This is a genomic window from uncultured Sphingomonas sp. (assembly GCF_964237335.1).
GTDB lineage: Bacteria > Pseudomonadota > Alphaproteobacteria > Sphingomonadales > Sphingomonadaceae > Sphingomonas.
In genome coordinates, this window is sequence record NZ_CAXSHM010000010.1 from 1 (window position 1) to 53,543 (window position 53,543).

59 protein-coding genes (1 of these 59 running past the window's edge) are annotated in these 53,543 nt (G+C 70.0%); 30 read left to right on the forward strand and 29 right to left on the reverse strand.

Features of this window, described 5'->3' with window-relative positions:
• The 4 genes from ACFE65_RS06960 to ACFE65_RS06975 all read right to left on the reverse strand — a co-directional run.
• Positions 1-437, reverse strand: a 437-nt coding sequence (locus ACFE65_RS06960; protein WP_375381623.1) for a fasciclin domain-containing protein, incomplete at its 3' end; no start/stop codon positions are given.
• A gap of 137 nt (positions 438-574) precedes the next feature.
• On the reverse strand, positions 575-1,285 hold the full coding sequence (locus tag ACFE65_RS06965; RefSeq protein WP_375381624.1) for an anti-sigma factor domain-containing protein: 711 nt from the start codon (positions 1,283-1,285) through the stop codon (positions 575-577).
• Complete coding sequence (locus tag ACFE65_RS06970; RefSeq protein ID WP_375381625.1) at positions 1,282-1,851, reverse strand: sigma-70 family RNA polymerase sigma factor; 570 nt, start codon at positions 1,849-1,851, stop codon at positions 1,282-1,284. The genes ACFE65_RS06965 and ACFE65_RS06970 overlap by 4 nt, the downstream gene beginning before the upstream one ends.
• 44 nt (positions 1,852-1,895) lie before the next feature.
• Positions 1,896-3,743 carry a phosphoenolpyruvate carboxykinase (GTP) gene (locus ACFE65_RS06975; RefSeq protein ID WP_375381626.1) on the reverse strand — a complete coding sequence of 616 codons (1,848 nt, stop codon included), beginning with the start codon at positions 3,741-3,743 and terminating at the stop codon, positions 1,896-1,898.
• 182 nt (positions 3,744-3,925) lie between these two features.
• Here ACFE65_RS06975 and ACFE65_RS06980 point away from each other — a divergent pair, with 182 nt between their 5' ends.
• Positions 3,926-4,663, forward strand: coding sequence for a phosphatase PAP2 family protein (locus ACFE65_RS06980; RefSeq protein ID WP_375381627.1), 738 nt, complete (start codon positions 3,926-3,928; stop codon positions 4,661-4,663).
• Positions 4,664-4,798: 135 nt separating this feature from the next.
• On the opposite strand, the gene galE is transcribed toward ACFE65_RS06980, so the two are convergent.
• On the reverse strand, positions 4,799-5,794 hold the full coding sequence (gene galE, locus ACFE65_RS06985; RefSeq protein WP_375381628.1) for a UDP-glucose 4-epimerase GalE: 996 nt from the start codon (positions 5,792-5,794) through the stop codon (positions 4,799-4,801).
• A gap of 62 nt (positions 5,795-5,856) precedes the next feature.
• Here galE and msrA point away from each other — a divergent pair, with 62 nt between their 5' ends.
• Positions 5,857-6,414, forward strand: a complete 558-nt coding sequence (gene msrA / locus ACFE65_RS06990; protein ID WP_375381629.1) for a peptide-methionine (S)-S-oxide reductase MsrA — start codon at positions 5,857-5,859, stop codon at positions 6,412-6,414.
• A gap of 72 nt (positions 6,415-6,486) precedes the next feature.
• Here the strand turns inward: msrA and ACFE65_RS06995 are convergent, their stop codons facing one another.
• Positions 6,487-7,473: an L-threonylcarbamoyladenylate synthase gene (locus ACFE65_RS06995; RefSeq protein ID WP_375381630.1), complete on the reverse strand. Its 987-nt coding sequence runs from the start codon at positions 7,471-7,473 to the stop codon at positions 6,487-6,489.
• 45 nt (positions 7,474-7,518) lie between these two features.
• On the opposite strand from ACFE65_RS06995, the gene ACFE65_RS07000 reads away from it, so the two are divergent.
• On the forward strand, positions 7,519-9,231 hold the full coding sequence (locus ACFE65_RS07000; RefSeq protein WP_375381631.1) for an acyl-CoA dehydrogenase: 1,713 nt from the start codon (positions 7,519-7,521) through the stop codon (positions 9,229-9,231).
• Positions 9,232-9,393: 162 nt separating this feature from the next.
• On the opposite strand, the gene ACFE65_RS07005 is transcribed toward ACFE65_RS07000, so the two are convergent.
• Together ACFE65_RS07005 and ACFE65_RS07010 are read right to left on the reverse strand one after the other, a co-directional pair.
• Positions 9,394-9,744 (reverse strand): GntR family transcriptional regulator, encoded by a 351-nt coding sequence (locus tag ACFE65_RS07005; RefSeq protein WP_375381632.1) that lies wholly within the window; start codon positions 9,742-9,744, stop codon positions 9,394-9,396.
• Between the two features lie 31 nt (positions 9,745-9,775).
• Positions 9,776-10,363, reverse strand: coding sequence for a nitroreductase (locus tag ACFE65_RS07010; protein WP_375381633.1), 588 nt, complete (start codon positions 10,361-10,363; stop codon positions 9,776-9,778).
• Positions 10,364-10,483: 120 nt separating this feature from the next.
• Here ACFE65_RS07010 and ACFE65_RS07015 point away from each other — a divergent pair, with 120 nt between their 5' ends.
• From ACFE65_RS07015 to hemA, 4 genes are all read left to right on the forward strand, one after another.
• Positions 10,484-12,289: a peptide MFS transporter gene (locus ACFE65_RS07015; RefSeq protein ID WP_375381634.1), complete on the forward strand. Its 1,806-nt coding sequence runs from the start codon at positions 10,484-10,486 to the stop codon at positions 12,287-12,289.
• A gap of 57 nt (positions 12,290-12,346) precedes the next feature.
• Entirely contained in the window at positions 12,347-13,198 is an 852-nt protein-coding gene (locus tag ACFE65_RS07020) for a sigma factor-like helix-turn-helix DNA-binding protein (RefSeq protein WP_375381635.1), read from the forward strand.
• Between the two features lie 47 nt (positions 13,199-13,245).
• Positions 13,246-14,043 (forward strand): glutamate racemase, encoded by a 798-nt coding sequence (gene murI, locus ACFE65_RS07025; protein ID WP_375381636.1) that lies wholly within the window; start codon positions 13,246-13,248, stop codon positions 14,041-14,043.
• An 85-nt stretch (positions 14,044-14,128) separates the two neighbouring features.
• Positions 14,129-15,415 carry a 5-aminolevulinate synthase gene (gene hemA / locus ACFE65_RS07030; RefSeq protein WP_375381637.1) on the forward strand — a complete coding sequence of 429 codons (1,287 nt, stop codon included), beginning with the start codon at positions 14,129-14,131 and terminating at the stop codon, positions 15,413-15,415.
• Positions 15,416-15,589: 174 nt separating this feature from the next.
• Here hemA and ACFE65_RS07035 read toward each other — a convergent pair whose 3' ends face one another.
• From ACFE65_RS07035 to ACFE65_RS07045, 3 genes are read right to left on the reverse strand one after another with little or no spacing between them, the layout of a single operon-like run.
• Positions 15,590-17,134, reverse strand: a complete 1,545-nt coding sequence (locus ACFE65_RS07035; protein WP_375381638.1) for an ABC transporter permease/substrate-binding protein — start codon at positions 17,132-17,134, stop codon at positions 15,590-15,592.
• The gene (locus tag ACFE65_RS07040) at positions 17,131-17,934 is read right to left on the reverse strand and encodes an ATP-binding cassette domain-containing protein (protein WP_375381639.1); all 804 of its coding nucleotides are present in this window, start codon (positions 17,932-17,934) and stop codon (positions 17,131-17,133) included. The genes ACFE65_RS07035 and ACFE65_RS07040 overlap by 4 nt, the downstream gene beginning before the upstream one ends.
• Positions 17,935-17,940: 6 nt before the next feature.
• Positions 17,941-18,237, reverse strand: a complete 297-nt coding sequence (locus ACFE65_RS07045) for a 4a-hydroxytetrahydrobiopterin dehydratase (RefSeq protein ID WP_375381640.1) — start codon at positions 18,235-18,237, stop codon at positions 17,941-17,943.
• A 47-nt stretch (positions 18,238-18,284) separates the two neighbouring features.
• Here ACFE65_RS07045 and ccmA point away from each other — a divergent pair, with 47 nt between their 5' ends.
• Positions 18,285-19,022 carry a heme ABC exporter ATP-binding protein CcmA gene (gene ccmA / locus ACFE65_RS07050; protein WP_375381641.1) on the forward strand — a complete coding sequence of 246 codons (738 nt, stop codon included), beginning with the start codon at positions 18,285-18,287 and terminating at the stop codon, positions 19,020-19,022.
• On the forward strand, positions 19,019-19,660 hold the full coding sequence (locus tag ACFE65_RS07055; protein ID WP_375381642.1) for a heme exporter protein CcmB: 642 nt from the start codon (positions 19,019-19,021) through the stop codon (positions 19,658-19,660). Before ccmA ends, ACFE65_RS07055 begins: the two co-directional genes overlap by 4 nt.
• Positions 19,661-19,926: 266 nt before the next feature.
• Here ACFE65_RS07055 and ACFE65_RS07060 read toward each other — a convergent pair whose 3' ends face one another.
• The 12 genes from ACFE65_RS07060 to coxB all read right to left on the reverse strand — a co-directional run bounded on the left by ACFE65_RS07060 (position 19,927) and on the right by coxB (position 29,635).
• Complete coding sequence (locus tag ACFE65_RS07060; RefSeq protein ID WP_375381643.1) at positions 19,927-20,811, reverse strand: class I SAM-dependent methyltransferase; 885 nt, start codon at positions 20,809-20,811, stop codon at positions 19,927-19,929.
• The gene (gene thrC / locus ACFE65_RS07065; RefSeq protein ID WP_375381644.1) at positions 20,808-22,223 is read right to left on the reverse strand and encodes a threonine synthase; all 1,416 of its coding nucleotides are present in this window, start codon (positions 22,221-22,223) and stop codon (positions 20,808-20,810) included. The genes ACFE65_RS07060 and thrC overlap by 4 nt, the downstream gene beginning before the upstream one ends.
• 9 nt (positions 22,224-22,232) lie before the next feature.
• The gene (locus ACFE65_RS07070) at positions 22,233-22,892 is read right to left on the reverse strand and encodes an SURF1 family cytochrome oxidase biogenesis protein (RefSeq protein WP_375381645.1); all 660 of its coding nucleotides are present in this window, start codon (positions 22,890-22,892) and stop codon (positions 22,233-22,235) included.
• Complete coding sequence (locus ACFE65_RS07075; protein WP_375381646.1) at positions 22,889-23,296, reverse strand: DUF983 domain-containing protein; 408 nt, start codon at positions 23,294-23,296, stop codon at positions 22,889-22,891. Before ACFE65_RS07075 ends, ACFE65_RS07070 begins: the two co-directional genes overlap by 4 nt.
• Positions 23,297-23,356: 60 nt before the next feature.
• Positions 23,357-24,286, reverse strand: a complete 930-nt coding sequence (locus ACFE65_RS07080; RefSeq protein WP_375381647.1) for a cytochrome c oxidase subunit 3 — start codon at positions 24,284-24,286, stop codon at positions 23,357-23,359.
• A 69-nt stretch (positions 24,287-24,355) separates the two neighbouring features.
• Entirely contained in the window at positions 24,356-24,907 is a 552-nt protein-coding gene (locus tag ACFE65_RS07085; protein ID WP_375381717.1) for a cytochrome c oxidase assembly protein, read from the reverse strand.
• 8 nt (positions 24,908-24,915) lie between these two features.
• Positions 24,916-25,089, reverse strand: a complete 174-nt coding sequence (locus ACFE65_RS07090; RefSeq protein WP_375381648.1) for a hypothetical protein — start codon at positions 25,087-25,089, stop codon at positions 24,916-24,918.
• Positions 25,086-25,985: a heme o synthase gene (locus ACFE65_RS07095; RefSeq protein ID WP_375381649.1), complete on the reverse strand. Its 900-nt coding sequence runs from the start codon at positions 25,983-25,985 to the stop codon at positions 25,086-25,088. The genes ACFE65_RS07090 and ACFE65_RS07095 overlap by 4 nt, the downstream gene beginning before the upstream one ends.
• A 65-nt stretch (positions 25,986-26,050) precedes the next feature.
• A complete protein-coding gene (locus ACFE65_RS07100; RefSeq protein ID WP_375381650.1) occupies positions 26,051-26,182 on the reverse strand; it encodes a hypothetical protein in 132 nt (43 codons plus the stop codon).
• The gene (locus ACFE65_RS07105; protein WP_375381651.1) at positions 26,179-26,562 is read right to left on the reverse strand and encodes a hypothetical protein; all 384 of its coding nucleotides are present in this window, start codon (positions 26,560-26,562) and stop codon (positions 26,179-26,181) included. The genes ACFE65_RS07100 and ACFE65_RS07105 overlap by 4 nt, the downstream gene beginning before the upstream one ends.
• Positions 26,563-26,766: 204 nt before the next feature.
• Complete coding sequence (ctaD, locus tag ACFE65_RS07110; RefSeq protein ID WP_375381652.1) at positions 26,767-28,434, reverse strand: cytochrome c oxidase subunit I; 1,668 nt, start codon at positions 28,432-28,434, stop codon at positions 26,767-26,769.
• Position 28,435: 1 nt separating this feature from the next.
• Positions 28,436-29,635 carry a cytochrome c oxidase subunit II gene (gene coxB / locus ACFE65_RS07115; RefSeq protein WP_375381653.1) on the reverse strand — a complete coding sequence of 400 codons (1,200 nt, stop codon included), beginning with the start codon at positions 29,633-29,635 and terminating at the stop codon, positions 28,436-28,438.
• A gap of 197 nt (positions 29,636-29,832) precedes the next feature.
• On the opposite strand from coxB, the gene pyrE reads away from it, so the two are divergent.
• The 5 genes from pyrE (at position 29,833) to ACFE65_RS07140 (ending at position 33,845) form a co-directional block, all read left to right on the forward strand.
• Positions 29,833-30,447, forward strand: a complete 615-nt coding sequence (gene pyrE / locus ACFE65_RS07120; protein ID WP_375381654.1) for an orotate phosphoribosyltransferase — start codon at positions 29,833-29,835, stop codon at positions 30,445-30,447.
• Positions 30,444-31,187 carry a pyridoxine 5'-phosphate synthase gene (locus ACFE65_RS07125; protein ID WP_375381655.1) on the forward strand — a complete coding sequence of 248 codons (744 nt, stop codon included), beginning with the start codon at positions 30,444-30,446 and terminating at the stop codon, positions 31,185-31,187. Before pyrE ends, ACFE65_RS07125 begins: the two co-directional genes overlap by 4 nt.
• Before the next feature lie 123 nt (positions 31,188-31,310).
• A complete protein-coding gene (gene acpS / locus ACFE65_RS07130) occupies positions 31,311-31,730 on the forward strand; it encodes a holo-ACP synthase (RefSeq protein WP_375381656.1) in 420 nt (139 codons plus the stop codon).
• Positions 31,723-32,730 carry a signal peptidase I gene (lepB, locus tag ACFE65_RS07135; RefSeq protein ID WP_375381657.1) on the forward strand — a complete coding sequence of 336 codons (1,008 nt, stop codon included), beginning with the start codon at positions 31,723-31,725 and terminating at the stop codon, positions 32,728-32,730. The genes acpS and lepB overlap by 8 nt, the downstream gene beginning before the upstream one ends.
• Positions 32,727-33,845 (forward strand): AI-2E family transporter, encoded by a 1,119-nt coding sequence (locus ACFE65_RS07140; protein ID WP_375381658.1) that lies wholly within the window; start codon positions 32,727-32,729, stop codon positions 33,843-33,845. The genes lepB and ACFE65_RS07140 overlap by 4 nt, the downstream gene beginning before the upstream one ends.
• Here the strand turns inward: ACFE65_RS07140 and ACFE65_RS07145 are convergent.
• On the reverse strand, positions 33,842-34,972 hold the full coding sequence (locus ACFE65_RS07145; RefSeq protein WP_375381659.1) for a glycosyltransferase: 1,131 nt from the start codon (positions 34,970-34,972) through the stop codon (positions 33,842-33,844). The genes ACFE65_RS07140 and ACFE65_RS07145 overlap by 4 nt on opposite strands.
• 99 nt (positions 34,973-35,071) lie before the next feature.
• Here ACFE65_RS07145 and ACFE65_RS07150 point away from each other — a divergent pair, with 99 nt between their 5' ends.
• Genes ACFE65_RS07150 through ACFE65_RS07160 form a run of 3 tightly spaced genes read left to right on the forward strand, consistent with a single transcriptional unit; the run spans position 35,072 to position 37,745 of the window.
• The gene (locus ACFE65_RS07150; RefSeq protein WP_375381660.1) at positions 35,072-36,001 is read left to right on the forward strand and encodes a hypothetical protein; all 930 of its coding nucleotides are present in this window, start codon (positions 35,072-35,074) and stop codon (positions 35,999-36,001) included.
• A complete protein-coding gene (locus ACFE65_RS07155; RefSeq protein WP_375381661.1) occupies positions 35,998-36,537 on the forward strand; it encodes a DUF2141 domain-containing protein in 540 nt (179 codons plus the stop codon). Before ACFE65_RS07150 ends, ACFE65_RS07155 begins: the two co-directional genes overlap by 4 nt.
• Positions 36,538-36,548: 11 nt before the next feature.
• On the forward strand, positions 36,549-37,745 hold the full coding sequence (locus tag ACFE65_RS07160) for a glycosyltransferase (RefSeq protein WP_375381662.1): 1,197 nt from the start codon (positions 36,549-36,551) through the stop codon (positions 37,743-37,745).
• Here the strand turns inward: ACFE65_RS07160 and ACFE65_RS07165 are convergent.
• Positions 37,732-39,174, reverse strand: coding sequence for an ArnT family glycosyltransferase (locus ACFE65_RS07165; RefSeq protein ID WP_375381663.1), 1,443 nt, complete (start codon positions 39,172-39,174; stop codon positions 37,732-37,734). The two genes, ACFE65_RS07160 and ACFE65_RS07165, sit on opposite strands and share 14 nt — an antisense overlap.
• A gap of 1 nt (position 39,175) precedes the next feature.
• Positions 39,176-39,910, reverse strand: coding sequence for a bifunctional 2-polyprenyl-6-hydroxyphenol methylase/3-demethylubiquinol 3-O-methyltransferase UbiG (gene ubiG / locus ACFE65_RS07170; RefSeq protein WP_375381718.1), 735 nt, complete (start codon positions 39,908-39,910; stop codon positions 39,176-39,178).
• 152 nt (positions 39,911-40,062) lie between these two features.
• Between ubiG and ACFE65_RS07175 the strand changes: the two genes are divergently transcribed.
• The 11 genes from ACFE65_RS07175 to ACFE65_RS07225 all read left to right on the forward strand — a co-directional run bounded on the left by ACFE65_RS07175 (position 40,063) and on the right by ACFE65_RS07225 (position 49,854).
• Positions 40,063-41,322, forward strand: coding sequence for an aspartate kinase (locus ACFE65_RS07175; protein WP_375381664.1), 1,260 nt, complete (start codon positions 40,063-40,065; stop codon positions 41,320-41,322).
• Positions 41,312-41,659, forward strand: coding sequence for a low molecular weight protein tyrosine phosphatase family protein (locus tag ACFE65_RS07180; RefSeq protein WP_375381665.1), 348 nt, complete (start codon positions 41,312-41,314; stop codon positions 41,657-41,659). Before ACFE65_RS07175 ends, ACFE65_RS07180 begins: the two co-directional genes overlap by 11 nt.
• A gap of 860 nt (positions 41,660-42,519) precedes the next feature.
• Positions 42,520-43,506 (forward strand): NAD(P)H-dependent flavin oxidoreductase, encoded by a 987-nt coding sequence (locus ACFE65_RS07185; RefSeq protein ID WP_375381719.1) that lies wholly within the window; start codon positions 42,520-42,522, stop codon positions 43,504-43,506.
• 246 nt (positions 43,507-43,752) lie between these two features.
• A complete protein-coding gene (locus ACFE65_RS07190) occupies positions 43,753-44,433 on the forward strand; it encodes a hypothetical protein (RefSeq protein WP_375381666.1) in 681 nt (226 codons plus the stop codon).
• Between the two features lie 101 nt (positions 44,434-44,534).
• A complete protein-coding gene (locus ACFE65_RS07195; protein ID WP_375381667.1) occupies positions 44,535-45,020 on the forward strand; it encodes a YbgC/FadM family acyl-CoA thioesterase in 486 nt (161 codons plus the stop codon).
• Positions 45,017-45,712, forward strand: coding sequence for a protein TolQ (gene tolQ / locus ACFE65_RS07200; RefSeq protein WP_375381668.1), 696 nt, complete (start codon positions 45,017-45,019; stop codon positions 45,710-45,712). The genes ACFE65_RS07195 and tolQ overlap by 4 nt, the downstream gene beginning before the upstream one ends.
• Positions 45,713-45,716: 4 nt before the next feature.
• Positions 45,717-46,148 (forward strand): protein TolR, encoded by a 432-nt coding sequence (tolR, locus tag ACFE65_RS07205; RefSeq protein ID WP_375381669.1) that lies wholly within the window; start codon positions 45,717-45,719, stop codon positions 46,146-46,148.
• Between the two features lie 10 nt (positions 46,149-46,158).
• Positions 46,159-47,211, forward strand: coding sequence for a cell envelope biogenesis protein TolA (locus tag ACFE65_RS07210; protein WP_375381670.1), 1,053 nt, complete (start codon positions 46,159-46,161; stop codon positions 47,209-47,211).
• A gap of 11 nt (positions 47,212-47,222) precedes the next feature.
• Entirely contained in the window at positions 47,223-48,614 is a 1,392-nt protein-coding gene (gene tolB / locus ACFE65_RS07215) for a Tol-Pal system beta propeller repeat protein TolB (RefSeq protein ID WP_375381671.1), read from the forward strand.
• 48 nt (positions 48,615-48,662) lie between these two features.
• Positions 48,663-49,184 (forward strand): peptidoglycan-associated lipoprotein Pal, encoded by a 522-nt coding sequence (gene pal / locus ACFE65_RS07220; protein WP_375381672.1) that lies wholly within the window; start codon positions 48,663-48,665, stop codon positions 49,182-49,184.
• A gap of 148 nt (positions 49,185-49,332) precedes the next feature.
• Positions 49,333-49,854: a ferritin-like domain-containing protein gene (locus ACFE65_RS07225; protein WP_375381673.1), complete on the forward strand. Its 522-nt coding sequence runs from the start codon at positions 49,333-49,335 to the stop codon at positions 49,852-49,854.
• Between the two features lie 96 nt (positions 49,855-49,950).
• Here the strand turns inward: ACFE65_RS07225 and ACFE65_RS07230 are convergent, their stop codons facing one another.
• Positions 49,951-50,376: a DUF1810 domain-containing protein gene (locus ACFE65_RS07230; protein ID WP_375381674.1), complete on the reverse strand. Its 426-nt coding sequence runs from the start codon at positions 50,374-50,376 to the stop codon at positions 49,951-49,953.
• Positions 50,377-50,429: 53 nt separating this feature from the next.
• On the opposite strand from ACFE65_RS07230, the gene ACFE65_RS07235 reads away from it, so the two are divergent.
• Positions 50,430-51,047, forward strand: a complete 618-nt coding sequence (locus ACFE65_RS07235; RefSeq protein WP_375381675.1) for a YbhB/YbcL family Raf kinase inhibitor-like protein — start codon at positions 50,430-50,432, stop codon at positions 51,045-51,047.
• Positions 51,048-51,055: 8 nt separating this feature from the next.
• Here the strand turns inward: ACFE65_RS07235 and ACFE65_RS07240 are convergent, their stop codons facing one another.
• Both ACFE65_RS07240 and ACFE65_RS07245 read right to left on the reverse strand, forming a co-directional pair.
• A complete protein-coding gene (locus ACFE65_RS07240) occupies positions 51,056-52,132 on the reverse strand; it encodes a GGDEF domain-containing protein (protein ID WP_375381676.1) in 1,077 nt (358 codons plus the stop codon).
• Positions 52,133-52,213: 81 nt separating this feature from the next.
• Positions 52,214-52,777, reverse strand: coding sequence for a peroxiredoxin (locus tag ACFE65_RS07245; protein WP_375381677.1), 564 nt, complete (start codon positions 52,775-52,777; stop codon positions 52,214-52,216).
• Positions 52,778-52,843: 66 nt separating this feature from the next.
• Between ACFE65_RS07245 and ACFE65_RS07250 the strand changes: the two genes are divergently transcribed.
• Positions 52,844-53,543: the 5' portion of an inositol monophosphatase family protein gene (locus ACFE65_RS07250; protein ID WP_375381678.1), read on the forward strand. Its footprint extends 119 nt past the window's final position; 700 of the gene's 819 nt are visible here — the first part of the coding sequence; it begins with the start codon at positions 52,844-52,846; its stop codon lies beyond the right edge, outside the window.

A 53,543-nucleotide genomic window follows, 5' to 3' on the forward strand; every position in this document is an offset into this window, starting at 1 on the left:
ACCGTCGACATGCCGCCCTTGGCGTCGGTGAGGACGAGCTTGCCCATCTTCATCGTCGCAGTCAGCGGCTCGCCCTGCACGGTCGTCAGCGTGGCCGTTCCGTGCCCGGCCTTGATCGCGGCGGCGATCGTCTTGGACGTCATCGTGCCGGCCACGACGTGATAGGTCAGGATCGAGGTCAGCGTCGCCTTGTTCGCGGGCTGCAGCAGCGTGTCGACCGTGCCCGCCGGCAGCTTGGCGAACGCCTCGTTGGTCGGCGCGAACACCGTGAACGGGCCGGGACCGGACAGCGTGTCGGCGAGGCCGGCGGCCGTCACCGCGGCGACGAGCGTCGTATGGTCCTTGGACTGGGCGGCGTTCTCGACGATCGTCTTGGTCGGGTACATCGCGGCACCGCCGACCTTGGGGTTGGTCGCCGCCATCGTCATCGACGACATCGAGCCAATCAGGGCGAGGGCCGTCAGGGCACCTCGAACAGTACGTCCGGTCACGGGCAGTCTCCTAGATTTGCTGTGCCTCGTGTCAGGCACGTCACGAATACGAGCGGGACGGCCAAGCAGATGCGTAACCTGCGTCAAGTTATGGCCAAACTGCCGGTCAGGATCACCGGCCCGGTCGGAGCACCTGTCGGCGAGCCGCCCGGCGGTTCGAGCGAGATCGCCAGCGTCGCGCCCGGCACGATGAACCCGGCGGCGGAGGCAGGCGCGGCTCTTGCGCCCGGTCCGTCCGCCGCGACCACGCCAAGCGCGTGCGGCGTGCCGCCCGCCGGGATGACCCACAGTTCGGTTGCTTGCGTGCCAGGGGTCAGGCGCGACGGCAGCACCGTCAACCGCCGCGTCCCGGGGTCGTAAGCGATCGCGACGGCGGCGGGCCGGTCGGGCGAGGCGAGCACCGCCAGGAGCGGCCGCGGCGCGGTTCGCGCGACGGGGCCGACGCGCGGTGGCGAGCCGGGCCGCAGCAGCAGCGCGGTCGTGGAGCCGATCGCGAGCACTGCCGCCGCCGCGCTGGCGAACTGCCATCGCCGCACGCGTCGCGTGCCCGGCGCGACGTCGTTGGCCGGCAGCCGAGCGGTAACCGCGGCCCAGACCGCGTCCGGCGGCGTCACGTCGGCGTCGACGAACAGGCCGACCGCGCGGTCCTGCCAACGTCGGTGTGTGGCGGCGAAGTCGCGGTCGGTCGCCAGCCGGCGCTCGGCGACCGCGCGCTCGTCCGGATCGAGCAGCCCGAACGCCAGCTCCGCGGCCACCAGTTCGTCCTCGTCGCGCGTGGCGGGATCGACACTCATTCCAGGCACCCGCGCAATTTGATGAGGGCGCGGCGGATGCGGCTCTTGACGGTGCCGAGCGGCAACGACGCGCGCGTGGCGAGCGCTGTATAGGAATCGCCCTCGAAGAACGCGGTCGTGATGAACGAACGGTCGCCCACCGCCAGTTCGCGCAGGCAATCATGAAGCCGGCGCTCGTCGCGGCCGGCGCTGGCCAGATCGAACGCACTCGGCCGGTCGTCAGCCACATTATCCGCCTCGTCGATCGGCGCGGCGGGCGCACGGCCGCGCGAGCGCAGCCGGTCGATCGCGCAGTGACGGGCGATCACGACCATCCATGTCGTCGGCGATCCCCGCGTCGCGTCATAGCTGCTCGCGCGCCGCCAGATCGCGAGATACGTCTCCTGCAAGGCCTCCTCCGCGTCGTGTCCGTCCACCAGGATACGACGGCAGACGGCAAACAGCTTCCCGGAGGTCTCACGATACAGCGCCGCCAGCGCCGCTCGATCGCCGCCCGCGACGTCGCGCAGCGCCGCGACCAGCCGATCGCAGTCGTCGGGCGTGGGTGGCGAGCGATCGGCGGACATGATCAGGCCGTGTACCCCGCCGAATGAAGGCGCAAGAGCGGCGATCAGTGCGCCGCGACCAGCCGATCCTCCAGCGCCTCCTGCTCGCGCCAGAGTGCCGGGGGAACGCGGTCGCCCAGCGCGCGAAGATCGTCGGCGCTGGCCCGCGCCTCGTCGCGCCACACCGCCGTATCGACGGTCAGCAGCTGCGCGAGCGCATCGGCCGACAGGTCCAGCCCCGCCACGTCGAGCGCGCCTGGCGCGGGCAGCCGCCCGATCGCGGTATCCGCCGCATCGCCGGTCCCCTCGCACCGCTCGACGATCCATTTCAGCACGCGCGCGTTGTCGCCGTAGCCGGGCCAGAGGAACTTGCCGCCTGCGCTCTTGCGGAACCAGTTGACCAGGAAGATGCGCGGCAACTGCTTGCCGTCCGACTGTGCCGCGGCGCCGAGCCGCACCCAATGTTCCATGTAATCGGCCATGTGATAGCCGCAGAACGGCAGCATCGCGAACGGATCGCGGCGCAGCGCGCCGACCGTGCCCTCCGCCGCCGCCGTACCCTCCGACGCGATGTTCGCCGCGAGGTACACGCCGTGGTTCCAGTCGAACGCCTCCGTCACCAGCGGTACCGCACTCGCGCGCCGGCCGCCGAACAGGATGGCGCTGATCGGCACGCCCTCGGGCCGGTCCCACTCGGGCGCGATCGACGGGCATTGCGCGGCGGGCACGGTGAAGCGCGCGTTGGGATGCGCGGCGGGCTTGCCGCTCGCGGGGTCATAGGGTTGCCCGGTCCAGTCGGTCAGGCCGGCGGGGGCCGCGTCGGACAATCCCTCCCACCAAACGTCGCCATCGGCGGTCAGCGCGGTGTTGGTGTAGATCGCGTTCGCCGACAGCGAGTCGATCGCGTTGCGGTTGGTCACCGGCGACGTGCCAGGGGCGACGCCGAAGAAGCCCGCTTCGGGGTTCACCGCGTACAGCCGGCCGTCCTTGCCGAACCGCATCCAGGCGATGTCGTCACCCACCGTTTCCGCTGTCCAGCCCGGGATCGTCGGTTCCAGCATCGCCATGTTGGTCTTGCCGCAGGCGGACGGGAAGGCGGCGGCGACGAAGTGCGTCGCGCCTTCGGGGCTCGTCAGCTTCAGGATCAGCATATGCTCGGCGAGCCAGCCCTCGTCTCGCGCCATGACGGACGCGATGCGCAGCGCGAAGCACTTCTTGCCCAGCAATGCGTTGCCGCCATAGCCCGATCCGTACGACCATATCTCCCGCGTCTCGGGATAGTGGACGATCCACTTCTCGTCGTTGCACGGCCATGGCACGTCTGCCTTGCCCGCATCCAACGGCATGCCGACCGAGTGGACGCAGCGCACGAAGAACCCGTCGTCGCCCAGCATCTCGAGCGCGGGCGAGCCCATCCGCGTCATGATCTTCATCGACATGACCACATACGGGCTGTCGGTCAGCTCCACGCCGATCGACGACTTGTCCGATCCGATCGGGCCCATGCAATAAGGCACGACGTACATGGTGCGCCCGGCCATGCAGCCGGCGAACAGGCCGTCCATGTGCGCGCGCGTCTCGGCCGGATCGCGCCAGTTGTTGGTCGGGCCGGCGTCCTTCTCCGCTTCCGAGCAGATGAAGGTGCGGCTCTCGACGCGGGCGACGTCGCGCGGATCGGAGCGCGCGTAGAAGCTGTTGGGGCGTTTCGCCGGATCGAGCGCCACCAGCGTGCCCGCCGCGACCAGCTCCGCCGACACCCGGTGCCACTCCGCGTCCGACCCGTCGCACCAGACCACCGACTTGGGGCCTGCCAGGCCGGCGATCTCGTCCACCCAGGCGAGCAGGCCCTCGTGCCGCGTCGGTGCGGCCGTCTGCTGGTCGGGCCGGGCGATCGTGTCGGACGATGGGTTCACGGCTGTCTCTCCTGCCCGCTAGGCTTGCATTTGTCGGACCACGGCTCTGGCCCACGTCCACCCACTTTGGGCGAGGTCAGCCGATATGTCCACCTCGCGCCCTGCCAAGAGCGTTCTGTCGAGAGCGTTCTGTCGAGAGCGTTCGCGATTGCCGTCATCGTGCCGCCACGGCAGGACAGCGCATGGCTGCTCACTCCTCCCTCACGTCCGATCCCTCGCCCCGGTCCGCGCTCGTTCCGTCCCCGCGCGGGCTTTCGGGCGTGGCGGCGGCGGCCGGGCTCGGCGCTGGCGCCCTCGCGCTCGTGCTGCTGGTGGGGGTGTTCGCCGGCCCGGGGCCGTTCGCGATCGATCGCGCGCTGCTGCTCGCGCTGCGGCGGCCGGGCGACCCCGCCACGCCGATCGGCCCGGCCTGGCTGCTGCCGGCGATGCGCGACGTGACGGCGCTCGGCGGGCCGACGGTACTGACGCTGGTGGTGATCGCCGTCACCGGCCTGCTGCTGGTGGTGCATCGGCGTCGCACCGCGATGCTGCTGCTGGCCGCGACGATCAGCGGCGCAGCGCTGGTCGCGCTGGTGAAGGGCCACGTCGGCCGCGCCCGCCCGGAGATCGTCCCGCATCTGGTGGACGCGACCGGGCGCAGCTTCCCGAGCGGCCATTCGACCGACAGCGCGGTGGTGTATCTGACGATGGCGGCGCTGGCGGCGCGGCTGGTGACGACGCGCGCGGCGCGTGGCTATGTCGTCGGGCTCGCCGTGGCGCTGGTCGGGGCGATCGGGGTCAGCCGCGTGTATCTGGGGGTGCATTGGCCGAGCGACGTGGCGACCGGCTGGAGCGTCGGCACGCTGTGGGCGCTGGGCTGGTGGCGGCTGGGTGCGGTGTGGGACGCTTCGGAGTTGCGCGGCAGTCGAACGAACCGGTAACTTGATCCGTCGTCGCCTTCATCTGTGGTCGCCTTGATCCGTCGTCCCAGCGCACGCTGGGACCTCGCCGTCATGGAGCACGTCCGTCGATCCGAGAGACCCCAGCGTTCGCTGGGGTGACGACCGTGGGGAAACCTACCCGCGCCGCTCCGCCAGCACTTGCTCCCACGCCAGCGCATCGCGTACGATCGTGTCGAGGTCGTCGCGCTGCGGTCGCCACGGCAGTGCCGCCAGGATCGCGCGGTTGTCCGCGATCAGCGCGGCGGGATCGCCCGCGCGGCGCGGCTCCATGCGGCGCTCGATCCGCATGTTCGTCACCCAGTCGACCGCGTCGAGCACCTGCCGCACCGAGAAGCCGCGCCCGTAGCCGCAGTTGAGCGTATGGCTCCGCGCAGGGTCCGCCACCAGCAGGTCGAGCGCGGCGACGTGCGCGGTGGCGAGGTCCGACACATGGATGTAATCGCGCACGCCGGTGCCGTCGGGCGTGTCGAAATCGGTGCCGTACACGCCGACGCCGTCACGCCGGCCGGTGGCGGCCTCCACCGCGATCTTGATGAGGTGGGTCGCGCCCACCGTGCTCTGGCCGGAGCGCCCCTCGGGATCGGCGCCGGCGACGTTGAAGTAGCGCAAGGCGCAGTAGTTGATCGGATGCGCCGCGGCGACGTCGCGCAGCATCGCCTCGCTCATCAGCTTGGACATGCCGTACGGATTGATCGGCACCGTCGGGTCGCTCTCCGCCACCGGCACCTTGGCCGGCGTGCCGTAGGTCGCGGCGGTGGACGAGAAGATGAAATGCGGCACGTGCGCCGTCACCGCGCTCTCGATCAGGCTGCGCGTGGCGGCGGTGTTGTTGCGATAGTATTTCAGCGGGTCGGCGACCGACTCGGGCACCACCACCGATCCCGCGAAGTGCATGATCGCGCGCACGCGATGCTCGGCGAGGACGTCGACGATCCGCGGGTCCTCAACCGCCATCTCCACAAGCGTGGCGCGCGGATCGACCGCCCAGGCGAAGCCGGTGACGAGGTTATCGACCACCACCACCTCATGCCCCGCATCGAGCAGCGCGAGCACCGCATGGCTGCCGATATAGCCTGCCCCGCCCGTCACCATCACCTTACCGTCGATCATCCACGCCCCCTCGTTTGCAGCGCGGTAGCCGCTTCCTACATGGGTGGGAAGGAGACGACATGATGACCGACTATGCAACGCTCGCCGGCGGCTGCTTCTGGTGCACGGAGGCTGTGTTCAAGGACGTGATCGGCGTCGAAACCGTCGAGAGCGGCTATATCGGCGGCCATGTGCCCAACCCTGATTACCGGTCCGTGTGCGACGGCACGACCGGCCACGCCGAGGCGATCCGGATCGGCTTCGATCCCGCGCAGCTGAGCTACGCCGACCTGCTCGACATCTTCTTCGCGACGCACGACGGCACGCAGCTCAACCGGCAGGGCAACGACGTCGGCACGCAATATCGCTCGGCGATCTTCCCCGCGTCGCTGAGCCAGGAGGCCGAGGCGCGCGCCGCCATCGCCCGTGCGCAGGCGGCCGCCGGCAAGCCGATCGTCACCACGATCGAGACGCCGCAGGATGCCGTCGCCGGCACCTGGTACCCCGCGGAGAGCTATCACCAGGCCTATTGGGAAACGTCCGGCCGCACGAATGGCTATTGCCTCGCGGTGATCCCGCCCAAGCTGCAGAAGCTACGCAAGAGCTTCGCCGCGCGGTCGAAGGCGATGGCGACCGTCTGAGACTTACTTCGTCACCCCGGGCTCGACCCGGGGTCCCGCTTATCGCCGCCCAAGAAGAAGCGGGATCCCGGGTCAAGCCCGGGATGACAAGGAAGGGCGCGCTGCGCGGGAGAGGCGGTCGGCGATCGCCTCGCCGATCCCGTGCGCGGGAACGGGCGCGACAGCGATGCGCGCGCGGTCGCTCGCGTCGGCGCGGTGCAGCGCGTCGAACAGGCGTGCGGCGGCCTCGGCGAGGTCGCCCGTCGTTGACAGCGTATCGTCGCCGGGTACCGCGCCGAATCCGATCAGCCACTCGTCGTGCGCGGCCGCGATGGCGTTCAGCCGAAGCGGCTTGCTCGGCGCATAGTGGCTGGCGAGTTGGCCGGGCGCGGTGATCCGAGCCTCCGCCTGCTTCCCCGGCGAAGGCCGCGGCCCAGCCTCCAACCGGCCCGTATCCGACCCCCGGCTCTCGCCGGGAAAGAGCGTGTCGCGCGCGATCGGCCCCGGCCGCAGCATCTCGCGCCCACGCACGATGGTCGACTCGACCCCGTCGGGACAGGCGCCGTCGTCGATCACCAGCGGCACCGCATTGCCGAGGCTCGCGACGACATGCGCCGCGCGCGTCGGGCTGATGCCGTTGCTGCGGTTGGCGGACGGCGCCGCGAGCGGGCACCCGGCGGCGGCCAGGAGCGCGCGGATCGCGCGATGCGAGGGAACGCGGATCGCGATCGTGTCGAGCCCGGCCGTCACCGCCGTCGCGATCGGCGCGCCGGGCCTCAGCGGCAGCACCAGCGTCAGCGGCCCCGGCCAGAACCGCGCAGCCAGCGCCGTCGCGTCGGCATCGAAGATCGCTAGCGCCTCCGCCGCCGCCAGATCGGGCACATGGACGATCAGCGGGTTGAACGAGGGCCGGCCCTTGGCGGCATAGATGCGCGCGACCCCGCCCGCGCTGCCCGCGTCGGCGGCGAGGCCGTAGACCGTCTCGGTCGGTATCGCGACGATCCCGCCCGCGGCGATCAGGTCGGCCGCGCGGGCGATGGCTTCCGGGCCGAACGGCAGGACGACTGGCGCACGCATCATGGGGCGCTATATCGAACTCCAGAGACGATACGAGAGGACGAACCGATGGCCTATACCGCCCCCACCGCCGAACAGCGCTTCGTGCTGGAGCATAGCGCTGGGCTGACCCATCTCGCCGCCAGCGAGCGCTTCGCGGCGGCCAGCGACGATGTCGTCGAGGCAGTGCTGGAAGGCGTCGCGGGCTTCGCCGCCGGCGAATGGGCGCCGCTCGCCAAGATCGGCGACACGGTCGGCGCCAAGTGGACAACCGCCGGCGTCGTCATGCCGGAGGGCTATGCCAAGGCGTACCACGACTATGTCGAGGGCGGCTGGGGCACGATCGGCGCGCCGGAGGAGTGGGGCGGGCAGGGGCTGCCCTTCGCATTGCAGACCGCGGTGCTCGAGACGCTGGGCGGCGCCAATACGGGCTTCGCGCTCTGCCCGACGCTGACGGTCGGCGCGATCGAGGCGCTGGCGCATCATGGCAGCCCCGAGCAGCAGGCGGCGTACCTGCCGCGCCTGTCCACCGGCGAGTGGACCGGCACCATGAACCTGACCGAGCCGCAGGCGGGCAGCGACGTCGGCGCGCTGCGCAGCCGGGCGACGCCGCTCGGCAACGGCAAGTGGAGCGTCAAGGGCACCAAGATCTACATCTCGTTCGGCGACCACGACATGGCGCCCAACATCGTCCACCTGGTGCTCGCGCGCACGCCGGGCGCGCCCGAAGGAACGCGCGGGATCAGCCTATTCCTGGTACCTAAATACCGGCTGACCGCCGACGGCGAGCCGGGCGAGGCGAACGACGTCCGGGTCGTGTCGATCGAGCACAAGATGGGCCTGCATGCCTCGCCCACCTGCGTGCTAAGCTTCGGCGATCACGACGATTGCATCGGCGAGCTGATCGGCGCGGAGGGCGGTGGCCTACGCGCGATGTTCACGATGATGAACAACGCGCGGCTCAATGTCGGCCTGCAGGGCGTGCAGGTGGCGGAGGGTGCGATGCAGGGCGCGGTCGCCTATGCGCTCGAGCGGGTGCAGTCCGCACGAGCGGGCAGCGCCAGCCGCGAGTCCGTCCGCATCGTTGAGCATCCCGACGTGCGCCGCATGCTGATGCGGATGCGCGCGCAGACGCAGGCGGCGCGGGCGTTGGTGTACCACGCCGCCGGCATGGTCGACCGTGCGACGCTGGGTGAGGACGGCGCCCGCTCGCGGCTCGAAGTGCTGACCCCGCTTGCCAAGGCGCATGCGACCGATCTGGGCAACGAGGTCGCGAGCCTGGGCATCCAGGTGCACGGCGGCATGGGTTACGTCGAGGAAACGGGCGCCGCGCGCTTCTTCCGCGACGCGCGGATCACGCCGATCTACGAGGGCACCAACGGCATCCAGGCGGCGGACCTCGTCGGCCGCAAGCTCAGCCTCGACAACGGCGCGGCGTTCGGCTCGCTGATCACCGACATGGCTGCGACCGCCGAGCATGCGGACCTGAAGGCACTGGTCGAGACGTGCGACGCCATCGGGCGCCGGCTGGCGGGGACGGATCACGACGACCGGCTGGCGGCGAGCTATCCGTTCCTGACGATGCTGTCGGTCGCGGTGTGCGGCTGGCTGCTGGAAGCGCAGGCGCGCGTCGCCCCCGCGACGCCGTTCGGCGCCGCCAAGCGCGCGACGTCACGCTTCTACCTCGACCAGATCGTACCGGAGGCGCTGGGACTGCGGGCGGCGGCGACAGCGACCGCCGAGGTTCTATACGCGATGGAGCCCGAAGCCTTCGCGGCGTAACCTGGCGTCCGTTACTCCACTCCGTTCACCCTGAGCTTGTCGAGGCCTGTCCTGAGCGACGCCGCAGGCGGCTGTCCTTATCTTTCTAAGAAAGGCAGTGCTTCGACAAGCTCAGCATGGACGGGGTTGTAAGGTGATCTCGCAGAAGCGGGAGGGAAGGAGCTAGACGCGCTCGATCAGCGCGCCAAGATCGATACCCAGCAGCTCGGCATGCTCGGCGATGCGCGGCCAGTACCGGTCCACGAAGCGCTCGCGCTCGACCACGCGCAGGCGCTCTGCGGCGCCCGGCAGGATGAACATGCCGACGCCGCGCCGCACCTCGACATAGCCGTCCACCTGGAAGCTCTGATACGCCTTGGCCACCGTCAGCGGATTGGCGCCATGTTCGGCGGCGAAGGCGCGCACGGAGGGCAGCTGGTCGCCCTCGCGATGCTCGCCGCGCAGGATCGCCGCCACCACCAGGCCGCGCAGGCGGAGGTAAACCGGGCTGTCCCCGCCGTTATATGCTGTCATGCTGCCTTAATACACCAATCGGCCTTCAGGTCTACCTTGGCGGCGTCCAGTCGGTCCTGACGCGGGCCATGTCCGGCCGGGGCCGCTCGTCGAGCGCGCGGCCGGGCGTGCCGATGAAGAAGAAGCCGGCGATCCGCTCCGGTGCGGCGCCAAACGCATCGCGCACCACGTCGGAATAAGCGGCCCAGGTCGTCAGCCAGCCGCCCGCGAACCCCATCGCATGCGCTGCGTGGAGCAGGTTCATGCCGGCCGCGCCTGCGCTCAGCTCCTGCTCCCACAGCGGGATGTGGCTGTCGGGCTGAGGCGAGGACATCTGCACCACCAGCGCCGGCGCCTGGCGCGCGAACTGGTCGTTGGCCTCCGTCTCCAGCCGCCCGGCGTCGGGCTTCTGGGCGATATAGGCGCGGGCGAGGAGCGCTGCGAAGGCATCGCGCCGGTCCGCGCCTACCGTCACGAACCGCCACGGCGCGAGCTTGCCGTGATCGGGCGTCCGCGCGGCGATCGCGACGATCCGGGCGAGCTGATCCGCGTCCGGCCCGGGGGCGACGAGGTCGCGCGGCTTACCCGAGCGGCGGGTGGCGAGCGCCGATAGCGGCGACGAGAGGTCGTTGAACGTCATGGCCGCGCCTGTAGCGCCGCGCGGCGGGCATTTACAGCCGGTCGCAAGCCGCTACGCTCTCCAGTTCATCGTCCTCGCATCGCCGCGGTCGACGGCACCGAGTGACGGGAGCGTAGGTAGATGGTCGACACCCCGACGGCGGACAGCCGGTCCGAGCCGGATATAAGCCACGTGACTCCACTCGCGCAAAAGACGTGGATCGGCCACCCGCCGCAGCTCCGCCGGCTGTTCGGGATCGAGATGTGGGAGCGGTTCGGCTTCTACGGCCTGCGCGCGGTGCTGGTGATCTATCTCACCAAGCATTTCCTGCTGGCGGACCACGAGGCGAGCGGGATCGTCGGCGGCTATCTCAGCCTCGTCTATCTGACGCCGGTCGTGGGCGGGCTGCTCGCCGACCGCTATCTCGGCGCCAAGCGCGCCGTGACGTTCGGCGCGCTGGTGATGGCGGCCGGTTACTTGCTGCTGTGTTTCGGCGGCAGCCAGGCGAGCCCTTACGCGACGATCGCGGGCAAGCGCTATCCCGTCAGCCAGGCGCCCGCCGCGACCGTCACCGCGACCAGCGACGCGCCGCAGACGATTGTGATCGATGGCCGGACGCTCGCGCTCCACGGCCTGCCCGACGGCTCGGTCCAGCTTCTGGCACCGGGCGGCCAGGTCGCGCGGACGGTGCCCGCACGTGACTTCAGCGCCGGCGCGGACCGGCCGGCCTTCTACACCAACCTGATGCTGCTGGCGCTGAGCGTGATCGTGGTCGGCAACGGCTTCTTCAAACCCAACATCTCCACCATCGTCGGCTCGCTCTATGCGGCGGGAGACCAGCGGCGGGACGCGGGCTTCACCATCTTCTACGCCGGCATCAACCTCGGCTCGATCCTGGGGCAGCTCGCGGTGCCGTTCATGATCGATCATGTCGGCTGGTGGGCGGGTTTCCTGCTCGCCTCCGCGGTGCTGCTGGTCGGCTGGGCGATGACGCGGTTCGACGGCGGGCGGCTTGCCGGTTACGGCAACCCGCCGGTGCTGGGGCGGCGTGACCCGGCCCTGCTGATCTATGTGCTCGCGATCGCCTCGGCGGCGATCGTCTGGCTCGTGTTCCGCAACGTGATGACGACGCCGGAGCCCGCCGCGGGCGGCGGCGTGCTCGCCTATCTCGCCGCGACGCCGTTCCTGGGCAAGGTCCTGTTCGCGACCTTCCTCGCCGCCGTGGTCGGCATCCCGATCTGGGCGGCGCGCGTCGGGACCAGGGCGGAGTTCCAGATGATGCTGGCGGCGATCATCCTGGTGGTGTTCAACGTCACCTTCTGGACGCTGTTCGAACAGGCGGCCTCGTCGCTGACGCTGTTCGCGGACCGCAACACCGACTTGTCGATCCTCGGCTTCCACATGTCGGCCGCGAACACGCAGAACTTCAACTCGATCATGGTGGTGGCGTTCGCGCCCGTCATGAGCGCGCTGTGGCTGGGTCTGGCCAGACGGGGCTGGGAGCCGTCGATCCCGATCAAGTTCGGCATCGCGCTGCTACTGGTCGGCGCGGGGTTCGTCGTGCTGGCGGCGAGCGGCGCCACCGCCGATGCCGCGTTCAAGGTGTCGCTCTGGTGGCTGGTGCTGACCTATCTGCTCCACTCGATCGCGGAGCTGTGCATCTCGCCCGTCGGGCTTTCGATGATAACCAAGCTGTCGATCGCGCGGATCGTGGGCATGATGATGGGCGTGTGGTTCCTGTCGCTCTCGGCCGGCGAGTATCTGGCCGGCGCCGCCGCCCAGGCCGCCGCGGTGCAGACGGTGGGCGGGCAGGTGACCAACCCCGAGCTCGCGCTCCATACCTATCTGCACATTTTCCGGACCGGCGGCATCCTGACGATCGTGGCCGGCGCGATCCTGCTGGCGATCTCCCCGCTGCTCAAGCGCATCATGCACGGGGTGCGCTGAGCGGTACCAGCCGACCGTACCTGTGCAGCGGCGGTCGCCCGGCCTAGCGCAGTCCGCGTGACGGGACAGGGCGACGGCTTGGATGCGGGTGAGCGAAGCCGTGCGGCGCTCGCCCGGCTGACTCAGAACGAGCGCGAGTGCCTGCGACGCCGTCTGCTGCCGCAGACCGCCAAGGAGATGGCGATCGATCTCGGCATCAGCCCGCATGCGGTGGAGAAGCGGCTGAAGATGGCGCGGGCGAAACTGGGCGTGTCGTCTTCACTCGCCGCCGCGCGGCTGTTGGCGGCGGGGTATGGCGTGACGGTACCCTATCCGGCGGACCTGCCCGGCGAAGATCGCGCGGCGCAGGACGGATCGGCGGCACCCGACGCGCCGCACCGGTGGCGCTTGCTTCCGGTCGCCCTTGTCCTTGGAGCCGTTTCCATGATCCTTGTCGCAACACTGCTGACGCTTGTTTCGCAGCCCCCTCAAGCCGTGCCTGCGAGCGCCAAGGGTGCAGGCACGAACGACGTGGTGCTGATCCTGCCCGCAGACTCCCCGGGTCCGCAAATCGCAGGCTCGCCCACACCCGAGAGCGCGGCTGACATGCGGATGCGTCGTGCCGGCCCCATAGAAGTGGCCGCTTTCGCGCGCAGTAGCTTTGGCACCATGGACAAGGACGGGTCCGGCTTCGTCGAGCCGCACGAGGCGCCCGTCGCCGGCGTCGGCGTCGTCGATGAGAAGCCGGGCCGCCGGCATCCCACGCGAGACGCGACCGCGCGCTGGGCGATCGGGCCACAGGCGCAGGCGAGGTGGATCGCGTTGATGGACCGGGACGGCGACGGCCGGGTAAGCGAGGCCGAGTACGTCGCTTATGAGTCGAAAGTCTGGCGCGACCACGTGCCGGCCAACTGGGCATGGCGGCGGTGATGCGGGCCGCTTGACGAGTGGCGGGTCGGCACGGCACTCGCACGACTATGCAGGACGCCCGCCCCATCCTGTTCTTCGATTCCGGTGTCGGCGGCTTGTCGGTGGTCGCGCCGACGCTGGCGCTGCTGCCCACTGCACCGATCGTCTACGCGGCCGACTCCGCCGGCTTCCCTTACGGCACGCGCTCGGAAGCGGAGATCGCCGCGCGGGTGCCGGCGTTGCTCGGGCGACTGGTGGAGCGGTTCAGGCCGCGGCTGGTGGTGATCGCGTGCAATACGGCGTCGACGATCGCGCTGGCGCCCGTCCGCGCCGCGCTCGACGTGCCGGTGGTGGGGACGGTGCCCGCGATCAAGCCGGCGGCCGAGTTGTCGCATACCCGCGTCATCGGCGTGCTCGGGACGGAGGCGACGGTGCGCCAGCCTTATGTGGACGACCTCGCCGCGCGCTTCGCAGCCGATTGCCTGGTGCTGCGCCACGGGTCGGCGGCGTTGGTCGAGCTGGCGGAGGCGGCGCTGGCGGGAGAGGCGCCGTCGCCCGATCGTGTGCGGGGCGAGCTCGACGGCCTCCTCGACCAGCCCGGCGGCGAGCGGATCGACGTGATCGTCAACGCCTGCACGCATTTCCCGCTGCTGCGGGACGCGCTGGTCGCGGTCGCGCCCGAGGGCATGGCCTTCGTCGACGGCGGCCCCGGCATCGCGCGCCGGGTCGCGCATCTGACCGCCGGCCAGGACTGGCCGGCCGGGCGCGTGCCGCACCGGTTGGTCTTCACGCGCCTGGGGGAGCGCGAGCGGCGGACCGCTTCCCATCTCACCGCGCGCGGCTTCGCCGAGCCCGAGCTGCTGTGACGGTCCGCACCATCGCTGCGGTCGATCAGTGTCGGCAGCCAAAGTCGCTGGAAAATCGCCGGTCGCGGGGGTAGACACCTCTGCCATGACCACCGATGTCAGCGTCTTGCCGATCACGACCGCCCCGCACCCCGCCCCGACTCCCGTGCCCACTCGAGTCGATTACTCGCGCGTGTTCACCCAGGCGATCGACCGGCTGCATGCCGAGGGTCGCTATCGCGTGTTCATCGACATCCTGCGCAATAAGGGCCAGTTCCCCAACGCCCGCTGCTTCGCCGGGCACAACGGCCCCAAGCCGATCACCGTGTGGTGCTCCAACGACTATCTTGCGATGGGTCAGCACCCCAGCGTCATCGCGGCGATGGAGGAGGCGCTGCACGACGTCGGCGCCGGCAGCGGCGGCACGCGCAACATCGGCGGCAACACCCATTACCACGTCGATCTTGAGCATGAGCTCGCCGACCTGCACGCCAAGGAGGCGGCGCTGCTGTTCACGTCGGGCTATGTCTCGAACGAGGCGACGCTGGCGACGATCGCGCGCCTCCTGCCGGGCTGCGTCATCTTTTCCGACGAGATGAACCACGCGTCGATGATCGCGGGCATCCGCAACTCCGGGTGCGAGAAGCGGGTGTTCCGGCACAACGACCTCGCGCACCTCCAGGAGCTGCTGGCCGCCGAGGACCCGTCGCTGCCCAAGCTGATCGCCTTCGAGAGCGTGTATTCAATGGAAGGCGACATCTCGCCGATCGCCGCGATCTGCGATCTCGCCGACACGTACAACGCGCTCACCTATTGCGACGAGGTGCATGCGGTCGGCATGTATGGCCCGCGGGGCGGCGGCATCTCGGAGCGGGACGGGGTGGCCGACCGGATCACGATCATTGAGGGCACGCTTGGCAAGGCGTTCGGGGTGATGGGCGGCTACATCGCCGCGAGCCGCACGATCATCGACGTGATCCGCTCCTATGCGCCGGGGTTCATCTTCACCACCAGCCTGTCGCCGGTGCTGGTCGCGGGCGTGCTGGCGAGCGTGCGGCACCTTAAAGCATCGAGCGAGGAGCGCGAGGCGCAGCAGCGTCACGCCGCGATGCTGAAGGCGATGCTCGCCGACGCCGGCCTGCCGGTGATGCCGGGGAGCACGCACATCGTGCCGCTGATGGTCGGCGATCCCGTGAAGGCCAAGCGGATCAGCGACATTCTGCTCGCCGAATACGGCGTGTACGTCCAGCCGATCAACTATCCGACGGTGCCGCGCGGCACCGAGCGGCTGCGCTTCACCCCCGGCCCCGCGCACGACGAGGGCATGATGCGCGAACTGGTGGATGCGCTGGCGGAGATCTGGAGCCGGCTGGAGCTGAGGCGGGCGGCTTAGGCATACGGGTACCAGACAGGCGTCCGCTCAGCCCCAATCCCCGTTCGTCCTGAGCTTGTCGAAGGACAGGTATCGTGCGGAACAGGTGCCCTTCGACTGCCTGCCAGGGCAGGCGCTCAGGACAGGCTTCGACAGGCTCAGCACGAACGGCGCGAGTAGCGGATTGGCCCAGAGCTAACGGTCCAGCCCCACCCTCTTCTCCAGCCACCGCGCGGCCTCGTCCGGCGTCTGCTTGTCGGCATCGCGGTCCACCCGGTAGTTCGCCTCCCGCATCGCGGCCACGGGTATCCGCCCGACCAGCGGCGCCAGCGCGGCCGTGAACCGCGCGTCCCCGGCGTGCGCCGGTCCCACCAGCAACATCGCGTCATAGCCCGGCAGCGCGCCGCGCGGGTCGGTCAGCACGGTCAGGTGGTCCGCGGCGATCCGGCCGTCGGACGAAAAGGCGCTGATGACGTCTGCCCGCCCGCTCTCCAGCGCGCGGTACATGAACGTCGGGCTGTAGGGCGTCGTCGAGGCGAACCGCAGCGGATAGGCACGCCGCACCGCCGTCCATTCGGGCCGTTCGAGGAACTCGAGGTCCGCCCCCAGCGCGAGCCGCGGCGCGGCGGGGACCAGCGCGTCGAGGCTCGCGATGCCGCTGCCCGCCTGTCCATTCTGGGGCCGCATCGCGAAGGCATAGGCATTCTCGAACCCCAGGATGCCGAGCATCCGCACATGATGGCTGGCCCGCATCCAGCGCGCGATCGCGGCGTCCTGCGCGGCGTGGGGCGGCGTGTCCTGCCGGTGCATCTGGTTGGCCCAGATCGTCCCCGCATAATCGACATAGACGTCGACACTGCCGCCCGCGAGCGCGCCGAACACCACCGCCGACCCGAGCCCGTCGCGATACTCGACGCGGTAGCCGGCGCGCTCCAGCCGGTGGCCGATGAGGCGCGCGAGGACGAACTGCTCGGAGAAGTTCTTCGCGCCCACCACAATGGTGTGCTGCCGAGCGCCCAGCAGCGGCGCGGCGGCCGCGATCAGCGCCGCGGCGAGCAGCGCGAGCGACACGACGATCGGCCACCGCCGCCGGCTCCGCGCGCCCCATTCCGCCAGTCCCAGCAGCGCGTCCACGCCCAGCGCCAGCCCGGCGGCGGCGAGGCAGCCGGCGAGCACCAGCGGCCAGTTCTCCGTCTGCAATCCGGCGAAGATCAGGTCGCCCAGGCTCGGCTGGCCCACCGTGGTGGACAGCGTCGCCGCGCCGATCGTCCACACCGCGGCGGTGCGGATGCCAGCCATCACCGTCGGCAGCGCGAGCGGCGCCTCCACCCACTTCAGCTTCTGCCAGCCGGTCATTCCGACGCCGTCCGCGGCGCGTATCACCGCCGGATCGAGCCCCGACAGCCCCGTCACCGTATTGCGCAGGATCGGCAGCAGCGAATACAGCGTCAGCGCGATCAGCGCGGGCAGGAAGCCGAGCGCCGGAATGCCGCCCCCGACCAGCCCCGATAGCCACAACAGCGCCGGATAGAATAGCGCGAGCAGCGCGAGACTCGGGATCGTCTGCACCAGGCTCGCGAACCCCAACGCCGCCCGCCCCACGCTGCGGCGGCGCGCGGACCACAGCCCGAGCGGCAGGCTGATCGCAAGGCCCAGCGCCATCGCGGCGGCGGCGAGCAGCAGGTGCTGGCCGGCAAGTGCGGGAACGCGGGCCCAAGCGCCATCCACGCCGCCGCTCACGCCGCCGGCTCCCGGGTCATCCTCGCCAGCCGCTCGGCCTGTTCGCGCGGCACCGCGACCAGCGCCTGCGCCTCGCTACCGCCCTCACCGCGCAGCAGCGCCGCCGGGCTCGCATCGCCGACGATCCGGCCGCGCGCCATCACTAGCACCCGGTCCGCGAGCAGCAGCGCCTCCGCCATGTCGTGCGTCACCAGGATGGTCGTCAGCCCGAGCCGGTCGTGCAAGCCGCGCATTGTGCGGCCGAGCGCATCGCGGGTGACGGGATCGAGTGCACCGAACGCCTCGTCCATCAGCATCAGACCGGGCGCGGTGAACAGCGCGCGCGCGACGCCGATGCGCTGGCGTTGTCCGCCCGATAGCGCCTCCGGCAGCCGCGCCGCCATCGTGCGGGGCAGGTCGACGAGGTCCAGCATCTCGGCCACCCGCGCGGCGGTCTCTTCCCGGTCGTGCGTGCCGGCGATCCGCCAGCCGATCGCGACGTTCTCGGCGACGGTCAGGTGCGGGAACAGCCCGGTGTCCTGGAACACATAGCCGATCCGCCGCCGCACCGCCTCGGCCGGCCCGTCGCGCACGTCCCGGCCGTCGATCAGGACCCGCCCGTCGGTCGGCTCCACCAGCCGGTTGACGCATTGCAGCAGCGTCGACTTGCCCGATCCCGACGCGCCGACCAGCGCGGTGAAGCTGCCCGCGGCCAGCACCGCCGACACGTCGTCCACCGCCGTCGTCCCGTCCGGATAGCGTTTGGCGAGCCGCTCGAACGCGACGGGAGGGCCGGACGCCGAACCGGAAGATACCGCCATCGAGGATCAGTCCCCCAGGATCGCGTCGATCGCCTCGGCCAGCTCGATGTCCCGCGGGCTCAGCCCGCCCGCGTCGTGCGTCGTCAGCAGGATGTCGACCCGGTTCCAGACGTTGCGCCATTCCGGGTGGTGGTCCGCCTTTTCCGCCACCAGCGCGACGCGCGCCATGAAGCCGAACGCCTCGGCGAAGTCCGCGAACACCGCGGTGCGCGTGATCGCGTCGCGGCCCTCATCGTAATCCCAGTCGGGCAGGCCATCCAGGGCCTCGGCGCGCTCGGCCTCGCTCAGCGGCTTGATCTTCATCCAGGTTCCTTGCTCCGTTGCGTGGGCGCAGCGTAGGGCGGCGGGCGATGGTGGAGCAAGGCCCGATCCTTCGGCTGACCGAGGTGACGCTGGCGCGCGGCGGGCGGATGTTGTTCGCCGGCCTGTCGCTGACGCTGCGGCCGGGCGAGGCGGCGCTGGTGACGGGACCCAACGGCGTCGGCAAGTCGAGCCTGCTGCGTCTCGCGGCGGGGCTGCTGCGCGCCGATGCGGGGCTGGTGGAAGCGACGGGCACTCGCGCGTTGCTGGCGGAGCAGGCGGCGCTGGACGGCGAGGCGACGCTGGCGGCGGCGTTGCGGTTCTGGGCGCGGATGGACGGGATCGGCGACGTCGAGGCGCGGGTTGCCGACGCGCTCGCGGCGGTCGCGCTGACGCCGCTCGCGAGCGTGCCCGTGCGGCTGCTGTCGGCGGGGCAGCGGCGGCGGGCGGCGCTGGCGCGGGTGGTGGCGTCGCGCGCGGCGCTGTGGCTGCTGGACGAGCCTGCCAACGGGCTGGACACAGGCTCGCTGGCGCGGCTGGAGACGCTGATCGCGACGCACCGCGCGGACGGCGGCGCGGTGATGGTCGCGACGCATCAGCCGATCGCGGTGCCGAGGGCAGTGGCGGTGCGGCTGGGGGATCACGCGCGCAACCCATTCTCAACTTCCGTCTACCCTGAGCTTGTCGAAGGGCTGCCTTCTTCTCCGGTAGAAAGGACAGTGCTTCGACAAGCTCAGCATGAACGGGATAGGGGTGTTGATCGGGCTCCGAACGGGGAAAGCCCATGATCCCCCTCATCCTCCGCGACACCCGCCGCGCCTACGCGGGCGGCGGCGTGACGCTGGTCGTGGCGTTCTTCCTGCTCGCCGCCGCGTTGTTCCCCTTCGCGGTCGGGCCGGACACCGCGTTGCTCGCGCGCACCGGCGGCGGGGTGATCTGGACGGCGGCGCTGCTCGCGGCCCTCCTGCCGGTCGAGCGGCTGGTGGCGCCGGACCTGGAGGCGGGCGTGCTCGATCAGCTCGCAGCGCGCGGCCACCCGATGGTGGCGGTCGCGGCGGCGAAGACGGCGGCGCACTGGCTCGGCTTTGGGCCCCCGCTAATGGCCGCGAGCGTGATCGCCGCCGGGCTGCTCGGGCTTTCCGCGGAGACGCTGGTGCGGGTGGAGGCGGGGCTGGCGCTCGGCACGCCGGGCCTCGCCGCGCTGGCGGTGGCGACCGCCGCGCTCGTCGCGGGAGTGAGGGGAGCGGGAGCGGTCGCGGGGCTGGTGATGCTCCCGCTCGCGATCCCGCTGCTGATCTTCGGGGCCGGGGGCCTTGATCCGGCGGGCGGGGTTGGGGCGTTCAAGTTGCTGGCGGCGACCAGCCTGCTGCTGCTGGCCGGCGCGCCCTTCGTGGCGGGCGCGGCGATGCGGGCGGGGATGAGTTGAACGGTAGCGTACCAGAATAAACGGGCGTACCTAATTGCTCATGCGTACGATCCCTCGCCATGATCCGCTCAACACAAAGCGGTCTGCCCGTAAGATCACTCGTTTCCCTGCTTGGCAGCAGTCGCAGGCGTTGCTGAACTCATTGGTGAAGCGGACCAAGAAGCCACCAAGGGATGACATCGGCGAAACCGATCAACCGGCTGCGCCTAATCCTAACCACCCAATGCCGCTGTCTGGCGGCGCCGCTGCGACCATCGACTGACTGTTCACCGCCGCCACCGCGCCCAGATCGCGGTCGGCAGCACCAGTCCGCGCGCTTCTTCCCGCACCCCCAGTTCCCCCGCCTCGACCGTGCCCGGCAGGTCAGCGAACGCCTGCCGCACCAGTTCGCCGATCGCGATCGCGCTCATCCGCACTGCGTACACGGTCAGGAACAGGAAGCGCGACTCGGCGTCGAGCAGCCGGCGGCAGCCGGCGATCAGCGGCGCTAGGTCCTCCTCCAGCCGCCACACCTCGCCTTCGGGGCCGCGGCCGTATTTGGGCGGATCGAGTAGGATGCCGTCGTACCGCCGCCCGCGCCGGCCCTCGCGCGCGACGAACTTGGCGGCGTCGTCCACCAGCCATCGGATCGGGCGATCGTCCAGCCCCGATGCCCGCGCGTTGGCGCGCGCGACCTCGACCGACTTCTTGGACGCGTCGACATGCGCCACCCGAGCGCCGGCGGCGGCGAGCGCCAGGCTGCCGACCCCGGTGTAGCCGAACAGGTTGAGGCAATCGGGCTGCTCGGTCCCCGCCAGCGCTCCGCGTGCCCAGTCCCACACCGGCGCCATGTCGGGAAAGAAGCCCAGGTGCCGGAACGGCGTGGTCTGCGCAGTGAACCGTACGTCACGCCACGCCAGCGGCCAGCCGGTCGGCGGCAAGGGACGGGCGTAACGCCCCCTATTGAACTCCCAGCGCCCGCCGCCCTCGTCGTCGGCACCGGGCACGAACTCGCCGTCCGCCTGCCAGTCCGGAGCGGACGGCGCCCACATGGCCTGCGGCTCCGGGCGGATGAAGCGGTGCGGGCCGTAGCGCTCCAGCTTGCGGCCATGGCCGGAGTCGACGAGGCCGTAGTCGGGCCAGGGCTCGCCGACGAGCGTCTCCAGCCTCATCGGGGAAGCGGCGTCGCTCGCTCGGCGATGTAGCCGGTGACGGCGGCGAGCGTCGCGGGCAGCGTGTCGCAGCGCTCCGTCCGGTCGAACAGGTCGGCGAGGCGCGGGGGAAGAGCGGGGCGGATGCCGGTCGCCGCCTCGACGGCGTCGGGGAACTTGGCCGGGTGCGCAGTGGCGAGCGTGACGACCGGCACGCCCTCATGCAGGTCGGCGTCCGCCAGCCGCCGCGCGGCGGCCAGGCCGATCGCGGTGTGCGGGTCGATCTGCTCGCCGGTCCGCGTATCGGCCCAGCGCATCGTCTCGGCCATCGCCTCCTCGTCCACCCGCTCGCTCGCGAACAGCGCCGCCGCGCCCGCCCGCTGCGCGTTGGTCAGCCGCATCGCCCGCGTCGCGTCGAAGCCTCCCATCTGCGCCGCCAGCGCCTGCCCGTCGCGCCCGCCGACGTCGAACAGCAGCCGCTCGAAATTGGACGAGACCTGGATGTCCATCGACGGCGTCGCGGTCGGCATCACAGCCCCCCGCGCATAGTCACCCGTCGACAGCGCCCGGTGGAGGATGTCGTTGACGTTGGTGGCGACCAGCAGTTTCGCGATCGGCAACCCCATCCGCGCCGCGACGTGGCCGGCAAACACGTCGCCGAAATTGCCGGTCGGCACGCTGAACGCGACCGGCCGATCGGGCGCGCCGAGCCGGATGGCGGCGTAGAAATAATACACCACCTGCGCCATCAGCCGCGCCCAGTTGATCGAGTTCACCGCCGACAGCCGGAACCGCGCCGAGAAGCCCGAGTCGGCGAACATCGCCTTCACCAGCGCCTGCGCGTCGTCGAAACTCGCGCTGTCGAGCGCGATGTTGAAGACGTTGGGCGCGAGCACGCTCGTCATCTGCCGCCGCTGCACTTCCGATACGCGGCCGGCGGGGTGGAGCATGAAGATCTCGACGCCGATCCGCCCGGCGAGCGCGTCGATCGCCGCCGATCCCGTGTCGCCCGACGTCGCGCCGATGACCGTCAGATGCTTGTCCCCGCCGATCAGGAACCGCTCGAACAACAGCCCGAGCAGTTGCAGCGCCACGTCCTTGAACGCCAGCGTCGGCCCGTGGAACAGCTCGAGCAGCCAGTGCCGCCCGTCGAGCTGAACCAGCGGGGTAACGGCATCATGCCCGAACGTGGCATAGGCGCGGGTGCAGAGATCGCGCAGCTCCTCGCGGGTGAGCGCGTCGCCCATGAACGGGTGCATGACGGCGACGGCGGTGTCGACGTACGACAAGCCCGCCAAGGCGGCGATCTGCTCGCGGTCCAGCGTCGGCCATGTCTCGGGCAGGTACAGCCCGCCATCTGACGCGAGTCCCGCAAGCGTCGCGCCTTCGAAGTCGAGGACCGGGGCGGTCCCGCGGGTGCTGACGTAGCGCATGGGCGGCGGTTAGCGGCGGGGGGCGGGAGCGGCAACCGCGGCCGCTGTCGCCACCGCGATCGGTGGCCGGCTCCGCCACCGCTGGCGCAGCGCCAGCGCGTAGACGATCGCCGCTACGCCTGCGAAGAAGAACCACTGGCCGGCATAGGCGAGGTGGTTGTTGGGTATCGCATCGAGGCTGGGCCGGCCATTGGCGGTAAGGCCGTCCACCGGCTGGTCGGCGACCAGCATCAGCCGCTCGGGTACCCGGCCCGCCAGCCCGGCGATCAGTGGCGTAGCGCTCGGCGCGTGGCTGATCGTGCCCGTCACTGGCCCGCCCGCCCAGCGCACGTGGCGCATCGGATCGGTGGTGGTGCCAAGCTGCACGATCATGCCCGGGCCCTCCGCGCCGGTGCTGCACTGCGCGATCGCACGGAAGCCCGACGCGCCCGCCCCCGTCAGCGTGATCGCCGTCGGCCGCAGGCAGAAGCCGCTCGCCCGTCGGAACAGCAGCGCGTCGTCGGGGAAGCGCGGGAAGGCGATCGGCGGCTTGGCGGGGTTGGCGGCAAGTTGGGTGAGATAGGCCTGTTTGGCGGGCAGCCGGTCGAGCAACTGCCACAGCCCCAGCCAGATCATCACCGCGATGGCGAGCGCGACCAGGATCGTGGGCACGAGCGGAATACGCCTCACGACTTGATCTTGCCCTGATGCGCCGCCTGGCGGTACTCGACCGTCAGCAGCACGCCCTTCGCGACGCGCAGGCACGCGACCACGGCAGCGGCGGTGACCGGGACCCAGATCAACATCTGCAGCCAGACGGGCGGGTCATAGGAGACCTGCAGCACCACGGCGGCGCCGACGACGACCGCGCCGATGATGAGCGTCAGGAACGCCGCCGGCCCGTCGTCGACGTTGATCTCCGTGAAGTCCAGCCCACAGGCGGAGCAGCGATCGGCGAACTTGATGAGCCCGGCATAGACGGTTGGCTTGCCGCACCGCGGGCAGAGCCCACGCGTACCCGCGACGAACAGCGGTACGGGTGCCACCACTGGCGGCGGGACGTCGGGGATTAGAGGAGGGACGCTCTCGCTCATCGGCTTGGGTCCCATGATCTCGGGAAGGGGCTGCGGCCGAGGCGGCCGCCCGCCACGGCCTCAGCCGACGTGGATCGGCGCGCCCCAGCCGCCCCAGACGTAGATCACCACGAACAGGAACAGCCACACGACGTCGACGAAATGCCAGTACCAGGCGGCCGCCTCGAACCCGAAATGCTGCCGCGGCGTGAAGTCGCCCTTGTAGGCGCGCACCAGACACACGATCAGGAAGATCGTGCCGATCAGCACGTGGAACCCGTGGAAGCCCGTCGCCATGAAGAACGACGCGCCATAGTTCAGGCCCTTGTAGGGGAAGGGGGCATCCGAATATTCGAGCGCCTGGATCGACGAGAAGATCGCGCCCAGCACGATCGTCAGCCACAATCCCTTGAGCACGCCGTCGCGGTCGCCGACGCCGATCAAGCCCCACAGGCCCTTCTTCACGCCGCCGCGCTGACCGTGGATCAGCGCATGGTGCGCCCAGGTGACGGTGGTGCCGCTGGTCAGTAGGATCATCGTGTTGAGCAGCGGGAACTTGAACGGGTCGAGCACCTCCAGCCCCTTGGGCGGCCAGGTGGCGGCGAGCGCGGCCGCGCCTTCTTGTGCGTGGACCACCGCGCCGTCGACGAAGCCGATCGCGGACGGGAACAGCGAGAAGTCGAAGAACGCCCAGAACCAGCCGACGAAGAACATGACTTCGGAAGCGATGAACAGGATCATGCCATAGCGGAAATGGAGCTGGACGACCGGCGTATGATCGCCGTGATGCCCTTCCTTGATGACCTGCGCCCACCAGGAATACATGGTGAACAGCACGCCGCCGAGGCCGATCAGGAACGCCCAGCCGCCGCCGTTGGGCTGGCCGACATGGCCGCCGTGCATCCACGCGACACCGCCGCCCGCCATGATGAGCGCGGACATCGAGCCGAAGATCGGCCAGATGCTGGGCGGTAGGATATGGTAATCGTGGTTCTTCGCGCCGGCCGCCATCGCGTCTTCCCTGTTCGATCTTGCGCCTGCTCTAATGCGGTTTGGCGCGCCGTCAAAGGGGTTAGCGCGTCAGCCGTCCTTGGCCGCCCGCGCCGCCGCCTTGCCCGCATCCACTGGGAAGAAGGTATAGGACAAAGTGATGTTCTGCACGTCGCGCGTGTCGGGATCGGTCAGGATCTTGGGATCGACGTAGAAGATCACCGGCATGCGCGCGGTCTCGCCCGGCGCCAGCGTCTGCTGCGTGAAGCAGAAACACTGGATCTTGGTAAAATATTTGCCGACCTCTTCCGGTGTGACATTATAGGTCGCGGTGCCGGTGATCGTATGGTTGGACGTGTTGGTCGCGAGGAAGAACGCCATGTCGCGCGCGCCGACGTCGACCTTGTCAGCCGGAGCCTCCGGCCGGAAGCGCCATGGCATGCCCGGCGTGACGTTGGTGTCGAAGGAGACCGTCATCGCGCTGCCGGTCGCACCGGGTGCGCGCAGACCGCGGTTGGTGGTGCCGTTCAACCCCGTCGCCTGGCAGAACAGGCGATAGAGCGGTACGCTCGCCCAGGCGAGGCCGGTCATGAAGCAGATGGCGAGCACCGCGAGCATCGCCGTTCGCCCGGTGCCGGTCATGTTCCGGGTCACTTCACACCCGCCTTGATCTTGGCGATGGAGACAAAGAAGATCAGCACGACCAGCGCACCCAACAACAGGCCCATGACGATCGCCCGCCCACGCTGGCGCTTACGGACCGCTTCGTCGTTGGAGCCGGACTGGACCGACTGCCAAGGGGAGGGATCGCGTCCGTCGGTCATGCCACCCACCGGTCGACGACCAGCGCGCCGAACATCATGAAGAGATACAGGATAGAATAGGCGAACAGCCGCTTCTCGGGCTTCAACGCGTCATCGGCGCCCGGCGAGCGCAGAGCAACCTGCGCGGCCATGCCGGCGAACACGGCGGTCATCGCCAGCGATGCCCAGCCATAGAGCGCCCCCGTCAGTCCCAGCGCCCATGGCGCGATCGCCACCACCGTCATCAGCACGGTGTAGAAACCGATCTGGTGCCGCGTCGCTCGCGTGCCGGCCACCACCGGCAGCATCGGCACACCGGCGGCGGCATAATCGGACTTGATGAACAGCGCGAGCGCCCAGAAATGCGGCGGCGTCCACAGGAACACGAAGGCGAAGAGGAGGAGCGGCAGAGGCGCCACGTGCCCGGCCGCGGCGGCCCAGCCGATCAGCGGTGGAAACGCCCCCGCCGCGCCGCCGATCACGATGTTCTGCGGCGTCCGGCGCTTGAGCCATACGGTGTAGATCAGCACGTAGAAGAGGATGGAGATGGCTAGGATCGTGGCGGCTGCGATATTTACAGCAAGCCCCATCAGGATGACCGAAAAGGCGGCAAGGCCGACGCCGAACTGGAGCGCGGCGGGACGCTCCATCCGGCCATCCGGCAAGGGACGCTTCGCGGTGCGGCGCATGATCGCGTCGATGTCAGATTCGTACCACTGGTTGAGCGCACCGGCCGCACCAGCGCCGAGCGCGATACACAGGATCGCCGTGAAACCCAGCACCGGATCGATCCGCTCGGGCGCCGCCAACATGCCGCACAGGCCGGTGAACACCACGAGCGTCATAACGCGCGGTTTCGTCAGGGCGAGGAAGTCGCGCCAGTCGGCGGGAAGGGGAGCGGCGAAAGCGGGGGTCATGGGCTGAACGGCATATAGGCACGTCCTAGTCCCGGCAAAAGCAATACCGGTCGCAAATCGCGCGATCAGAAGCCCCACACCACGCCGACGACGATGTACCTCGTCGCAGGGTCCTCACCCGTCGCGGCATCATACTTCGCGTGCCGTAACAATGCGCGGCACAAGGCCGCGTCGAGATTGGTTCGTCTGGCGCTCACCAGCACGCGGCAGTCGACCGGATGTCCGGTGCGATCGATGCCGACGAGAGCCGTTGCGCGCCGACGGTCGCCACGTAAGCACGCGTCTTGTTCTCGACTCGGAAAGCAGTCGTATTGGGCAGGCCTGCCAGAAACGAGCGCTGGGTATTCCAGTCCATGATAAAGTTGACGGTCACCCGGCTTTCGCCAGCACCAGGAAGGGCTGTCGCTACCACTTTCAAGCCGCCATTCGGTAGCTGAGTCAATAGTACTAAGCCTTGCGCAGGATCGGGCGTCCTGTCCTGCGTGAAGGATACATTGCCGGAGACGGAGCCGTTCAAAGCCAGACCCAGCGTAATCGTGACTGGATGAGCCTGCACCATGACGTCTCGCGAAATCATGCATCCCCGTTCGATCGGATCCGACACAACTGTCCAATCGTTGGTCGGTTTAACAACAGTCGACGTCGACGTCTGTGAGGCCTGAGGTGCTGTTGCAACGAGAACAACGCAAGCACCACGTTTAGTCGCGAATTGGCCCAACCGCGCACGAAAACGCCTCGGGTTCCCCGAGGCGTTCCATTCGTGTCGACGGACGCCGCCACTTTAGTCGATCAGCGGCAGCGTCTCGAACTGGTGGTATGGCGGCGGGCTGGACAGCGTCCACTCAAGCGTCGTGGCGCCCTCGCCCCAGGGATTGTCGCCAGCCTTCTTGCCCGCGATCAGCGACCAGATCAGGTTGACGAAGAAGATCACCATGCCGGCGGCCATGATCATGTAACCGACCGACGCCACCGTGTTCCAATGCTCATACTGGCCAGTATAGTCCGGGATACGACGCGGCATGCCCTGCAAGCCCAAGAAGTGCATCGGAAAGAACATCACGTTCACGCCGACGAAGAACACCCAGAAATGCGCCTGGCCAAGAAACTCGTTGTACATCTTGCCCGACATCTTCGGGAACCAGTAGTAGAAGCCCGCGAACAGCGAGAACACGGCGCCCAGCGACAGCACGTAATGGAAGTGCGCGACGACGTAATAGGTGTCCTGCATGTAATCGTCGATGCCGCCATTGGCGAGCACCACGCCCGTCACGCCGCCGACGGTGAACATGAAGATGAAGCCGATCGCCCACACCATCGGCGTCTTGAAGGCCAGCGAGCCGCCCCACATCGTCGCGATCCACGAGAAGATCTTGATGCCAGTCGGGACCGCGATCACCATCGTCGCCGCGGTGAAGTACATCTTGGTGTTCACGCTGAGCCCGGTCGTGAACATGTGGTGCGCCCACACGACGAAGCCGACCACACCGATCGCGACCATGGCATAGGCCATGCCGAGATAGCCGAACACGGGCTTGCGGCTGAACGTCGAGATGATCTGGCTGACGATGCCGAAGCCCGGCAGGATCATGATGTAGACTTCGGGATGGCCGAAGAACCAAAACAGATGCTGGTACAGGATCGGATCGCCGCCGCCCGCCGGATCGAAGAAGGTGGTGCCGAAGTTGCGATCGGTCAGCAGCATGGTGATCGCAGCGGCGAGCACCGGAAGCGCCAACAGCAGCAGGAACGCCGTCACCAGCACCGACCAGACGAACAGCGGCATCTTGTGCAGCGTCATGCCCGGCGCGCGCATGTTGAAGATGGTGGTGATGAAGTTGATCGCGCCCAGGATCGACGAGGCGCCCGCGAGGTGGAGCGCGAGGATCGCCATGTCGGTCGACGGCCCCGGCTCGCCATAGGTCGACAGCGGCGCGTACAACGTCCAGCCGTTGCCCGCGCCGCCGAAGAAGGGCGAGGCAAGCAACAGCGTGAAGGCGGGGATCAGCAGCCAGAACGACACGTTGTTCATCCGCGGGAACGCCATGTCGGGTGCGCCGATCATGATCGGAACGAACCAGTTGCCGAACCCGCCGATCATCGCCGGCATCACCATGAAGAACACCATGATGAGGCCGTGCGCGGTGATAAGCACGTTCCACAGGTGGAGCGACTGGTCGAGGCTCGCCTGACCGCCGTTGAGCATCGAGGCCCAACCCTGCAGGTACTGGATGCCCGGATGCGCAAGCTCGGCGCGCATCATGCCGGAGATCGAACCGCCGATGATCCCCGCGACGATCGCGAAGATCAGGTATAGCGTACCGATGTCCTTGTGGTTCGTGGACATGAACCAGCGCGCGAAGAAGCCCGGCTTGTGATCGGCGTGGGCATCCGCATGGTCGTGCGTCTGGTGCGCCTCGAACGCGAGGGGTGAAAGGGCGGTATCGGTCATCTTACTGTCCCGCGTTGCCGCTGCCGGCCGGGTTGCCGGTCGCGCGCGTGTTGAGGCCGGTGGTGCCGGTGACGGTGGTGGGATTGGGCCCGGCAGGCGGAGTGGCGAACTCGGCCGGCTTGGCCGGGCCGTTGCCCGCTGCGCCCGGCTGCGGGATCACCTTGTCCGAGGCTTGCGTGGTCGTCACGCCGGCGGGGCCGCCGCCCGGCATCGTGCCGCCCTTGGCGCGCACCCAGGCCGCGAAGGTCGCGGGCGGCACCGCCTCGACGGCGATCGGCATGAAGGCATGACGCGCGCCGCACAATTCCGAACATTGGCCGAAATAGAGGCCCGGCCGATCGATGGTGAAGCTCGTCTCGTTCAGACGACCGGGAACCGCGTCCAGCTTGATCCAGAAAGCGGGCACCGCCCAGCTGTGGATCACGTCGTTCGCGGTCGTGATCAACCGGATCGGCACGCCGACCGGCAGCACCACGCGATTGTCGGACGCGAGCAGCCGCGGCCCGTCCGCATCCGTCCGCGCGCGCTCGCCCTTGCCGACCTGGCTCTGCTCCTTGAGCATGTTGGCGGTGATCTCGAAGCCGCCATGGTCCGGATATTGGTACGACCAATACCACTGGTTGCCGATCGCCTTCAGCGTCACGGCGTTAGCGGGCGCGGGCTTGAACTGCGCCTGCAGGAGCCCGATCGACGGCACCGCGATCAGCACCAGCGCCAGCACCGGCAGCAGCGTCCAGGCCACCTCCAGCACCGTGTTGTGCGACGTGCGCGAGGGGATGGGGTTGGCGGCGGCGCGGAAGCGGATCACCACGACGACCAGCAGCACGAGCACCAGCGCGCACACGGCGAAGATGGTCGGCAGCAGATAGGCGTCGTGCATGTGGTGCGCGCGCCGCCCCGTCAGCGTCACCTGCGGCTGGAGGCGCATCAGACCATCCGTCGGCTGGCCGATGCCCGGCTGGACCGTCATCGGGGGCGCGCCGTCCATCGCCAGCAGCGGCGAGGCGGGAGCGGCGGTCGGCGCGGCGGCCGCCGATGTCGGCGCGGTGTTGACGGCGCCCGGAACGCCCTGCGGAGCGGCGGGCGCGGTCGCCGAGATCGGCTTGACGGGCGCGGGATCGGCGGGCGCCTGCGCGGACGCCGTACCGGCGAGCGCGAGCCCGGCCGCGACCAGCAACGACTTGAACCCCGTATTCCGCATCCTGCTAATCACCCCGAGCGTGGCGTCGAACGGCCCGCACGCGGCTTGGCCGCCCGGTTTATCGGCCGGCTATACGCATGCACCCCGGCGGCAACAAGCGGCAAGGCAGCCGAAATTGTGCCGGAGTTGATCGGTGATGCGTTGCGCAAGTCGCGGTCGCCGGACTAGGCGCGGCTTGGAAGCGGATGGAGCGAGCGATGACGGACGAGCAGGTGCTGGCCGAGTTCCGCGCCGCCGATGCGCTGCTGGAGGGGCATTTCGTCCTGTCGTCGGGACGGCACAGCGCGCGGTACCTACAATGCGCCCGCGTGCTGATGGATCCGGCGCGGGGCGCGCGGCTGTGCGAGGCGTTGCTGGCCAAGCTCCCCGCCACGATCCGTGCGAGCATCACCTCCGTTGTATCGCCGGCGATGGGCGGGGTGATCGCCGGGCACGAGATGGCGCGCGCACTGAGCGTGGAGGCGATGTTCCTGGAGCGGCCGACGGGCGTGTTCGAACTGCGCCGCGGCTTCCGCCTGTCGCCGGGGCAGCGCGTGCTGATGATGGAGGACGTTGTCACCACCGGGCTCAGCTCCCGCGAGGCGATCGCCGCGATCGCGCGCGCCGGCGGCAAAACGGTCGCGGCGGCGGCGCTGGTCGATCGCTCGGACGGCGCGGCGGAGTTGGGCGTGCCCTTCTTCCCGCTGGTCCGCCTGTCGGTGCCGAGCTATGAGCCCGATCAGGTGCCGCCCGAGCTGGCGGCGATCCCGATGACGAAGCCGGGAAGCAGGGCGCCCGTTCCGAGTGCAGCCCCGAGCGAGGCCGAAGCGTGAGCGTGAGACTTCGCCTAGGCGTCAACATCGACCATGTCGCGACCGTCCGCAACGCGCGCGGGACGGACTATCCCGATCCGGTGGCGGCGGCGCTGCTGGCGGCAAGCGCGGGGGCGGACGGGATCACCGCGCATCTGCGCGAGGACCGCCGGCACATCCGCGACGACGACATCGCCCGGCTGCGCGCCGAACTGCCGGTGCCGCTGAACCTCGAAATGGCGGCGACCGACGAGATGCTGGCGATCGCGCTTCGTCACCGGCCGCACGCCGCGTGCATCGTCCCGGAAAAGCGCGAGGAGCGCACCACCGAAGGCGGGATCGACGCCGCCGGCCAGTTCGCGCGCCTGGCGCCGATGTGCGCGGCGCTGGCGCAGGCGGGCATCCGCGTGTCGCTGTTCATCGAGCCGTCGGCCGAGCAGATCGACGCCGCGATCCGGCTCGCCGCGCCGGTGGTGGAGCTGCACACCGGCCGTTATGCCGAGCTGGACGGCCCCGACCAGGCCGGCGCTCGCGAGGTAGAGCTGCGCCGGCTCGCGGACGCTGCGGCGCTGGCGGCGAAGAACGGGATCGAGGTCCATGCCGGCCATGGGCTGACGACCGGCAATGTCGCGCCGATCGCCGCCATCCCGCAGGTGCGCGAGCTCAACATCGGCCATGCGCTGATCGCGGATGCGCTATTCGTGGGATTGGCGGAGGCGGTGCGCGCGATGCGGGCAGCGATGGATGCGGCGCGTGGATGATCTTCCGCGGAGCCAAGCCACCTTCCGTCACCCCAGCGCAAGCTGGGGTCTCGCAGTTATGGGCCCTGCGCCCGCGGCACGAGACCCCAGCTTGCGCTGGGGTGACGGTCTGGTGGGACCGTCATGATCCTCGGCCTCGGCTCCGACCTCTGCTCGATCGAGCGGATCGCCGCGTCGCTGGAGCGGTTCGGGGAGCGGTTCGAGGCCCGCGTGTTCACCGATGCGGAGCGCGCGCGCGCCGCGCGGCGGCCGTTCACCAGGGCGGGCACGCTCGCCAAGCGCTTCGCCGCCAAGGAGGCGTTCTCGAAGGCGGTGGGCACCGGCTTTCGCGCCGGCGTGTTCATGCGCGACATCGGCGTGGTCAACGCACCCTCCGGCGCGCCGACGCTGGCGCTGACCGGCGGCGCGCGCGCGAGGCTTGACGCCATCACGCCTGCGGGCCACGTCGCCCGCGTCCATCTGACGATGACCGACGACCACCCCTGGGCGCAGGCGTTCGTCATCATCGAAGCCGTAATCGAGGCGATTGAAGCGCATGGTTGACGAGGGAGCCGCCGTGCCGCCGCGGGCGATGGCGCAGGCCGAGCCGGCTTTTCCGCCCGCCGGAACCGTCGTCGAGACGCCCGTGGCTGCCCCCGCAACACCGTCCGCGCGCCGCGGCAGCGCGGTGTGGAGCGAGACCAAGGGGCTGTTCTGGCTAATCCTGGCGGTGCTGGGTTTCCACAGCTTCGTCGCCAAGCCGTTCTACATCCCGTCCGAATCGATGCTGCCGGGACTGGAGGTGGGCGACCGGCTGGTCGTCAGCAAGTTCGCCTATGGCTGGTCGTTCGTCTCGCCGACCATCCCCAACCCGCTCGCGATCCTGCGCTCGGCGCTCGGCACGCCGCAGGAGAGCTGGAGCGTCGAACTGCCGTTCGAGCACGGGCGGCTGTTCGGCCATATGCCCGAGCGCGGCGATGTCGCGATCGTGACGCCGCCCGGCACCAACAACGACTATATCAAGCGCGTGATCGGCCTGCCGGGGGACCGGCTGGAGGTACGCGACGGGACGGTGATCCTGAACGGCGTACCGGTGAAGCGCGGGCCCAAACATTATGTCGACCTGCCGCGATATGGGGACGGGCTTGCCTCGGACGGCACGCCGACCTGCGGTGGCGGGATCGTGGTACGCATCGGCGCGACGGACGCGTGTCGTCTACCGATCGTGACGGAGACGTTGCCCAACGGTCGCTCGTTCGAGACGGTGGACGACATCGATGGCAGCCAAGGCGACAACTACCGTGTCGGCAACCCCATCACGATCCCGCCCGGACACGTGTTCATGATGGGCGACAATCGCGATCATAGTGCGGACAGCCGCTTCCCGCTCGGCTTGCCGGACCAGGGGCTCGGCGGCCCGGTGCCGTGGGAGAATCTTGGCGGCCGGGCGGAGTTCATCACCTTCTCGCTCGACGGGTCGACGACGCTGAACCCGCTGACCTGGCTGCCCGCCTTCCGCCCCGGACGCGCCGTGACCTCCCTCCATCCCGAAAGCACGCGATGAGCGTCTCCGTGACCGACCCTGCGCCGCACACCGCGATCGCTACCGACGAGGGGCGCCGCGTCGAGGTCGTCCAGGGCGCGAGCCCCAACGAGGTCAGCGATCCGCTGATGCGGCAGGAGTTCCGACGCGCGGTCGTGTGGCTGGGGCTGGTGGCTGCGATGGCGCTGGTGGTGGTGCTGATCCAGCCGATCCTCATCATCTTCGCCGGGCTGATCGTCGCGACCATCCTCGACGGCGGCGTCCGCCTGCTCGGCCGGGTGCTGCCGATCGGGCGCGGATGGCGGCTGTTGATCGTGGTGCTGGTCGCGCTGCTGTTCGTCATCGGCACGTTCGTGCTGACGGGCGTGCAGATCACCGGCCAGTTTGCGCAGCTCCGCTCGACGGTGGAGACGCAAGGCAACCGCGCGGTGCAGTGGCTGACCGGGCAGGGAATCATTCCGCAGACGGGCGGGGTCGCGGACCTCGCGAAGCAGGCGGCGGGGCAGCTCGGGCGCCTGTCGTCCTATGTCGGCACCGCGCTGGGCGCGGCGACGACGATGGTGTTCATCCTGGTGCTCGGCCTGTTCTTCGCGATGGAGCCCGACATCTATGGGCGCGGGCTGCAGTGGATGGTGCCGGCCGAGAAACGCCGCGAGTTCGCGATCACGATCAGCCGGATGGGCACGACGCTACGGCGGCTGATGGCCGGGCGGCTGACCGGCATGGCGGCCGAGGGCGTGCTGACCTGGATCGCGCTGGAGATCGGCGGCGTGCCGATGGCGCTCGTGCTCGGCATCATCGCCGCGCTGCTGGCGTTCATCCCCAACATCGGCGCGTTCGTGACGGGCGCGCTGATGATCGCGGTGGGGTTCAGCGCGGGCACCCACACCGGCATCTGGGCCGCCGGCACCTGGGCGCTGGTGCAGAGCTTCGACGGCTATATCGTCGTGCCGATCGTCGCGCGTCGCACCGTCGACCTGCCGCCGGCGCTGACCTTGTCGATGCAGATACTGGTAAGCGCGCTGTTCGGCGTGATCGGCCTCGTCATCGCCGATCCGTTGACGGCGGTGCTGAAGGTCGCGCTGGAGCGGAGTTCGGAGCGGGCGGCCCAGAAAGGCGAGGAGGGCGCGGCCTAAGGCCCCGTTCGCTGCCTTGGGCCTCGCTCGCGCAGCAGCGTGTCGAACAGCGCCAGATAGCGGCTCGCGGCATCCTCGCCCGGCGCCGCAACGGGAGCGGGGCGGCGGGCGCCGGGCGCGAGCCAGCGGTCCAGCGCCGCCACCAGCGCATCGGCATCGTCGCGCGCGACGATCGTGCCCAGCGCGGGATCGCAGATGATCTCGGGGATCGCGCGGCTCGAGCGGGTCGCGACCACCGGCGTCCCCATCGCCAGCGCCTCGCGCAGCACGCCGGGCACGCCCTCATAGTCGGAGGTCAGCGCCGCCACGCCTGCGCGCTCCAGTGCCGGCATCGGATCGGCGGCATGGCCCGGCAGATACAGCCGATCGGCGACGCCCAGCGACGCCGCCTGCGCCTGCAGCCGCGCGCGTTCCGGCCCCTCGCCCAGGATCGCCAGCGCCACCGACGGGTCGGCGAGACGCGGCAGCGCCGCCACCAGCCGGTCCCAGCGTTTTTGTGGCACCAGCCGACCGACGCCCAGGACGTAGCGCCCGGCGGGCAGGCTGGTCGGCGCGGCGAACGGCAGGACGTGCGCGGGCGGATTGGGGATCACGCTGATCCGGGCCGGAGGGATGCCGGTCACCGCCGCCGCTTCCTCGGCGAGTGCGGGCGTCATCGCCACCAGCGCATCCACGAAACGGCCGTAGGAGGCGAGCCAGCGCCGGTTTCCCCACCGCCCGACCGCGCCGAAATCCGGACGCACGAACGCGTTGGACATCTTGGCGACGATCGGCGGCGCCTCGGCGCCCAACTGCCAGCGCATCCAGGCTGCGCGGCTGGTGTAATAGTTGCCGGGGCAGAAGACGACGTCGGGTACGGCCGCGCGGACCGCGACGGCGAGGGCGCCGCACGCGACCGTAACGCCCGCCGGCAGTTCGGCGGCCAGCGGACCCGTCGGATCGCCGATCACCAGCGTGACGCGTCGCCCCCGCTCCACCCAGCCGGCCGCCAGCCGCAGCAGCGCGCGCTCCACCCCGCCGCCGCGCAGGCTGTCCGCATAGCTCAGCACATGCGCGGCCTGCACGGAGCAAGCGTCGGGCGTGGACACGGAGGAGGAGCGGTGGAGCGCCATCTTGCCGCATGCCATGCTGATGCCCACTTTCGTCCGCAAGCACCTATCGCACTCCGGCTGTCGCCGGTCGGTCCGGGCCGATATCGGTCGCGTGCCGGAGACTTGGGAGCGTCGATGAACGCCAGGATGGACGTGGCGCGCGCCGACGGGGTGGCGGCCGATATCGCCGGCCTCGAGCCGCTCGAGACGATCCGCAGCCGCTGGCCCGCGATCATCGGAGGGTTGCTGTCGGCGGCGATGATCGCGGGGCTCGCGCGTGAACTGCTGTCGTCGGGCCTGTCGGGGCTGAGCCGCACGGTGCCGGCGAGCCCGCTGTTCTACTTGTTCTTCGGTCTGCTGTACCTGTCGCCGATCACGGGCGACTATGTCATCTTCCGTCGGCTGTGGGGCATCCCGTTCGCCGGCTTCGTCGCGCTCATCAAGAAGCGGATCGCGAACGAGGTGGTGTTCGGCTATTCGGGTGAGGCCTATTTCTACGCCTGGGCGCGGTCGCGGGCGACGATGGTGGCCGCGCCGTTCGGGGCGGTGAAGGACGTGTCGATCCTGTCCGCCATCGCCGGCAATGCGATGACGCTGGCGATGATCGCGGTCGCGGTGCCGCTGGTCCACGCGCTGATGACGCCGGAGACGCTGCGGCTGGTGGGCGGCTCGGCGGCGGTGACGATCGCGATCTCCTTGCCGTTCCTGCTGTTCTCGCGCCGGGTCTTCTCGCTGCCGCGCCCCACTTTGTGGTGGGTGTTCGGCGTCCACTGGGCTCGCCTGCTGGCGGGGCAGGTCCTGATCGCGCTGGCATGGCATTACGCGTTGCCGGGCGCGTCGATCGGGCTATGGTTGGCGCTCGCGGCCCTCCGGATGCTGGTGTCGCGATTGCCGCTGGTGCCCAACAAGGACATGCTGTTCGCCAATCTCGCGATCCTGCTGATCGGACATGACGCGGCGCTGTCCGAGCTGATGGCTTTTTCCGCGGCATTGACCGTTCTGATCCACTTGGGCCTGATCGGGTTGTTCGGCGTTCAGGCAGTGGTGGCTAGGAACGACGCATGACCCTATCGATGCATCGCCTCGCCGCCCTGACGGCTTCCTTCCTCTGCCTCGCGACCGGCGCGGCCGGGCCCGCTGCCGCGCAGACGCTCGGCGCCGATGCCGCCGCCTGCCAGCCCGGCGGCGGGCCAGCGGTGGAGGTGACGATCACCGGCCTGAAGGATCGGCAGGGCGCGGTGCGGGTGGAGCTATACCCCGCAACGGACGAGGATTTCCTCAAGGGCGACCACGAACTGATCGCGCAGGACAAGGTGTTCCGCCGCGTGTCGGTCGCCCCGCCCAAGGCGGGTCCGGTCGCGATCTGCGTCCGCGTGCCGCATCCTGGCCGCTACGCGCTGGTGATGATCCACGAGCGCGACGGCAAGATGAAGTTCGATTACCGGATCGACGGCGCCGGCACGCCCAGCAACCGGCGGCTCGGCTTCGGCAAGCCCAAGCTGCCCGAGGCGCTGATAACGGTCGGCGCGGGCGTGACGCCCATCCCGATCCGGGCGCAATATCTCGGAATGTTCGGCTTCTCGCCTTCGTCGGCCAAGTAACCGGCCGAGCCGTGCGGATCGTCGACGTCAACGAGTTCTACTCGCCGAGCGGCGGCGGCGTGCGCACCTATATCGACCGCAAGATGGGCATCATGGCGGAACTGGGCCACGAGCTGATCTGCATCGCGCCGGGGCGGGAGGATCGCGTCGAGGAGCGGCCGGGCGGCGGGATGGTCCACTACGTCCGGTCGCCGGGGATGCCGTTCGACCGCAACTACGGCCTGTTCTGGGACGCCGCGCCGGTAACGGCGCTGCTCGACCGCTACCGACCGGACCTCGTCGAATGCTCGTCGCCGTGGCGTCCGGCGTGGATCGTCGGGCAGTGGGACGGAGATGCCGTCGCCCGGGCGACCAAAGTGTTCTTCATGCACAACGACAACGTCGCTGCCTATGCGCAGCGGTGGCTGGAGGGCGTGGCGAGCCACGAGCGGATCGAGCGCGGTTTCGCCTGGTACTCACGCTACATGGGTCGGTTCCTCGACCGGTACGATGCGGTCGTCACCAACGGGCCGGCGCTGGAGAAGCGGCTGCGCGCGCGCGGGCTCCGGATCGACGCGGCGATGCCGCTGGGGATCGAGCGCGGACATTTCTCCCCCACATTGCGTGACGAGGGGCTGCGCGCCGCACTGCTTGAGCAGTGCGACCTGCCGCCGGAGGCGCTGCTGCTGCTGGGGCTCGGCCGTCATCACCCCGAGAAGCGCTGGCCGATGGTGGTGGAGGCGGTGCAGCGCGCGGGCGCATCCGTTCCCGTCGGCCTGATCCTGATCGGCACCGGCATGGACAGTGCGCGCATCGAGCGGCGGCTGCGTGGCGGCCCGCACATCCGGCTGTTCCGCCCGGTGTACGATCGCGAGCGGCTGGCGCGGATCATGGCGAGCGCGGACGCGCTGGTGCACGGGTCGGAGGCGGAGCCGTTCGGGCTGGTCGCGTCGGAGGCGATGGCCGCGGGCCTGCCGCTGATCGTGCCCGACACCGGCGGCTGCGCGGAGGTAGCCGAGCCGCATTCCTCCGAGCTTTATGCGGCGCGTGACCCGGGCGCGCTGGCGGCGGCGATCGTGCGATTCGCCGGCCGCGACCGCGCGATGGTCCGGCGCGCGGCGGTGCTGGCCGCCGGGCGGGTGCGGACCGATCGCGAGCATGTCGAGGACCTGCTTGGCTATTACGCCCGGCTGATCGACGCCAAGCGCGCGGGCGTCATCGCGGCCTGACATAGAGGCTGAAGGCCGTACCCGGCACCGGCGTGCGCCGATAGCCATGCGCCGTCGCCCATTGCGCCAGCGCCGCCTCGAGCGGAGCGTCACCGACGCCGCCGCCCGTCAATATCCCCTCGGGCCGGATCGCCAGCCCCGCATCGATCCGCGCCAGCGAGACGAGATGCGCGCGCGCCTCCGCGGCCGGATCGATCAGGTTCCGGGTCCGGAAATAGAATGGTCCGGTGGCGAAGCGCGGATCGGGCAGGCGATAGGTGGCAGGCAGATATTGCGGCGACAGGGTGACGACCGTCTGCACGACCTGCGTCCGGTCCATCGCCGTCCGGATCGCCGCACCGTCATGCATCGCCCGCGCCATCGCCGGGCCGGCGCCGGCGGCGTCGACCAGCGCGGCGACGCTGGGGGCGAGCCCGGCGACCGCGAACACGATGGCGCCGATCCGCCATGCGCTTGCCGGCGGTCGAGCCTCCCAGGCGAGCGCGAGCAGCAGGAACAGCGGCGGCAATACCGGCACCAGATATTGCCGCATCGTCGGCGCGGGCGCGATCGCGGCAAGCAGGCATGCGGCCAGCATCGCCGCCAACAGCCGCTCGCGTGATCCCACCGGCCCTCGTGCGACTATCTTGGGCGCGACGATCACGAGCGCGAGCAGCGCGGGGCCGAGCGCGAGGAACTTGGCCAGGTCGACAGCCTTGCCCGCCAGCGACATGCGCCACGAGCCGGCACCGTACCAAAGCCCCGGCGCATCGTGCGGGAAGGTCCAGATGCCGAGCCAGGCCTCCGCCGGCGCGCTCCAGACGACCGACGCGACCAGCCCGGCCGCCGGCAGCACCCCGGCGCCGACCACCGACGGTAGCCGCCGCCGATCGACCCGCGCGGCGCCGAGATAGGCGAGGAGCGGCAGGAGGTAGCTCACCTTCGTCGCCGCCGCGGCCCCGAGCAACAGCCCGATGCCCAGCGCGCGCTGCCGCGTCGCGGCATCCTCCTGCTTCATCGCCAGCCACAGCGCCGCCGACAGGCAGGCAAGCGGCAGCGCGTCGTTGCGCGCGGTGCCGGCGCCGAACAGCAGCGGCTCGGAGCAGGCCATCAGTCCCGCCACCGCCAGGGCCACCCCCGACCGCACCCCCGCCGCCCGCGCGCCGGCATGGACGAACCCGATTGCGGCCGCGCCGAGCAGCGCGTCCGCGATCCTCAGCGCCGGCCATGCCCAGCTTCCGGCCAGCGCCGCCACCGGCGCGAACGCCAGCGGTTGGAGCGGCGTCTGAAGATAGGCATAGTCGCGATATGGGAGCAGCCGGTGCGCGCTTAGCACCGCGGCGGCGACATACTGGCTTTCGTCATGGTCCACCGGCCGTACCAGCGCCAGCGCGCACAGGACCAGCGCCAGCGCCGCCAGCAGCAGCCAGTGCCGGCGCGCCGCCGTCATCTCAGCCCCGGGTCGCGGTGAGGAAATAGTCGAGCGCCAGGCTGTCGCTGAGCGCGAAGCCCCGAGTCGGCGAGAGGCCGAGGCCACGCGTGCCCGTCACCGTCAGCCCGGCCGCCTCCACCATCCCGGTCAGCTCGTCGGGCGTCAGGAACCGGTGCCAGTCGTGCGTGCCGCGCGGGATCAGCCCCGTCACCTCCGCCGCGCCGACCAGCGCCAGCCGTGTCAGCGGCGTGCGGTTGGGGGTCGAGAGGATCATCAGCCCGCCGGGCGCGAGCGCGTCGGCGAGCGCGCCGACGAACCCCGGCTGGTCGACGACATGCTCGATGACCTCCAGGCTGCACACCAGATCGAACCGCTCGCCCGCAATCGCGCCGGTGCTGCCCGCGCGATAGTCGATGGCGAAGCCTCCCGTGGCGGCATGGGCGCGCGCGGCGGCGACGTTCTCGGGCGCCGCGTCCACTCCGGTGACGTCCGCCCCCATCCGCGCGAGCGGCTCGGCGAGCAGCCCCGCGCCGCAGCCCATGTCGAGCGCGCGCCGGCCGGCGAGCGGGCGGAAGCCGGCGGAATTGCAGCCCCAATGCGCGTCGGCCGCGGCGCGGATGAAGCCGAGCCGCACGGGGTTCAGCCGGTGGAGCATCGCCGACGAGCCCTTCGGATCCCACCACTGCTCCGCCTGTCGCCCAAAATGCGCCGCCTCGGCTGGGTCGATCATCCCCGGCTCCGCCGGCGGGGGCATCGTGTCGGTGACGGTCGGGGCCGCCTCGCTTGCGCTCGTCATGGCCGGTTCCTATCAGGGCCGCCCCCGCATCCGGCAAGGCAAATCCCGCCCCGATGGCTTCCCGCGCATCCCGTCCCGACCTCCGTCCTGGCCGACGTCCCCGCATCGTCATGAAGTTCGGCGGCACGTCGATGGCCGGCATCGAGCGCATCCGCTCGGTCGCGGCGCGGGTGAAGCGCGAGGTCGAGGCGGGACACGAGGTCGCGGTGGTCGTCTCGGCGATGGCGGGGGAGACGGATCGGCTGGTCGGCTTCTGCCGCGAGGCGTCGCCGCTCTACGATCGGGCCGAATATGACGTGGTCGTCTCGGCGGGCGAGCAGGTGACGAGCGGGCTGCTCGCGATCGCGCTCCAGGCGATCGGCGTGCCGGCACGCTCCTGGCTCGGCTGGCAGTTGCCGGTCCGCACCGACGACGCGCATGCCAAGGCACGGATCGGCGCGATCGACACCGCCGCGCTCGACGCGAGCCTGTCCGCCGGCGAGGTGGCGGTGATCCCGGGCTTCCAGGGCGTGACCGACGGCGGTCGCTCGACGACGCTTGGCCGCGGCGGCTCCGACACCAGCGCGGTCGCTGTCGCGGCGGCGATGCGCGCGGAGCGGTGCGACATCTACACCGACGTCGACGGCGTCTACACCACCGACCCCCGCATCGTCCCGCGTGCGCGCAAACTCGCCAAGGTGACCTATGAGGAGATGCTGGAGCTCGCCAGCGTCGGCGCGAAGGTGCTGCAGACGCGCTCGGTCGGGTTGGCGATGAAGGAGGGCGTGCGCGTGCAGGTGCTGTCGTCCTTTACGGGCGCGCCAGATGGTGAGGGCGCGCCGATGGCGGACACGCTGCCCGGAACGATGATCGTGGGGGAGGAAGAGGTAGACGACATGGAACGCCAGCTCATCACCGGTATCGCGCACGACAAGAACGAGGCCAAGATCACCTTGACGCAGGTGCCCGACCGGCCCGGCGCGGTGGCCAGCATCTTCGCGCCGCTGGCGGACACCGGCATCAACGTCGACATGATCATCCAGAACGTCGCGCACATCCATGACGGGGCGACGGGATCGACCGACGTCACCTTCACCGTGCCGGCGGCGGACCTGGCGCGCAGCCTGGACGTGCTGGAGCAGGGGCGCGCCGCGATCGGCTACGAACGGATGGTCCACGACACGCGCGTCGCCAAGATCAGCGTCGTCGGCGTCGGCATGCGCAGCCATGCGGGCGTCGCGGCCACGATGTTCACGACGCTCGGCGCCCGCGGCATCAACGTGCAGGCGATCTCGACGAGCGAGATCAAGGTGAGCGTCCTGATCGACGAGGACGAGACGGAACTGGCGGTGCGGGTGCTGCACACGGCTTATGGGCTGGATGCGGCGTAGCTCGGTGAAGACCGTGCTGTTCGTGTGCAGCCAGAACCGGCTGCGCAGCCCTACGGCGGAGCAGGTGTTCGCGCACCGGCGCGATTTGGAAGTGGCCTCGGCCGGCACGAACATGGGCGCCGACACCCCGCTGTCGGGCGAGCTGGTCGAGTGGGCGGACGTGATCGTCGTCATGGAGAAACAGCATCGCGCCAAGGTACGGCAACGCTTCCGCCGTTGGCTGAACGGAAAGCCGATCATCTGCCTCGACATACCGGACGACTATGCGTTCATGGACCCGGCGCTCGTCGGCCTTCTCCAGACGCGGCTGGCGCGACATCTGCCGGTTAAGGGATGAGGCTCGATCGCGGACCTACGCTAATGTCAGATCGTGGCCGCACTTCGAGCAGTATCGACGCGGCCACGGATGACTGATCCCGACTAAGCAGGTGCTCGTGGTGAAAGGCGAGGTGCCGCACTCCGGACATCGAAAAAGCCAGAGCGACGCCGCACCGTGAGCGAGCCAAAACGCCATTCCAGGCAGTGCTCCGACCAGCCCCCAATGAATGAACGGCCAGAATAGCCAGAGTGGCGAGGCAATCAGAACCAGCATGGTCCATGCCATGAACAGCCATGCTTTGCGGTAGAGCGACATTGCCTGGTGGTACGCGGTAAGTTTTCCGCCGCCAATGTCGGTTTCCGATGCCTCAAATCCAGGCATGAGGGTGTTCCATCCTGTCGAGTGGGAGTGGCCCGGCGCTCCCCGGCAAGCCCGGCGATCCCCGCAAGCGGTTTCGACTCATCTGCCTACCCTGCTTCCGTTCGTCTTAAGCGACGTCGAGGGATATGGGGCGGACGTATCCCGAGGTGTCTCGACTTCGCTCGACACGAACGGGTTCGTGATGGTGCGCCGACCTAGGTGATGCCCCCCCCCCGGCTTGCGATGTTGGATAACTCGTGAAATCCTAACAACGTTCTTTGACAACTCCGTACCCTCGCTGCCGCTGCGCAGGCCCTGCCCGCGCCGCCGCGACATCGCGTTTTGGTGCGAAGTACTGTTACCTACTTTGTGCTGGCGTGATCGCGCCGCCCCGCTTGCCCCCGGCGCATCGCGCGCGGTAGGCCGTCGGGATGACCGATACGCTCGCCGCCGCTCCTGCTGAGATCCAGCCCGTGCCCACGCTCGATGCCACGGGCCGAGACCGGCTCGCCCGCGCGATGGCGCGTGGGGCGGCGTTCCTCGGCTCGACCTATGCGATCATGGGTGGGGCGATGTCGTGGGTGTCGGAGCGCAATCTGGTCGCCGCCATCTCGAACGCGGGCGGCTTTGGCGTGCTGGCATGCGGGGCGATGACGCCCGCGCTGCTCGACGCGGAGATCGCGGGGACGAAGGCGCTCACCGATAAGGCATTTGGCGTCAACCTCATCACCATGCACCCCGCGCTGACCGAGCTGATCGCGGTGTGCGCCGCGCATCGCGTCGGCCATGTCGTGCTGGCGGGGGGGCTGCCGCCGAAGGGCTCGCTGGAGGCTATAAAGGCGGGAGGTGCCAAGGTCGTCTGCTTCGCGCCGACGCTGGCGCTGGCGAAGAAGCTGATCCGGTCGGGCGTCGACGCGCTGGTGATCGAGGGGATGGAGGCGGGCGGGCATATCGGCCCCGTGTCGACGAGCGTGCTGGCGCAGGAGATGCTGCCCGAGATCGCCGACGCGGTGCCGGTGTTCGTCGCGGGCGGGATCGGGCGCGGCGAGGCGATCGCGGGCTATCTCGACATGGGCGCGGCGGGCGTGCAGCTCGGCACCAAGTTCGTGTGCGCGACCGAGTCGGTGGCCCACCCCGCGTTCAAACAGGCGTTCATCCGCGCGAGCGCGCGCGACGCGGTGGCGTCGGTGCAGCTCGATGCCCGGCTGCCCGTGATCCCGGTGCGCGCGCTCAAGAACGCCGGCGGCGAGCTGTTCACCGCCAAGCAGCGCGAGGTGGCGGGTCATCTCGACGAGGGGCGGGTGGCGATGGCGGAGGCGCAACTGTCGATCGAGCATTATTGGGCGGGCGCGCTGCGCCGCGCGGTGGTCGACGGCGACGTCGAGCATGGCAGCGTGATGGCCGGGCAGTCGGTGGGCATGGTCCGCCGCGAGGAGCCGGTCGCGGCGATCCTGGCCGAACTGGTGGACGAGGCGGCGGCGGCGCTGGGACGACGGGGGCGGTAGCGGCCTTCTTTTCTCATTTCTTCCCCCTTGCTTCCTTCTTTCCGTCTGACCTGAGCCCTTCGGCGATGCTCAGGACGAGCTTGTCGAAGGGGTGTCCTTCTTGTTGTGAAGGAGGAAAAAAGGGCAGTGCTTCGACAAGCTCAGCATGGACGGTGGGGGAGCCTGCTCCCGTCTTTCAGGCCAATCGTGAGCGTTCGTTAACCATTTACGCGCAGAGCGGTGCCGACCATCCGAAGGGCCGCCACCATGCCGCGTCATCTGCTCGCTCGCGCCCTGCGCGTCGTCCCCCTCCTCGCCGCGCTCGCGCTGGGAGCTTGCGCGCACCATAAAGTGGCTTTCGTCGACGCGCCGCCCGCGGTCGCGATGGTGGACGCGGCGCCGCTGCCGGTGATCGTCGCTCCGTCGCAGATCAACGCCAACCTCTCGTCGGCGGCGACGGTGTGGCATCTGCGCGCGGCGCTCAACGTCGCCGCGCTCGGCTGCCGCGCGGGCGGGGAGGCCGCGCTGGCGGCGCAGTACAACGCGCTGATCGCCGCGCAGAAGACGGCGCTGACGGCAGCCGAGTCGGGCCTGTCCACCGAGTTCCGCGCCGGCGGCGGCAAGTGGCAGGACCGGTACGACCATGCGATGACGCGGCTCTACAATTTCTTCGCGACGGCGCAGGCGCACGACCGGTTCTGCGCGGCGGCGGTGCGGGTGATGGCGGACGCGCAGGGCCTGGCTCCCGGCGCGCTGCCCGGCTTCGCGGCGCGGCAGCTGCCGGTGCTGGATGCGGCGTTCGCCCAGCCGGATCATCAGCCCCAATACCAGCCCGCTCCGGTTCGCTTCGCCGAGCCGGTGATCGCGCTCGCTGCCGGACCCACCGCGACCCAGCCGACCGCGCACCCGCGGATGGAACTCGACCTGTCGGCGCTACCGGCGGACTGACCGGTTCGGCACCCTTAAACAGCGGGCCGGTGCCGCATCCGCTTGCGCGGATCGAGCCAATCGCCTTCCCCCGCCGCCGGGCTTGGGCTACCAGCGCCCGGATGGTTAATCCGGGGGACGATCAGCCGCAGGGAGGGCGCTTTGCGGGCGGCGAGCATCGCTTCCCGGTGCGCGTCTTCTACGAGGACACCGACCTGTCGGGCGTGGTCTACCACGCCAATTACCTCCGCTATCTCGAACGCGCGCGGTCGGACATGCTGGCGCTCGCCGGCATCGATCAGCGGGCCGCGTGGGAGGCGGGCGAGGGGGCTTGGGCGGTCGCCGACCTCGCGATCCGATATCGTGCGCCCGCCCGGCTGGGCGACGCGCTGCTCGTCGTCAGCCGGGTCCGCCACGTCCGCGCCGCCGCCGTCGCCATCCGGCAGACGGTCAGCCGAGCGGACCAGAGACTGATCGACGCCGACCTGACGGTCGCGCTCGTCTCGCCCGGAGGGCGGCCGCGACGGCAGCCGGCGGCGTGGCGCGGCATCTTCGAGGCGCTCGTGACGCAAGGGGACGACGACAAGACCATGGGCAAGCAAGCATGAACCATCTCGCGCTCAACACCGACGCGGCCAGCCTGTCGCCGATCGCGCTGTTCATCCAGGCCGATTGGGTCGTGCGGATCGTGATGCTGGGGCTGCTCGCCGCGAGCCTGTGGACCTGGGCGATCATCTGGAGCTTCTGGCGCCGGATCGGCCGCACCCGGCGCAACATCGACCGGTTCGAGCGCGATTTCTGGACGGCGGACGACATCGACGCCTTCCACAAAAAGGAGGGCGAGCGCGACCTGCCGATCGCGCGCGTGTTCGCCGCCGGCGTCAAGGAATGGCGCCGCTCGACCGCGGGCGGCCAGATCGACCGGTCGGGCACGCGCGAGCGGCTGGCGACTACGATGGGATCGGCGGCGGCGGCGGAGGTGGACCGGCTGTCCGATCGGCTGAACGTGCTCGCCACCGTCGGCTCGGTCGCGCCGTTCGTGGGGCTGTTCGGCACCGTATGGGGCATCATGCGCGCCTTCACCGGTATCGCGTCGGCTCAGAACTCCAGCTTGGCGGTCGTCGCGCCGGGTATCGCGGAGGCACTGTTCGCGACCGCGATCGGGCTGTTCGCGGCCATCCCGGCGGTGATCGCGTACAACCGTTTCGGCCATGGCGTGATCCGGATCGAGGCACGGCTCAACCGCTTCGCCGACGCATTCCATGCGACGCTGAGCCGCCAGCTCGACGGCGAGCGCTGACGCGATGGCGATGACACCCTCCAGCCGCGGTCGCGGCCGTTCCGCGCCGATGGCGGACATCAACGTCACGCCGCTCGTCGACGTGATGCTGGTGCTGCTCATCATCTTCATGGTGACGGCGCCGCTGATGACGGCCGGCGTGCCCGTCAACCTGCCCGACACGCGCGCCAAGCCGGTGGAGCAGGCGGACAAGCCGGTCGACATCGCGCTCGACGCGTCGGGCAAGCTGTTCATCGGCAAGGAAGCCGTCAGCGACGACGCGTTGCCCGATCGGCTTGAGGCGCTGGCCGCCCGCGCGCCGCTCGGCCTGCCGCCGCAAGTGATGCTGCGCGCCGACCGGACGCTGCCGTACGAGAAGGTGATGCGGGTCATGGGCGAGCTCAACCGCGCGGGGCTCAACCGGGTGGCGCTCGTCACCAACGTCGACGGCCGTTAGAGGACAGCGGATGGCCGGTGAGGGCATGGACCGGACGGAGAAGGTCGGCCTGGGCGTCGCCGCAGCCGGACATCTGGCGCTGTTCGGCCTGCTGTCGCTCGGGCTGCTGGTGGCGCCTGATCCCAAGAAGCTGGAGCAGCATCCGGTCGAGGTGAGCCTGGTCAAGGACGTGGGGCCGGAGCAGACCGCACCGCCCGCGCCGACGCCGCCGAGCCAGTCCGCCGCTCCCGACCAGGGCGCGCCCGAGGATGCGGCCCCCCTGCCGCCGGCTCCCGAGCCGGTTCCGCCCGCGCCCGCGCCGAAACCGCCCGAGCCGGCCCCGAAACCCAAGCCCGCGCCCAAGCCGGAACCGGCGCCCGAGCCCAAGCCGGTCCCCAAACCCGTTCCCGCGCCAAAGCCGGTGGCGAAGCCTGCACCCAAGCCCGCGCCGGCGCCCAAACCCGTTCCGAAGCCGAAGCCGATCGAGCCCGCCGCCGAGAAGGCGCCCACCAAACCGGCCAAGGCAAAGCCGACGACGGACGCCACGCCTGCCAAGCCCGCCAAAGCGGCCTCCGCGAAATCCGCTGCGCCCGCCAAGGCCTCCGCCAAGCCGGCGCCGACGACCGGCACCGGATCGGGGGAGGGCAAGGCGCCGCATCCGCGCGGATCGCGGCTGAGCGACGATCTGCTCAAGGGGCTGACGGATACGCCGAGCAAGGCGGCCCCGTCCGCCGCCGCGCCTGCCGCCCGGATCGGGGCGCAGGCGCTTGCCGGCATCGGCTCGGCGATCCAGCGGCAAATCCAGCCCTGCGCCAACCGGCAGGTCACGCCCGGGCCGGGCGCCGAGCGCATCCGCGTGTCGATCAACCTGAAGCTCAATCGCGACGGCAGCCTCGCCGCGGCGCCGCGCGTCGTGAACCATGATGGTGTGGATGACGACAATCGACGCTATCTCGATCGGGTGGACGATCTGGGCATCGCCGCCTTCACAGGATGCTCGCCGCTACACGGATTGCCCGACGACCTGTACGACGTGCCCGGCGGCTGGCGGAACATCACGCTCCGCTACAAGCTGCCCGGCTGAGGATTGATGCGATGACTCGCCTGCCTGCCCTTCTCGCTGCGCTGCTGTTCGGTGCCGCACCCGTGCCGCAAACCGTGCCGGCGCCCGCGCCCCGGACCCAGCCGGTGCCCGCCATCCCGGCAGGCCAGACGGCGCCCGCGCAGGATCTGGTCGTCGACGTCGAGGGCGGCACCACCGCGCCGCTGCCGATCGCGATCCCCGACATGCCGACGCCGACGGTGGCGGACACGCCCGCCGGCTCGACGGATGCGCTCGGCCGGCAGCTCAGCCAGATCATCACCACCGACCTCAAGAACTCCGGCCTTTTCACCCCGCTCGCGCCCGATCGCCTGCGCCCGGTGTCGTTCCCCGAGGTGACCGCGCCCGCCTTCGACGCCTGGGGGCAGACGGGCGCGCAGGCGCTGGTGCAGGGCTTCATCCGCGCCGACGGCGCCGGCACGCTGACGGTCGGCTGCTACCTGTACGACGTGTCGAGCCGCGCCGAGCTCGCGCGCCAGGGCTTCGTCGTCGCACCCGGCGACTGGCGCCGCGCCGCACATAAATGCGCCGACACCATCTACACCAAGCTGACCGGCGAGGGCCCGTATTTCGACAGCCGAGTGGCGTACGTGTCGGAGACCGGCTCCAAGGCGCACCGCGTCAAGCGGCTCGCGATCATGGACCAGGACGGCGCCAACCACCGCTTCCTGACCAACGGCCAGGCGATCGTGCTGACGCCGCGGTTCGCGCCCAACCAGCAGACGATCGTCTACATGAGCTACGAGGGCGATCGGCCGTCGATCTATACCTACAGCCTGGGGTCCGGCCAGCCGCGCCGCGTGGTGGCGAACCAGAACCTGACGTTCGCGCCGCGCTTCTCGCCAGACGGGCGGTACATCCTGTTCTCGATGATCCAGGCGGGCAATTCGGACATCTATCGCGTGGCCGCCGGTGGCGGCACGCCGCAGCGGCTGACGACCTCGCCCGGCATCGACACCGGCGGCAGCTATTCGCCGGACGGATCCAGGATCGTCTTTGAGAGCGACCGCTCGGGCGGGCAGCAGATCTACGTGATGAACGCGGACGGGTCCGACCAGCACCGCATCAGCTTCGGCGGCGGCCGCTATGCGACGCCGGTGTGGAGCCCGCGCGGCGACCTGATCGCCTTCACCAAGCTCGGCGGATCGTTCCGCATCGGCGTGATGGACCCGTCGGGCGGCGGCGAGCATCTGCTGACGGGATCGGCGCAGGACGAAGGGCCGAGCTGGTCCCCCAACGGCCGCGTGCTGATGTTCTTCCGGTCCGGTCAGGGCGGCGGGGGCCGGGCGAGCCTGTGGACGGTGGACCTGACGGGGCGGGTGGAGCGGCACGTGCCGACGCCGCTAGACGGGTCGGACCCGGCATGGGGACCGTTGCGGCCCTGACAGGCGTTACAGCGGCACCGACTAGAAGTAGCTTCCGGGAGAACACCGATGGCAAGACTGACCACCACCCTCATGGCCGCCGCCGCGCTCGTCGCGGTCGCCGGCTGCGCCAAGAAACGCCCCGCGGAGCTGCCGCCCGCGCCCGGTCCGGCGCCGGAGGACAGCGGCCCGCGTGGCGGCGGCGGTCCTGGCGACGGCGCGGTGGTCCCCGGTTCCGCGGCGGACTTCAAGCGGTCGGTCCAGTCGGACACCGTGCACTTCGGCCTCGACCAGTCCGACGTCGACGACCAGGCACGCGCGATCCTCGACACGCAGGCGCAATGGCTCGCCCGCTACCCGCGCCAGCGGATCACGATCGAGGGCCATTGCGACGAACGCGGCACGCGCGAGTACAACCTCGCGCTCGGCGACCGGCGCGCGAACGCGGCCAAGAACTATCTGGCGGAGCATGGCGTCGACGCGTCGCGGATCAGCGTCATCAGCTATGGCAAGGAGCGCCCGATCGCGGTCGGCTCGGACGAGGAGAGCTGGGCGCAGAACCGTCGCGCGGTGACGGTGGTGCTGAACTGATTCGATCCGCTCACGCGGGCCGGTGCCGTTCCGGTTCAGCTCGGCTGAACCGGCAAAGAACTCCCTGCAACCCGTCGGCGCATCGCTCGTTGAGCGCGTGATCGACGGGTTTCCCGCCGACCGTAATTTCTTGTCAAAGGATAGTATCATGGGCCTCTTCAGCAAGGACATCGCGACGTTCGAGGACCTGTTCCTCCACCAACTCCAGGACGTCTATTACGCCGAGCAACAGATCACCAAGGCGCTGCCCAAGATGATCGAGAAGGCGACGGCGCCCGCGCTACAGCAGGGCTTCCGCACGCATCTGACCGAGACGGAGAACCAGATCGAGCGGCTCGAGCAGGTGTTCGGCATCATCGGCGAGAAGGTGAAGGGCGTCACCTGCCCGGCGATCGACGGCATCATCAAGGAGGCCAATGAGGTGGCCGGCGAGATCAGCGACAAGCAGGTGCTCGACGCTGCGCTGATCGCCGCGGCGCAGGCGGTGGAGCATTACGAGATCGCCCGCTACGGTACGCTGATCGCCTGGGCCAAGCAGATCGGCCGCAGCGAGGTCGCCGCGATCCTGCAGCACACGCTCGACGAGGAATATGCGACCGACGACAAGCTGACCAAGCTGGCGACCGGCCAGGTCAACGCGGCAGCGGAAGCGGTGTCCGAGCCGGCGTAGTCATCATCTCGTCACCCCGGCCTTGAGCCGGGGTCCCGCTTCTCTAAAACGCAAGCAGGAGCGGGATCCCGGATCGAGTCCGGGGTGATGGGATGTTCAGGCTTTGAGCAAGCGTAAGGTCGCTGGATCCTTCGCACCATTGAAGAACATGGCGAGTGCCGCGTCCAGGGGCGCTCCAGCACCCGCTTCCAGGAACAGCGTCAGCGACGAGCGCAGTTTGATCGCGTCGATCCCGCCCAGGATCGTCTCCGCGCTTCTGTCCGGGTGACGCAATAGGGCCTCGGTCGCTCCGAGCAGCCGGGGCCCAAGCACCAGATGGGCAAGATACGCCTTCGCCTCGGCCAGCGATCCGATGGCATAGAAGCGGGCCGTCTCGCTCTGCCCCAGGCCGGCGATCTGTGGAAACACGAACCAGATCCAGTGACTGCGCTTCGATCCGGCCCTCAACTCGGCGAGCGCCTGGGCATAGTGTCGTTCCTGCGCTGTGAGGAAACGGTCGAGATCAAAGGGTTGGTCGGCCATCGCCCTTGAACGCCGGGCGGGCTCGCGCGTTTCCGTCGGCGAAGGAGAAGGCGATGCTCGAACATCTTCCCACCTGGCTCGGCCACGCGATGCGTAGCTGGCGCGCCGGGGCCGACAAGATCGCGATCGCGCAGCCGGGCCTCGCCACCGATGCCAGGCTGTCGCTCTCAAGTCCGGCCTTTGCCGACGGCGGCCGGCTGCCGCCGCGCTTCACCGCGGACGGAGAAGGCGTGTCGCCGCCGCTGGTGTGGGGCGATGTACCCGCGGGTACGACACGGCTCGCGCTGCTCGTCGAGGATGCCGACGCGCCCGTGCCGCAGCCGCTGGTGCATGCGGTTGTCTGGGGCCTCGCGCCCGATGCCGGTCGGCTGGCGGAGGGTGACATCGTCCCTGACGGTAAGGGGACGGGCGATCCCGATGTCGGACGCAACTCGTTCGGCCGCGAGGGCTGGCTGCCGCCCGATCCGCCGACCGGTCACGGCGACCACCGCTACGTCTTCCAGCTGTTCGCGCTCGGCGCCGGCGCGGGCGATCCGGGCGACGATCCGAACCGGTCGGCGCTGGTGAAGGCGATGGACGGTCATGTGTTGGCCGTCGGCCTTCTGATCGGGCTTTATTCACGCGGCGAGCCGGCGGTGGTGGCGGGCGTGGGAGTGCTGGCCACCGGCTGACGGTAAGCTCAGTCGGCGACCAGCACCCGGTCGCGTCCCTCGGCCTTGGCGCGGTACAGGGCGCGATCGATCCGGGTCAGCGCCGATTCGAGCCCTTCCGACGCGATCAGGCTGCCGACCCCGGCCGAGAAACTGATCGACCCGAGCGGCTGATCGGTCTCGCGCGACCGGAACCGCTTGGCGGCGACGGCGGCGCGTGCGCCATCGATCAACCGCTCGGCAGCGGTGGCCGGTTCGCCAGCCATCAGCACGACGAACTCCTCGCCGCCATGCCGCGCGACCAGATGCGGCTTGCAATGGGCTGTCAGCGTCTGGCCGATCGCGGTCAGCACCCGGTCCCCCACCGCATGGCCGAAGCCATCGTTCACCTGCTTGAACCGATCGATGTCGCAGATCGCGAGGCAGGCGGGGACGGCGGGATCGAGCGCGGCGAACGCCTCCTCGAACGCGCGGCGGTTGGGCAGGTTGGTCAGCGGATCGCGCCGGGCGGACCCTTGCGCCTCCGCCAGCCGCTCGCGCAGGTCGCTCGCCTCTTCCGTCGCGCGCTGCAGCCGGCGCTCGCTGGTGCGCACGCGTTCCACCATCATCCCGGTCAGCCGGACGATGTCGTCGATGCCCATCGGATCCCCCGACCGGCGGATCGCCTCCGCGCTGGCGGCAAGGTCGCGACCAAAGCCGCGCGCCTCGTCCTGCACCTCGCGGACCATCTCGGCGAAGCCCTCCACCTGCTTCTGCGTGCGCGCGACCAGCGTCGCATCCGGCTCGTCCGCTGCACCTTCGGGCTGAAGCGGCAGCGTGGTGGTGGAGACGGTGCCGCCCAGCGCCTCGATCTGCGTGCCTGTCAGTCGGACGCCGCCGTCGGTCAACCGCGCGACCGAATGCGCGAGCGGGCCATGCTCGTCGCGCAGCACATGGTAGGCGAAGGCGTAATGACCGGGCTCGGGGCTCAGCCGATGCTCGGCGAGGAACGTCCCGATCCGGCGGAACAGGTCGTTGCTGGTCGGTGTCTCCGTCCGCCGCTTGGCCGCAACCATCCCGTCCCCGCCTTCCGCCCCCGCGCGACCGGCGACCCCGCCGCCGGCCATGCACCGATCGCCCCGTGTAGCGCGGCGGGTGTCAATAAAGCGTAAGGACGGGGCCGGACGCGCAGGCCCGGATGGCCGAACTCAGTGGGCGACGGGCGCCAGCTTGCGTACTGCCGCGAGCGTAAGCGACACATGCTCGGCCGGGCTCATGTCGGAATGGACGAAGCTGATCGTGCCGTTGGGGGCGATGACATAGCTGGTGCGGTTGGTGTGCGCCCGCATCTGGCCGTCGGGTCCGGCGAACTGCTTGCCCAGGTCGACGTCATAGCCCTTGACCACCGCCGGCCCGGCGCTCGCGACCGCGAACTGGCCGGCGCACTTCTCGGTAGAGAACTTGGTCAGCGTCGGAACGTCGTCGGTCGACATGCCGATCACGGTCGCGCCTGCCTTCCTGAACTCCGGGATCGCCTCGGCGAACGCATGCGCCTCGGCGTTGCAGCCGCCGGTATAGGCGGCGGGGAAGAAGTACAGCACGACCGGACCCTTCTTCAGCTCGGCGGCGAGGCTGACCGGGATCACCTTGCCGGCGACCGCGCCGCGGGTCGCGAAATCGGGGGCGTGCGCGCCGGGAGCGAGCGTCGCGACCGCGGGGGCGGCGAACGCAGCAGTGGCGGCGAGGGCGAGGAACGGACGGAAGGGGCGCATGGACGATCTCCGGATGATGCCAAGCGATCCTAGCGCAGCGCGGCGCGGCGCGATAGGCGGCGGAGCATGCCCGTTTCCGTTTCCGACATCGCCCTCGCCCTTCGCCTCGCCGACGCGGCGGGGGCGGCGATCCGCCCCTGGTTCCGCCGGCTGGGCGACAGCGTGGAGCTGAAGGCCGACGCCTCGCCCGTGACGGCGGCGGACCGGGAGGCGGAGGCGGCGATGCGCCGGCTGCTCGACGCCGAAGCGCCCGGCGACGGCGTGATCGGCGAGGAATATGGCGAGAAACCGGGGATCACCGGCCGGCAATGGGTGCTCGACCCGATCGACGGCACGCACAGCTTCACCGTCGGGCGCGCGATCTTCGGCACGCTGGTGGCGCTCGTCGAGGACGGCTGGCCGGTGCTGGGCATCATCGACCAGCCGGTGCAGCGCGAACGCTGGCTGGGCGTGACCGGGCGTGCGACGACGCTCAACGGCGTGGCCATCCGGACGCGTCCGTGCCGCGCGCTCGCCGGCGCGACGATCGCGACCACCAGCCCGCACCTGTTCGAGGACGCCGACGTGCCGCGCTTCCTGGCGCTGGTCGGTGCGGTGTCGGGTGGCCGGCCGCGGCAGGGGCCGGTGTACGGCGGCGACTGCTACAATTACGGCCTGCTCGCGGCGGCCCACCTCGACCTGGTGTGCGAGAGCGGGCTCAAGCTCTACGACTTCGCCGCGCTGGTGCCGGTGGTGGAGGGCGCGGGCGGGCGGATGTGCGACTGGT

Bases quoted from the DNA above. Each gene is read 5' to 3' on its own strand.
- tolB (WP_375381671.1), top strand. From the start codon at position 47,223: ATGACTCGCCTGCCTGCCCTTCTCGCTGCGCTGCTGTTCGGTGCCGCA.
- ACFE65_RS07155 (WP_375381661.1), top strand. From the start codon at position 35,998: ATGACCCTATCGATGCATCGCCTCGCCGCCCTGACGGCTTCCTTCCTC.
- ACFE65_RS07075 (WP_375381646.1), bottom strand. From the start codon at position 23,296: ATGAGCGAGAGCGTCCCTCCTCTAATCCCCGACGTCCCGCCGCCAGTG.
- ACFE65_RS07045 (WP_375381640.1), bottom strand. From the start codon at position 18,237: ATGAAGATCAAGCCGCTGAGCGAGGCCGAGCGCGCCGAGGCCCTGGAT.
- ACFE65_RS07150 (WP_375381660.1), top strand. From the start codon at position 35,072: ATGAACGCCAGGATGGACGTGGCGCGCGCCGACGGGGTGGCGGCCGAT.
- ACFE65_RS07055 (WP_375381642.1), top strand. From the start codon at position 19,019: ATGATCCCCCTCATCCTCCGCGACACCCGCCGCGCCTACGCGGGCGGC.
- ACFE65_RS07230 (WP_375381674.1), bottom strand. From the start codon at position 50,376: ATGGCCGACCAACCCTTTGATCTCGACCGTTTCCTCACAGCGCAGGAA.
- ACFE65_RS07080 (WP_375381647.1), bottom strand. From the start codon at position 24,286: ATGGCGGCCGGCGCGAAGAACCACGATTACCATATCCTACCGCCCAGC.
- ACFE65_RS07005 (WP_375381632.1), bottom strand. From the start codon at position 9,744: ATGACAGCATATAACGGCGGGGACAGCCCGGTTTACCTCCGCCTGCGC.
- ACFE65_RS07210 (WP_375381670.1), top strand. From the start codon at position 46,159: ATGGCCGGTGAGGGCATGGACCGGACGGAGAAGGTCGGCCTGGGCGTC.
- tolR (WP_375381669.1), top strand. From the start codon at position 45,717: ATGGCGATGACACCCTCCAGCCGCGGTCGCGGCCGTTCCGCGCCGATG.
- ubiG (WP_375381718.1), bottom strand. From the start codon at position 39,910: ATGCCCCCGCCGGCGGAGCCGGGGATGATCGACCCAGCCGAGGCGGCG.
- ACFE65_RS07095 (WP_375381649.1), bottom strand. From the start codon at position 25,985: ATGACCCCCGCTTTCGCCGCTCCCCTTCCCGCCGACTGGCGCGACTTC.
- ACFE65_RS07040 (WP_375381639.1), bottom strand. From the start codon at position 17,934: ATGGCGGTATCTTCCGGTTCGGCGTCCGGCCCTCCCGTCGCGTTCGAG.
- ACFE65_RS07015 (WP_375381634.1), top strand. From the start codon at position 10,484: ATGGTCGACACCCCGACGGCGGACAGCCGGTCCGAGCCGGATATAAGC.
- ACFE65_RS07185 (WP_375381719.1), top strand. From the start codon at position 42,520: ATGGCGCGTGGGGCGGCGTTCCTCGGCTCGACCTATGCGATCATGGGT.
- ACFE65_RS07165 (WP_375381663.1), bottom strand. From the start codon at position 39,174: ATGACGGCGGCGCGCCGGCACTGGCTGCTGCTGGCGGCGCTGGCGCTG.
- ACFE65_RS07235 (WP_375381675.1), top strand. From the start codon at position 50,430: ATGCTCGAACATCTTCCCACCTGGCTCGGCCACGCGATGCGTAGCTGG.
- ccmA (WP_375381641.1), top strand. From the start codon at position 18,285: ATGGTGGAGCAAGGCCCGATCCTTCGGCTGACCGAGGTGACGCTGGCG.
- ACFE65_RS07090 (WP_375381648.1), bottom strand. From the start codon at position 25,089: ATGACCGACGGACGCGATCCCTCCCCTTGGCAGTCGGTCCAGTCCGGC.
- ACFE65_RS07010 (WP_375381633.1), bottom strand. From the start codon at position 10,363: ATGACGTTCAACGACCTCTCGTCGCCGCTATCGGCGCTCGCCACCCGC.
- ACFE65_RS07245 (WP_375381677.1), bottom strand. From the start codon at position 52,777: ATGCGCCCCTTCCGTCCGTTCCTCGCCCTCGCCGCCACTGCTGCGTTC.
- hemA (WP_375381637.1), top strand. From the start codon at position 14,129: ATGACCACCGATGTCAGCGTCTTGCCGATCACGACCGCCCCGCACCCC.
- murI (WP_375381636.1), top strand. From the start codon at position 13,246: ATGCAGGACGCCCGCCCCATCCTGTTCTTCGATTCCGGTGTCGGCGGC.
- coxB (WP_375381653.1), bottom strand. From the start codon at position 29,635: ATGCGGAATACGGGGTTCAAGTCGTTGCTGGTCGCGGCCGGGCTCGCG.
- ACFE65_RS06980 (WP_375381627.1), top strand. From the start codon at position 3,926: ATGGCTGCTCACTCCTCCCTCACGTCCGATCCCTCGCCCCGGTCCGCG.
- lepB (WP_375381657.1), top strand. From the start codon at position 31,723: ATGGTTGACGAGGGAGCCGCCGTGCCGCCGCGGGCGATGGCGCAGGCC.
- pyrE (WP_375381654.1), top strand. From the start codon at position 29,833: ATGACGGACGAGCAGGTGCTGGCCGAGTTCCGCGCCGCCGATGCGCTG.
- acpS (WP_375381656.1), top strand. From the start codon at position 31,311: ATGATCCTCGGCCTCGGCTCCGACCTCTGCTCGATCGAGCGGATCGCC.
- ACFE65_RS07225 (WP_375381673.1), top strand. From the start codon at position 49,333: ATGGGCCTCTTCAGCAAGGACATCGCGACGTTCGAGGACCTGTTCCTC.
- ACFE65_RS07195 (WP_375381667.1), top strand. From the start codon at position 44,535: ATGGTTAATCCGGGGGACGATCAGCCGCAGGGAGGGCGCTTTGCGGGC.
- ACFE65_RS07000 (WP_375381631.1), top strand. From the start codon at position 7,519: ATGGCCTATACCGCCCCCACCGCCGAACAGCGCTTCGTGCTGGAGCAT.
- ACFE65_RS07085 (WP_375381717.1), bottom strand. From the start codon at position 24,907: ATGACCGGCACCGGGCGAACGGCGATGCTCGCGGTGCTCGCCATCTGC.
- tolQ (WP_375381668.1), top strand. From the start codon at position 45,017: ATGAACCATCTCGCGCTCAACACCGACGCGGCCAGCCTGTCGCCGATC.
- ACFE65_RS06965 (WP_375381624.1), bottom strand. From the start codon at position 1,285: ATGAGTGTCGATCCCGCCACGCGCGACGAGGACGAACTGGTGGCCGCG.
- galE (WP_375381628.1), bottom strand. From the start codon at position 5,794: ATGATCGACGGTAAGGTGATGGTGACGGGCGGGGCAGGCTATATCGGC.
- ACFE65_RS07190 (WP_375381666.1), top strand. From the start codon at position 43,753: ATGCCGCGTCATCTGCTCGCTCGCGCCCTGCGCGTCGTCCCCCTCCTC.
- ACFE65_RS07180 (WP_375381665.1), top strand. From the start codon at position 41,312: ATGCGGCGTAGCTCGGTGAAGACCGTGCTGTTCGTGTGCAGCCAGAAC.
- pal (WP_375381672.1), top strand. From the start codon at position 48,663: ATGGCAAGACTGACCACCACCCTCATGGCCGCCGCCGCGCTCGTCGCG.
- ACFE65_RS07240 (WP_375381676.1), bottom strand. From the start codon at position 52,132: ATGGCCGGCGGCGGGGTCGCCGGTCGCGCGGGGGCGGAAGGCGGGGAC.
- ACFE65_RS07105 (WP_375381651.1), bottom strand. From the start codon at position 26,562: ATGATTTCGCGAGACGTCATGGTGCAGGCTCATCCAGTCACGATTACG.
- ACFE65_RS06995 (WP_375381630.1), bottom strand. From the start codon at position 7,473: ATGATGCGTGCGCCAGTCGTCCTGCCGTTCGGCCCGGAAGCCATCGCC.
- thrC (WP_375381644.1), bottom strand. From the start codon at position 22,223: ATGCGCTACGTCAGCACCCGCGGGACCGCCCCGGTCCTCGACTTCGAA.
- ACFE65_RS07145 (WP_375381659.1), bottom strand. From the start codon at position 34,972: ATGGCATGCGGCAAGATGGCGCTCCACCGCTCCTCCTCCGTGTCCACG.
- ACFE65_RS07175 (WP_375381664.1), top strand. From the start codon at position 40,063: ATGAAGTTCGGCGGCACGTCGATGGCCGGCATCGAGCGCATCCGCTCG.
- msrA (WP_375381629.1), top strand. From the start codon at position 5,857: ATGACCGACTATGCAACGCTCGCCGGCGGCTGCTTCTGGTGCACGGAG.
- ctaD (WP_375381652.1), bottom strand. From the start codon at position 28,434: ATGACCGATACCGCCCTTTCACCCCTCGCGTTCGAGGCGCACCAGACG.
- ACFE65_RS07140 (WP_375381658.1), top strand. From the start codon at position 32,727: ATGAGCGTCTCCGTGACCGACCCTGCGCCGCACACCGCGATCGCTACC.
- ACFE65_RS07060 (WP_375381643.1), bottom strand. From the start codon at position 20,811: ATGAGGCTGGAGACGCTCGTCGGCGAGCCCTGGCCCGACTACGGCCTC.
- ACFE65_RS06970 (WP_375381625.1), bottom strand. From the start codon at position 1,851: ATGTCCGCCGATCGCTCGCCACCCACGCCCGACGACTGCGATCGGCTG.